Genomic DNA, 57671 nt, shown 5'->3' on the forward strand with positions numbered 1-57671 from the left:
CAGTCAGCAGTCAGCAGTCAGCAGTCAGCAGTCAGCAGTCAGCAGTCAGCAGTCAGCAGTCAGCAGTCAGCAGTCAGCAGTCAGGACTTAATGATCACCGGTCACTGTGCAAAAATCACTCAAAAATCACTTAATATCCGAAAACTTTTAATCCTTCTCCCCGCCGCTTAGAAAAGTAACTGACTGATAGTAGTAGCTATCTGCCTGTCAAACTCCGCGACCAACGCAGCTTCCGCTTAAACACAATACTTGCATTAAGGGCTATAAAGGAATAAAAATACACAAAAAACGAATAATCATTCACCCGGAGATCGCCGTGAAGGAACGTAGTACCGAATTAGTTCAGGGGTTTCGCCATACCGTCCCCTATATTAATGCCCATCGCGGCAAAACGTTTGTCATCATGCTCGGCGGCGAAGCCATCGAGCACACCAACTTCTCCGGGATTGTCAACGATATCGGTCTGCTGCATAGCCTGGGTATCCGTCTGGTGCTGGTCTACGGGGCACGGCCTCAGATAGATGCCAATCTCGCCGATCATCAGCTGACGCCGAACTATCACAAATTTACCCGTGTGACAGATGCCGCCTCGCTTGAGCTGGTAAAACAGGCGGCCGGTCGTCTGCAACTGGATATCACGGCTCGTCTGTCGATGAGCCTGAACAATACCCCTTTGCAGGGCGCGCATATTAATGTGGTGAGCGGCAATTTTATTATCGCGCAACCTCTGGGTGTGGATGATGGCGTGGATTACTGCCATTCAGGCCGTATCCGCCGCATCGACCATGCCGCTATCCACCGTCAGCTGGACAGCGGCGCTATCGTGTTACTGGGGCCGGTCGCGGTGTCAGTCACCGGTGAAAGTTTTAACCTTACTTCAGAAGAGATTGCGACTCAGGTCGCCATTAAACTGAAAGCTGAAAAGATGATTGGCTTCTGTTCCGAGCAGGGCGTCAGTGATGATGACGGTAATATTATTTCGGAAATGTTCCCCGACCAGGCTCAGCAACGTATCGACAGCTTTGAGCAACAGGGGAATTATCTGTCGGGAACCGTACGCTTCCTGCGGGGAGCCGTGCAGGCTTGCCGTAGCGGGGTTCCCCGCAGTCACCTGATCAGCTATCTGGAAGATGGCACCCTGTTACAGGAGCTTTTTTCGCGCGACGGAATCGGGACGCAGGTGGTGATGGAATCGGCCGAAAAAATCCGTAAAGCGACCATCGATGATATCGGGGGGATCCTAGAACTGATCCGCCCGCTTGAGGAACAGGGGATCCTGGTGCGTCGTTCCCGTGAACAGCTGGAAATGGAAATCAATAAATTCACCGTCGTGGTACGGGATAATCTGACCATTGCCTGTGCTGCCCTCTACCCCTTCCCTGAAGAACAGATCGGGGAAATGGCCTGTGTGGCGGTGCACCCGGAATACCGCAGTTCTTCACGCGGCGAATTACTGTTACAGCATATCTGTCATCAGGCCAGCGCGATGGGCCTGACTAAAATATTCGTCCTGACTACCCGCAGTATCCACTGGTTCCAGGAACGGGGATTCGTGCCGGTCGATATCGAATCTCTGCCTGAAACCAAAAAGAAAATGTACAACTACCAGCGCCGTTCCAAAGTCCTGATGCTGAGCCTGGACTGATCCTGCCACGGCATCTTCCCTGCCGGGAGGATGCCGTCCTCTTTTTACCGTCAGTCAGCCCGCGGCGGTTCATTCACCAGCTGGTCACTTAATCCGCTTCGTCTGCGGGTACGTGACTGTATCGCCCGCGTAAATACGGCTTCATCACTGTAAATGGTCAGTTGTGTCCGCGCCCGGGTAATGGCGGTGTATACCAGTTCCCGGCTCAGAACCGGGCTGTACCGGGCCGGCAGCACCAGAGCCGTATGATCAAACTCCGAGCCTTGCGATTTGTGAACCGTCATTGCCCAGGCCGTATCATGCGGCGGTAAACGACTGGGGTGAACCGCTTTTACACTGCCATCCGGCAGCAGGAAGTGCGCTTTCAGCTGTTGCGTTTCATCGAACATAATGATGCCAATATCACCGTTAAACAGCCCCAGAGCATTGTCATTACGGGTGATCATCACCGGACGTCCGGCATAAAGATTACCGCTTCCGGCGGCCGGCGGTAGCCGCTGCTGTTGCCTCAGGCGCTGTTCAATGCGCTGATTCAGACCGCTGACGCCAAACGGACCTTCGCGTAACGCGCAGAGCAACTGATAGCGGCTGAAGGTAAGTAACACTTCTGCCGGGGAGGCATGGTTATTCACCTTTTCTATCATTCCGGCATAGCCCAGGCTGATATCATTCAGCATCGACTGCCATTGCTCCGCAGAATCCAGCGGGCATAACCGGATATCCCGGAAATCCTGGCCCCGGACAGCCGCCAGCCGCGACAGATCGCCCTGATTAACGGCTGCAGCCAGTTGCCCGATCCCTGAACCGGACGAAAACCGGTAACTCTGTTGTAACAGACACAGGCTGTCACGCACCGCGGGAGCCTGAGCGGCTTCTGTACCGGCAATATCCGCGCCGGTCAGCGCCCCCAGTTCTGCCGCACGGGCCGGGCTATAGCCGAATTCCGCGCTACGGCAAAGGTCACCGAGTACAGCACCGGCCTCAACGGAAGCCAGCTGATCACGGTCGCCCAGAAAAATAACTCTGGCCGCAGGCGGCAGCGCACTGATCAGCGAGGCCATCATCGAAAGATCCACCATCGAGGCTTCATCCACTACCAGCACATCCAGATGCAGCGGGTTACCGGCATGATAGCGCAGGCGCCGGGTGGCCGGTTGTGCCCCCAGCAGCCGGTGCAGGGTGGTTGCCTCCTGCGGAAAACGGGCTTTCAGCGCATCGCTGACCGGCAGCGCCTGTAATGCGTTCCCCAGCGATTCGGTCAGCCTGGCCGCGGCTTTCCCGGTCGGTGCCGCCATGCGGATGCGTAAACGGCCAGGCTCCAGGGTGAGCAAGGCGGCCAGCAGTCGGGCAACCGTCGTCGTCTTACCGGTTCCCGGACCGCCGGAGATCACGGAATACTGACGTGTCAGTGCGACGGCCGCCGCCACCTTCTGCCAGTTATTGCCCTCCTCCCCGAACAAGCCGTCCAGTACCTGGCGGATCTGCCCGGGATCCGCTGGCGCAGTCGTCAACCCGTCAGAAAAAAAGCGGGCGACCTGCTTTTCGTAGAGCCACATCCGGTGCAGGTAGAGCTTACGGTGAGCCAGCACCAGCGGTGTGGATTGTGAGCCATCACTTACCGCATCCCAGCCCTCCAGCACTGTCAGCCAGTCATCCTCATTCTCCGGGGCGGCGGCGGCCTGCCAGAGAGCTTCAGCCAGCGCCAGTTGTCGTCCGGCAAACAGAGAGGCCGGCGAAAGCAGCGATAAGGGCAAACAGACATGCCCTTCTCCGGTGCCGGCACTCAGGCAGGCCGCCGCCAGACGGCGGGCGGGTGATCCGCCCCCCTCAGTCAACGCAGCGAACCGCAAATCCAGAGGCCGGAACATCTGTTGTTCCTGCGCCTGCTTCAGCAATGAGTCAAATTCAGACATCGGTATCCTCCGGCCCGGCAAACAGCGCATCCAGCTGATCAATAAAGTCTTCCTCCGGGCGGGTGAAAAACACCCCATTTTCCGGCTGTTCACCGCCCATTCCACGCAGGAAGAGGTAAAACACGCCCCCGAAGTGCTGGCGATAGTCATAATCCGCTATCCGGTGCCGAAGATAACGATGCAGCGCCAGCGAATAGAGCTGATATTGCATATCGTACCGGTGGTCGATCATCGCCTGTGCCATCGCCTGCGGGGTATAGGCAGAACTGTCGGCACCCAGCCAGTTAGACTTATAATCCAGCAGATAATATTTACCCTGCCAGCGAAACACCAGATCGATAAAGCCTTTCAGCATGCCTTTCACCTGCTGAAAATCGACGGCCCCCGCCTGCTGTGAAAGCGGATCATAACGACGCATCAGCGCATCCAGCCGTTCAGGACGCAGCAATGTTTTAATCGGAAGATAGAATTCCATTTCCACCAGCAGATCTTTTGGCTGCAGACAGGAAAGCGACAATTGATCCTCCGCTAACGGGGTCTGCAGCAGGGTATCCAGCCATTGCTGCAGCACCGGTACCCAATGTGGCGGATAGCCGTGGGCAGCGACCTGCTCGCTCAGCCACTCGCCGGGGACGGGCTGTGTAAAATCCAGTTGTTCAAACAGGCTATGCAGGAAGGTTCCGGGCCCGGCACCACGCGGAAAATGATGCGCGGTCAGCTGCTGTTCATCGTCGTCCTGCTGCTCTCCGGCGGCATCAATATCAAAGCCGGGCATAATATCCAGTAACCGGGTACCGTGATGATGTTGCAGACCGGAGTAACTGGTCACACGCCAGGCATCGTTCAGCGAACGGCTCAGACGCCGGCTGGTCAGTTGCGGTTCGGCCTCCGGGTGGTCTGTAAACGCGGGGATCTCTTCCGGATAGGGTTCGCTCACCACCATCTGTTCATTCGCCAGCGCAGCCAGCCGTTCACGCAGGCCATCCGCACTGAGCGCCTGCCCCTTTTGAATCAGGTATCCGATGGCACTGTGGTGCAGATCGGTCTCCCCCTGCTGTTTACGGTTACCGCGGAACAACGGGGCGATGCCGAGACTGCAATGCCATACAGAACGGGTGACCGCCACGTACAGCAGACGCAAATCTTCTGCCAGCCGCTCCTGCTCGGCCAGTTCGAGACTTGCCTCCTCTTTTTCCAGGTCAAGCACCGCCTGGTAATTCTGCCGGTCATGGTAGAGCGCAGAGGCGGCAGGCCGGTAAGCGGCAATAAACGGCAGCCAGACCAGCGGATATTCCAGCCCTTTGGATTTATGAATAGTCACAATCTGCACCAGGTGCCGATCGCTTTCCAGACGCAGTTGCTGATTGCTGCCGTTAATATCGGGACGCAGGATCTGCCGTGACAGGTAGCGCACCAGCGCATGCGGGCTGTCGAGCTGAACCGCGGCTTCCTGTAACAGTTCCCCGAGGTGCATGATATCGGTCAGCCTGCGTTCACCGCCGTCACTGGCCAGCAGGTTTTCCGGTAACTGCTGCTGTATCATCAGATGGCGTAACATCGGCAGAATGCCCGATTTCCGCCAGAGTTGCTGCCAGCCGGCAAAGCGGTCTGTCATCAGGTCCCACTGACGGCTGTCCTGACTGATTTCTTCAATCTGTACCGCACTCAGCCCCATCAGGGAGGTGGCCAGCGCGGTACGCAGGGTTCGTTCCTGTTCAGGGGCCAGTATCGCCTGCAGCAGCCATAATAACTCACGGGCTTCCGCCGTCTGATAAACGCTGTCGCGCCCCGACAGGTAGACGGAATTGATGCCTTTGTTCTGTAAGGCCTTGCGCATCAGGGAGGCTTCCTGACGACTGCGCACCAGCACGGTAATATCCGCCGCACTGACCGGTATTTTTTGCTGCGCAGCATCAATAAAGCAGGCCCGTCCCTGCTGACCGGCAATCAGCCAGCGTGCGATGTCCGCCGCTGCCAGTTGTGCCATAAAATGCTGGTACTCACTAACCCCCATCGCATCGGTGGGCGGCAGCCAGAATCGCATGGCCGGCTGGCACTCCCCGTCATAATGCAGGCGCAGCGGATTATTTTTACCGGCCGCCGCCACCGGTAAAAACGGAATATCGTTAAAAACAAAGGGGTTATCGCTCTGAGAGAATAACCGGTTCACACTGCTCACCATACCGGGAGAGGAGCGCCAGTTAGTCCCCAGCGTGTAGTGAGCACTGACTTTTTTCCTTGCCGAAATATAGGTAAAAATGTCTGCACCACGAAACGCGTAAATCGCCTGTTTCGGATCGCCAATCAGTAGCATCGCATTTTCCGGCTGTCCGCCATAGATCGCCTGGAAAATCCGGTACTGGAGCGGGTCCGTGTCCTGGAATTCGTCGATCATCGCGACCGGGTATCGCTGACGGACAGACTCTGCCAGGCTGGCCCCGGCGGCCTGGCCCAGGGCGTGGTCAAAACGGCTCAGTAAGTCATCAAAACTGAGTAATGCCTGCTGGCGTTTCTGCTGATAAACGGACTGGCGGATTTCACGCAGCGCATGCCCCACCAGGCAATCATATAAGGTGACTTTTTTCTGCAGAAAACGTTCTGCCTGAGTGAACAGAGGGTGTTCCGGCACCGCCCCTTTTTTCGTTTTTTCTGCCAGTACCGACTGCTGAAAGCGTTCCAGTTCCTTCGGGACCAGATAATCACAGGTCTCTTCTGCGGCCCAGGCCGTCAGCTTTTCTATCCACGAAGGTAAGTGTTTACTACTGTAACTGCGCTTATCGACACCGGAATCCTGGATCAGCGGCAGCAGATCTGCCGCCGCCTCGCCCCAGGCCTGCTTAATGGCCTGAATACGGGCAATATTCCTGCGGTGCCGTTCGGTCAGGCTTTCATTGTCTGACGGTGCCGGAGAGATGACCGGCATTTCTCCCTGCAGCCAGGGTTGCAGGGACGCCAGCAGGTGCTCCGGACCGGTAAAGGTTTTCAGGACCTCACGGGCCACCTCTTCTTCCAGCGGGTAACAATAACGACGCCAGAAATCGGCGGCAGCCTGACTGAGCAGTTGCTGTTCGTTTTCCACCAGCTGTTGTTCAAACAACATACCGGACTCAAACGCGTTCATATTCAGCATCCGCTGACAAAAGCCATGAATGGTAAAGACGGAGGAGGCATCCATCTGACGTTCTGCCGCCAGCAGCAGCTCCGTTGCCGCAGTGATATCCTCTATCTGCTCAATCAGTGGCCGCCACTGTGCCGACACCTGTTGCGGATCATCGGCATAGCGCAGACAGGCAATACGCAGTTCATGGATGTTGTGACGAATACGCCCGCGTAATTCGGCGGTTGCGGCCTCGGTAAAGGTCACCACCAGGATCTCTTCGACGCTTAAGGGCCGGTGAAATGCTTTCTCTCCGCCCAGCCCGAGTAACAGGCGCAGGTAGAGGATACCGATGGTAAATGTTTTACCGGTGCCCGCAGAGGCCTCTATCAGCCTCTCTCCCTGTAATGGCAGAATTAACGGGTCCAGCGCTTCAGCCTGCTGAGAATTCATGGGTGTCTACTCGTTAGTCAGTTCAGGAGGATCATCGTGAATGCCGCCGTTATTCCGGCGTATGGGCACGGAGTACCGGCAGATACCAGGTTTCAGCGGCCTGACAAATGGCATTCACGGTATCCTCATTCAGTTCACGGCACAGACGCTGCAGGTAAGGGTCTTCCCCTTCCCCCGGGATCAGTACGGTACCCTGCCAGCCCTCGGTGAGTTTCTGCAGGGCTTTGCGCAGGGTCTCTTCGTCACCGGCAAGCTGCAGCTCTTTATTCAGGCAGGCCTGCAACCAGCCCCCGCCGCTGCGGTTCAGCAACATTAACGGGCTATTCATCCCCTGCAGGTAGCCTGTCAGTAGTTTTTCCAGTTGTTGCATCGCCTCTTCCTGCCCCAGTGGCATAAACCGCCAGCAACTGTCATGGCGGCCATACATGCGGCTGATCCCCGGCATGCCCAGTGCACAACTCACCACATGTTCTATCCATAGCAGTAAACCATCGCTGAGATTCAGTTCCCCCGGACGCCAGCGCAGTATGCCGTCATCCTGAACCCCGGTCAGCCAGCCGGTCAGGCGCAATGAGAGAGTCAGATCCACTTCCACACTGCGGCTTTCCGTCAACTGGTCGCTGACTCTGGCGGCGATGTCCTGCATTTCACTGAGTTGTTTATCCCGGAAAATGTTACCAAAGGCCCCGTAAGGCAGATGTCCTGCCATCCGCTGCCGTCTGAAAAACTGTTCGCTGTCATGCCGGCTGACCAGAGTATTCAGCAGCTGAGTGTTGATCTGATAGCGTTGCAGGTTATCCAGCTCAAACGGTTCAGTGTCCGGCAATTCATCCTCCTGCGCCAGGAAACTGATCCCCAGACGCTGGGTAAACCACGCCCGTACCGGATGACGCCAGAAACGCAGTAACTGGTCGAGCGACACCTCTTCCGGACTGAACGGTTCCAGCGGCGTCACAAACGCCGGGACCGGCAGCCCCTGACCACTGGCCGCCGGCAGCCACTCGCTGGCAAAACTTTGACGGGCATGTTCCGCAATAAAGTTTTCCGGGGCAAACGGGGTGCGGCTATGCTGATATAACAGGTGCTGCATCACCTGCTGCGCACTGTCATCCACATTCAGTGATTCACTGCCGGGCAGGCGGAAGCTGCGGGTAACATATTCACAGAGTTCACTGACCAGTACCGACGGCAGCCGTTCGGCATTGTCACGGATACTGCGCCCGATATAGCTGATGTAGAGCCGGTCCCTGGCAGAGAGCAAGGCCTCAAGAAACAGATAGCGGTCATCATCACGCCGGCTGCGGTCCCCTTTTCGCGGGGACTGCTGCATCAAGTCAAATCCGGAAGGGGTCAGGGTGCGCGGATAAACGCCGTCATTCATCCCCAGCAGACAGACCACTTTAAACGGGATTGAGCGCATCGGCATCAGGGTACAGAAGTTCACCTGACCGGCCAGGAACCGCTGGCTGATCCGCTCCTGTTCCAGACGGCTGCGCAGTTCATCGCGCAGCACCGTTACAGGAACCTCGCCCGGATAGCGGGACTCCAGCCCCTGCTCCAGCAGTTGACGCCACTGTTCATCAATCAGTACCAGGGCCGTTTCGCTGTCCGTGTCGCCGGCAAAAAAGGTATCGATCAGTTCACGGCAACAGGGCTGCCACGCTTCCAGTGTCAGTGACTGCCGCAGACGCTGTCGCCATTCGGCCAGACAACTGAGCAGTTCTGCCAGTTGCCCGGCCAGTTCGGCCTGCAATCCGGCAGATTCATCATAGGGCAGGATCCCCTGCCAGTCGCCCTGCTCACTTTCCAGCGCATAGCCCAGCAGCATCCGTTGCAGGCCGAACTGCCAGGTATGCTGGCCGGTCACAGGCAGTGAGAGATCACTGACGCTGCTGTCATCCAGCCCCCAGCGCACTCCCGACTCATCGACCCAATGGCGCAGTGTCCGCAGGCCCTGTTCATCAATGGCAAAACGTTCCGCCAGGGCTGGCACCTCCAGCAGAGCCAGAATATCTTCAGAGGTAAACCGGCTGTCCGGTAAGGACAGTAACTGCAGAAAGGCCTGGATCACCGGGTGTGCCTGGCTTGCCCTGCGGTCAGAAATGGCAAAAGGCAGATACCGTTCACGGCTGACATCGGTAAATACCGACTGAATAAAGGGGGAGTAACTGTCGATATCGGATACCATCACGATAATATCGCGGGGCTTTAACGTCGGATCGGCATCCATCAGCCCCAGCAGGTAATCCTGTACCACCTCGACTTCACGCTGCGGACTGTGGCAGGCCCGCAGGGTAAAGGAGTCATCCTGCGGGTTCAGCAACCGCCGGGCACTGCTGTTATTAAATTCTTCCGTCGTAATACCGATCACAGCGTGATCTTCCAGCGTCAGAATATCCTGCTGTAGCGAGTGCAGTAGCGTATCGTGCCCCGGTTCGACAAAGGCATCGATTTCATTATCCAGAGCGTCCATCTGCGCCAGCAAATAGAGGTTATCGCGCCCCAGTTTCCCCCACGAAGCCAGCAGTGGTTGCGTCAGTTGCTGTTCCCCGTCCGGACCAAACAGCGATGAGGCCTGCCCCGGGTCACGGAACAGCGGGCGTTGCTGTGAAGACTGATGCAGCTTACGCTGACGGCTTTGCAGCTTCGCCAGAAATGCCGGGTCACGGATATCCCCCCAGTAATCACGACAAGGGTTAGTAAATAGCAGATGGATATCAATATGGCGGCCCAGGGCCTGCAGGGCCTGCAGATACACCGGCGGCAGTGCTGAGATACCGCAGATAAAAACCCGTGGCGGCAGGCCTTCCGGCGGAGTGTCACAATTTTCCAGAGCTTCAATAAACCGGGAATAGAGGTTAGCACGGTGCCATTCGGGCTGTTCCAGTTCGGCGGTATACGCGACCAGCGCCCGCCACAGAGGCGCCTGCCACTGCTGCGCCTCTCCCAGACCATCGACCTGTTGTTGCTGTTCCCACAGGTTCAGCCAGTCCGGACGATACACCAGATACTGGTCAAACAGGTCAGCAATGCGGGTGCTTAACTGAAACAGCTTACGTTTATCATCATCATCGTTCAGGTAATGGCGGAGCGGCAGAAAGGTGTCCTGTGACAGAAGTCCGGGCAGTAACGTCATCAGCTTCCAGCTCATGGCGCTTTTATTGAAGGCACTTTCTTTCGGGATACCGGGGAGTACGCAGACAAACATCTGCCAGATAAAACTGGCCGGTAGCGGAAACCCGATATTCGCGGCCACCGAAAACTCTTCCGCCAGCGCCATTTGCAGCCACTGAGCCATACCGGGACTCTGCACCAGTACGACCTCTTTACTGAACGGATCAGCTAACGGCTCCCTTTTGATAAGGTGTGCCGTCAGATCTTTTAAAATATCCAGCTGATTTGAATGATAGACCCTGAACATATTGTCTCCTGCGACGCCTGCCGTCTCTGCCACGTCACTCTACCTGCTCATCTTCCGGTTGCAAGCCCCGCGCCCACTTATTACGGTAAACGATCACCAAAGGGCGGACAAAACAGTTGTTGCAGGGTGGCCTGCCGGCGAAATGGTCCTTCCGTATGTGCGATTACCCGCACACAGCCGTCTGCCGCAGGCTGACGGCTGACATCACTGCGCCAGCCGGCGGGGGGCTTGCCCGCCAGTACCTGAGCAGCAGCCCGTACGGCATCGCGTTGTGCCCATTGTCGCTGGTAACTGCTGACCAGTTGCCGATGGTACTGACTGAGCAGCAAAACGCTGAGTGAGAGGATCAGTAAAGCGATAAGGCATTCAGCCAGACTAAAGCCCCTGCCGGCATTCCCGTTCATCGGGTAACGGGCAAAGGTCACTCCAGCCAGCAGGGATGGCGGTAATACGCGAACGGGCCGCATCTGCTGGCTGAACCCATCGCCAGAGCAGTATCTCGCCATTGGCCGATTGCCCGCGTAATATCCCGCGTTCGCGGGTCTGCCATAACAGGCAACTGCGCCAGCCTTCTTCCGGGGACTGCCGGCATTGCCATCCCTCATGGTCTTCCCAGCGTTGCTGTCCACCCCAGGCCAGTGACGATGCGGCCTGAAAGAAATCCTGCAGGTAATGATATTCATCGCTCCCTCCCGGCATACCGGCCCGTAAGATCCGTTCACTGGCCTGCAATAACAGGCTCCCCATCAGCAACAGCAAAACGACAATCAGCAGCGGTGAGCTGCCCCGCTGTTTCACAGGTTTTCGGACAGCACCCAGTGCCGTCGCGTCAGCGTCACTCCGGAACCGGCGCTGGCCGTCAGTTCCACCCCCAGCCGGGAACGCTCACGCAGAAAGCGTAATCGCATAATCTGCAGCGATGCCGGATCATTAACGCCTTCCCACCCGGAGCCGTCACAGCCTGTTACCCCCCGCTGAGTCTCCAGGCGTTTATCCCGCCAGCGGAAGCCGTAACTGTCATTTTTCAGGCTACCGGAAACCTCTCCCGGCACATAGCGCCGCGACTGTAACCGCACTATCAGGCAGCGACCATCGGCACTCAGTATGACCGGCGGACGGGCACAGGGCGGCTTTTCGCAGTACCCCGCACGCCGGAAATGTTTTTCCAGCATCAGCAGCAGTTCATGGACTTCCTGTGCCAGCAGGGTTTGCTGTTGCAGTCGTCCGTTGTTCCGGACCAGATGCGGGAAAAATCGCGCCGCGCCCAGAAAGATACCGCTGCTGATCAGCAGGGCCAGCAACATTTCCCCCAGGGTAAAGCCGTGACGCTTTCCGCTGCGTTTCCCCGGTTTCGGCATTATTCGCATCCCCCTGCCGCTGGCTGACAGAGCCTTATCCTCGCCCGCGACGAAATAATCACCCGCATGCGCCGGGCGGGTGTACCAAACTCCAGGCTGCCTGCCCGCGCAACATTCCGGCGACCGTAAAACCCGGGCTCCCCGAGCACCGCCAGTAACTGTATCTGCGGATAGGGCGCGCGCCAGACAAAACGGGCCGTCCGCAAACATCCGTTGCGCTCTGCCTGAGGACGGGTGTCCACGCACCAGATATCGCCACTGCGATAAATGGCCAGCGGCAGATGACGATTGGTGCGGTTCGCAACCTCGCGGACCCCGGCAAGAAACACCTGTAAACCGGTCGCCGTCTCTGCCAGTTGCTGTTGCTCACGCCAGCCCTGCCAGAACAGGCCGCCGCCGCCCGCCAGTAAGGCAGTGATCAGCAGGACCAGTGCCAGTTCAGGCAAAGTGAATCCATCCGAAGAAAGGTGAGTGTTGTTATTCATATCCGCAGTATGCGGCAGAAAAAGCAGCCGGTACTCCGGCAACGCGACAGCCTCCGGGCGGCTACGCAGAAAAAGACCGGTCACCTCAGAGATTCAGCGGGATTTGTGCGGAGAGGCAAAAAAAAGCGGCAGTGCCAATGCACTACCGCCGTGATGCGTTTACTGCGCGGATGAACTCAGACGGCGACCGGGGCCTTGATCGCCGGGTGAGGATCATAGCCTTCAATCTCAAAATCATCGAAGGTGTAATCGAAGATGGAATCAGGCTTACGCTTGATTTTCAGCACCGGTAACGGGCGTGGCTCCCGGGTCAGTTGCAGACGCGCCTGCTCAAGGTGGTTGTTGTACAGGTGAGTATCCCCGCCGGTCCAGACAAAATCACCCACCTGCAAATCGCACTGCTGGGCGACCATATGCACCAGTAAGGCATAGCTGGCGATATTAAACGGCAGGCCCAGGAAGACGTCACACGAGCGCTGATACAACTGACAGCTCAGACGGCCATCCGCCACATAGAACTGGAAGAACGCATGGCAGGGTGCCAGCGCCATTTTGTCCAGTTCACCGACGTTCCATGCAGAAACAATAATACGCCGTGAATCCGGGTCCTGTTTCAGCTGACGAATGACCTCACTGATCTGGTCGATATGGCGGCCGTCTGCCGAAGGCCAGCTCCGCCACTGACGACCATAGACCGGCCCCAGATCACCCTGTTCGTCTGCCCACTCATCCCAGATAGTGACCTTATTCTCCTTCAGATAAGCAATGTTGGTTTCCCCTTTCAGGAACCAGAGCAACTCATGAATAATGGAGCGGATATGACACTTTTTGGTCGTGACCAGCGGAAAGCCCTGCTGCAGATCAAAGCGCATCTGGTGACCAAATATCGACAATGTGCCGGTACCTGTACGGTCATCTTTTGATGCACCCTCGTTTAAGACTTTCTGCATCAGTTCCAGATACTGTTTCATTTTACTTCACCCGGTTGTTTCAGCGAGCTTCTACGGTAAGCCCAAATCATCATAATCACACCGGCCAGAATCATCGGAATCGACAGGATTTGCCCCATACTGATCACACCGTCAAACAGACCCAGCTGGGCATCCGGTTGGCGGAAGAATTCAACGATGATACGGAAAGCGCCGTAACCAATCAGGAACAGACCTGACACACTTCCCAGCGGGCGCGGTTTGCGAATAAATACATTCAGGATGATAAACAGGATCACCCCTTCCAGCAGCAGTTCATAGAGCTGTGACGGATGACGTGGCAGGACACCGTAGGTGTTCAGTAATGACTGCCACTGCGGATGCGTCGCGACCAGTGCCAGATCCTCATCCCTCGAGCCCGGGAATAACATCGCCCATGGACAGTTCGGGTCGACGCGGCCCCATAATTCGCCATTGATAAAATTACCCAGACGTCCGGCACCCAGCCCGAAAGGGATCAGCGGTGCAATAAAGTCAGAGACCTGGAAAAAGTTACGGCCGGTACGATGGGCAAACACCAGCATGACCACGATGACGCCGATCAGGCCGCCATGGAAGGACATCCCGCCATCCCAGACTTTGAAGAGATACAATGGATTCTGTAAAAACAGCGGCAGGTTATAAAACAGCACATAACCGATCCTTCCGCCCAGGAAGACCCCGAGGAACCCGGCATAGAGCAGATTTTCGACTTCATTACGGGTCCAGCCACTGCCGGGTTTATCGGCGCGACGTCCGGCCAGCCACATAGCGAAAATAAAGCCGATCAAATACATCAATCCGTACCAGTGCAGTGATACCGGACCGATAGAAAAAATCACCGGGTCAAATTTTGGAAAAGCGATATAGCCGTTAGTCATCTTTCACCATTATTCTTTCTATCTGAAAGCCTGTCACCGGAAAAACCATTTTACCGGTGAAGACCGCGAAGAGTTGCGCATGATAGCACAGCCACCCGGGGCCGGGGGTGGCTAAATGTAAACGGGGATGAGCCGCTAACGTCCGCCGCGGATCAACCCTCCGAGTCCCCGCCGCTCCATAAAGACGGCCACCTGATAACGGACTTCACTCGCGGTACTGGCCTGTAATACCTGTGCAACCAGTTGCTCTGTCTCGCTGCAATCCAGGTGACGCAGCAGGTATTTCACCCGCGATACGTTTTTACCGTTCATACTTAAATGGCGGTACCCCATCCCGGTCAGCAGCGGCACACTCATCGGGTCACCGGCCATTTCACCACACACACTGATCGGCAGGTTATGGCGCCGCGCCTCTAAGTTAATCTGATACATCGCTTTCAGTACCGACGGATGCAGCGAGTCGTAAAGGTTTGCCACCCGGGTATTATTCCGGTCAACGGCCAGCAGATACTGCGTCAGGTCGTTGGTCCCGACCGAAATAAAGTCAACCGTACGGGCCACCTGCGGTATCAGAAAAATCATCGACGGTACTTCTATCATGACACCGACCTGAGGCCGCGGGATCTCGTAGCCCAGCATCTCTTCGACTTCATGCCCTGCCCGCTCGATCAGTTTACGGGCCTCATCGATCTCCTCGATACTGGTGATCATCGGTAACAGAATTTTAAGGTTACCGGAGGCCGCATTGGCACGCAGCATCGCCCTCACCTGAACCAGAAAAATTTCCGGCTGGTCGAGCGTCAGACGAATTCCCCGCCAGCCCAGGCTGGGGTTTTCTTCGCTGATGGGCATATACGGCAGCTGTTTATCGGCCCCGATATCCAGGGTACGCAGGGTCACCGGCTTATTATTAAAGACCTGCAGCATGCCCTGATATTGCGCGACCTGCTCTTCTTCCGACGGAAAGCCACTCTGCAACATAAAAGGCACTTCGGTACGGTACAGGCCGACACCATCGACCCGGTCTCCCATCGTCTGCTCAAGCTCGGCACTCAGACCAGCATTCAGCAGGATAGTCACCGGTTCACCGTGTTTCATGACCCCTGGCTGCCCGGCGACGGTCTCGGCGGTTTCGCTGAGCGCATTCTCTTCGCGGATCAGCCGCTGATACTCTTTGATCAGTATCGGCTCAGGGTCTATCAGTAATTCCCCCCGGTAACCGTCAACAATCAGCAGATGTTTGTGTAACTGTCCGGGACGGATATCCGCTCCCATAACCGCCGGGATGCCCATGGCCCGGGTCAGAATGGCGGCATGGGAGTTCGCCGCACCGTCGCGGACCACTACGCCTATCAACCGTTCCGGAGGCACTTCGGCCAGTGCCGTCGCGGTCAGTTCATCCGCCACCAGCACAAAACGTTCCGGCCAGGCATTGGTGCCATGCAGGCTGTCATCGAGATGGAACAGTAAACGCTGCCCGAGTTCACGAATATCGCCGCTGCGTTCGCGCAGATACGCATCTTTCAGGTCAGCAAACTGCCCGGCGTACTGCTCGATCACGGTTTTAACGGCCCATTCGGCCACGGCACCCTGGTCTATCTCACTGAGCAGGTCTTTCTTCAGCCGCGGGTCACTCAGCAGGTGAGAGTAAAGGTCAAAAATGGCCGCGCTCTCTTTCTGAATACTGCCGGAGAAGCGCTTACTGTAGCGACGGAATTCGTCGCCGGCTTCACTCATCGCCCGTAACAGACGTTCGCGTTCCTGCGCCGTATCCAGCGTCGAGGCCGGGGTGACCTGTTCGAGGGTTGGCTGAATATGGTCAACCCAGCCCGGGGCGACCGCAACCCCGGGTGAGGCGGCAATGGCACGGATACGGCTCTGACGAAATACCCCGAATAGCTGCCCTACCTGCGACTGGGAAAGCAGCGTACCGACCTGGGTCGCCAGGGTGACCAGAAAGGACTCTTCTGACTCGTCAAACGAGCGTAATTCACGCTGCTGAACCACCAGAACACCAAGCACCTGACGACGGTTGATGATAGGTGCGCCCAGAAACGAGCGATAATGCTCTTCTTTTACGGAAGGAATAAATTTGAAGCTGGGATGGCTCTGGGCGTCGGCCAGGTTAATCGGTTCGGCCAGGCGACCGACCAGTCCGACAATCCCTTCATCCAGAGCCAGAGTAATGGTGCGACCACGCGGTTTTTTCAGACCGCGGGTTGCCATCAGGTAATAGCACTGACGCTCCTGATCGGCCAGGTACACCGAGCAGACCTCGGTTTCCATCGCCTGGCAGATCTCATTCACCAGTATATCGAGTGCTTCATTGAGTCTGGAAGCACTGGCTACCTTTTCTACAATATCGCGTAACCGGGTGAGCATCAGCGCCATGCTCTATCCTCTTTTTCTTCGGCCGGGCTGTTGACTGCGTGGCAGTGAATTCTCTGTTGCAGACATCACCACAGTCGCGAACTCTTTCATCACGCGGCGATAGACATCACGTTTGAAAGAGACAACCTGGCGCACCGGGTACCAGAAACTTACCCAGCGCCAGCCATCAAATTCAGGGGTACTGCTTCCCTGGACATTAATGGCATTCTCGTGGCATTGCAGTTGCAGCAGAAACCATTTTTGTTTCTGGCCGATACACACCGGCCGGGTATCCCAACGCACCAAACGTTTGGGCAATTTGTAACGCAACCAGTTACGGGTAGAGGCGATAATCCGTACATCTTTACGATGTAAGCCGACTTCTTCAAACAATTCCCGATACATCGCCTGTTCCGGGGTCTCTCCGGGATTAATGCCTCCCTGAGGAAACTGCCAGGAGTGTTGTCCGAAACGCCTGGCCCACAGAACCTGTCCTTGCCTGTTACAGATTACAATCCCAACATTCGGGCGGTAGCCATCATCATCGATCACCAGACTACCTCAAAGCTATCTTTAGATAGCCTGATTGTTTCATACTCCTTACAGGCGGTAAACCACTGGCTGACAGGGATTCGACAGAATAAATCAGGGATAACCCACAAAAAACCTTAGAGTTATAAACAGAGACCGGTCAGAGAGCCTGATTTTATGCACCTTTTCTGTGGATAGCTTTGTGCAGAACACGGGATTTCCCTGAATAATAGCGAAATCCCCCGTAAAGTACCGGGTGAGGAAATAAAAAATAAATTGCTATATTTCATTTAGTTAAGCAATTAACCACAGGCAAAAACTAAGGGTTTTACGGGCCGTGCCGCAAATAACTTAGCGAGCAGAACAAAAAATAACCATCGCTATTTTTATCCACAGTTTATGGTGATATGTTATCCACCATCGCAAAAAAAATTGCACGGACCGCTAAAGTCAAGGCTGTAAATCGAACCAGTAGTCAGGGTCATACACAGTTATCCCATTTTTCTGTGGATAACTCTGCGTATAATCCTGTTTATTACCCATGACAAACAGGTATAACGCTGGCCCCTGTTCTTCTGACATCCCGCCGGGTACATAAAAAAGTGCGTTGAATCATGCTATTATTAGATTTACTCACTGCATTCAGGCGTATCAATAAATCCCCCCGCCTGGCAGGTTGTTTTTTAATCAGTTAAATGAGGGCTTATGTCTGACTCGCCGGCACCTCTGGCCGCCCCGGAAAATGAACAGGTATTACTGCAGCGTGCTTATGCGCTCGCCGGACAAACACTGGAAGAACTGGCTGCCACGTTCTTCCTGCCGGTGCCGGCCGATCTTCGCCGGGATAAGGGCTGGATAGGGACCCTGATCGAATGGCACCTCGGGGCGTCGGCAGGCAGTAAGGCGGAACAGGACTTTGCGCATCTGGGGATCGAACTGAAAACCATACCTGTGGATAGCCGGGGGCAGCCACTGGAAACCACCTTTGTCTGTGTTGCGCCGTTAACCGGTAATACCGGTGTCAGCTGGCAGCACTGCCACCTGCGTCATAAGTTATCGCGTGTCTTATGGGTGCCGGTGGAAGGTGAACGGTCCCTGCCCCTGAAACAGCGACGGATAGGCACCCCGTTATTGTGGAGCCCTACCCCGGAAGAGGAGGAACAGCTGCGCGCGGACTGGGAGGAACTGATGGAAATGATTGTACTGGGTGACGTGGATAAAATTACCGCCCGCCACGGTCAGTATCTGCAAATCCGCCCGAAAGCCGCCAACCGTAAAGCCCTCACGGAGGGCATCGGGGCACAGGGCCAGCCCATCATGACGCTGCCACGCGGCTTCTATCTGAAGAAAACCTTTACCGGGCCGCTGCTGGCCCGCCATTTTCTGCTGTGATTTTTTACTGTAACCGATTAATCCTGCCCGGTTATACTCTCTGTTTAGCTTTCGTTTAGGATTGATGTGAATATGTTTGAGTGGATTGCTGATCCCAATGCCTGGCTGGCGCTGGGGACACTGATAGTGCTGGAAGTGGTTCTGGGTATCGACAATATTATTTTTCTGTCGCTGGTGGTGGCTAAGCTCCCTGAGAAACAACAGGATAAAGCCCGTAAACTGGGTCTGATGGCGGCGATGCTGATGCGTCTGGCACTGCTGGCGTCTATCGCCTGGGTGGTGCGACTGACTCATCCGCTGTTTACCGTGTTTGATCATGCCCTATCGCTGCGGGATCTTATTCTGATGGCGGGCGGGCTGTTCCTGATCTGGAAATCGGCCAAAGAGATCCATGAAACCATCGAAGGGGGCGAAGAAGTGCACGAGAGTCGCGTGTCTTCTTTTGCCGGGGCGATTATCCAGATCATGCTGCTCGATATTATTTTCAGCCTGGATTCAGTGATCACCGCCGTGGGTCTGTCTGACCATCTGTTTATTATGATGGCCGCAGTGGTAATTGCGGTGATTATGATGATGTTTGCGGCAAAGGCTATCGGCGAGTTCGTTGACCGTCATCCGACCATTAAGATGCTGGCGCTGGCATTTCTGATCCTGGTCGGCTTCACCCTGATCCTGGAGAGTGTGTCGATACACGTACCGAAAGGCTATATCTATTTCGCCATGTTCTTCTCGATGGGCGTGGAGATGCTTAACCTTTTGCGAAGTAAGAACAAATCACATTAGCCCTCCGCCGGCGGAAGGCCGTCTCTGTGACGGGAAACTTCCGCCGGACATCCCGGTTTTTATCTGATTTTCACGTTTTTTTGCGCTTTATCGTCGGTTTCATAGCGCTGCTGTTTGTCTGTGGCAGAGAAATCATTTATTACTATAACCTGTAATAAAATGACAACTGCACATGAGGAGAGCCATGAACGGATTACGTATCATTGCAGGCGGCGGCCTGATGCTCAGCGCACTGCTGCTCGGCGGCTGCAGCAGCCATTATGTCATGGCCACCAAAGACGGCCATATGATCATGACCCAAGGCAAACCGGAGATCGATAAAGATACAGGGCTCGTCCAGTACACCGATGAGTCAGGGAATCAGGTTCAGATCAACGGGGATGAGATTTCCGGCATTATCGAACGCTGATTTCAGCCTGCCGCTGTTCCGGCGGCAGTCGCGGGTACTTTTTTCCTTTCGCGCCATCATTTCGCCGGTTATAGTCCGGAGAGGCCTTTTTTACCCGTAACCACAGAAGGAAGCCAGCAATGCATTATCACCGCATTCCCCATAGTTCGCTGGAAGTCAGTCAGCTGGGACTGGGTACCATGACCTTTGGTGAGCAAAACAGTGAAGCCGATGCCCACGCACAGCTCGATTTTGCCCTGAGACAGGGAATTAACCTGATCGATACTGCCGAGATGTATCCCGTTCCGCCACGCCCGGAAACCCAGGGACTGACGGAAAAATATATCGGCAGCTGGCTGAAGAAGACCGGTAACCGCGACAAAATCGTACTGGCGAGTAAAGTGGCCGGTCCGGTACGTGGCAATGATGCCTCGATCCGTCCGGGGCAGGCGCTGGACCGTAAAAATATCCGTGCCGCCTTAGATGCCAGCCTGCAGCGACTGAATACCGATTATCTCGACCTCTATCAGTTGCACTGGCCACAACGGCCTGCCAACTTTTTTGGTCGTCTGGGCTATGAGTATACCGACGAAAACGTACCGGTGACCCTGCTGGAGACCCTGGAGGCACTGACTGAGCAGGTCCGTGCCGGCAAGATCCGTTATATCGGGGTATCTAACGAAACCGCATGGGGCGTGATGCGCTATCTGCAACTGGCAGAAAAGCATGACCTGCCACGGATTGTGACCATTCAGAACCCGTATAGCCTGCTGAATCGCAGTTTTGAAGTCGGTCTGGCAGAAATCAGTCAGTATGAAGGGGTAGAGCTGCTGGCTTACTCATCGCTGGCTTTTGGTACGCTAAGCGGAAAATACCTGAATGGCAGGCAACCTGCCGGGGCGAGAAATACCCTTTTCAGCCGTTTTACCCGATACTCCGGTGAGCAGTCATCACAGGCGATTGCAGCCTATGTGGCACTGGCTGAGCGGCACGGGCTGGACCCGTCACAGATGGCACTGGCATTTGTCCGCCAGCAACCTTTTGTCGCCAGTACCCTGCTGGGTGCCACCACTCTCGAACAGCTGAAAATCAATATCGACAGTGCTAATCTCACGCTGAGTGCAGAAGTCATCGCAGAGCTGGAAGCTATCCATCGCCGCTTTACCTACCCTGCCCCCTGACCGGCCTTTTTCTGCACCGCCACGCGGTGCAGAAACCTCACTGGCGACGGTGTTTCAGCCACTGCCAGCTCCAGAGCAGTGTGATCCCCAATGCGAATAAGCCGCCGAAGGCACAGCCGGTCGCAACCGGAGGTGCGCCCAGTCTGACCGCCAGGGTATAGATCGCCAGCATCCCCAGCATGGCGACATTTTCACCCAGATTCTGTACCGCAATGGCATAACCGGCCCCGACCGATGCCCGGCCTCGAACCTGTAACAACGCATTCAGCGGCACGACAAACACCCCGCCACAGACACCGGCCATGATCAGCCAGAAACCGGCAGTGTACATGTGGTGCATCAGGGTAAAAATAATCACCACCCCGCCCAGCAAAATACCCGCAGGGAAGCAGCGCCGGGTATTCTTCAGGGTAATCAGCCTGCCGGCCAGCAATGCCCCACCGACGATACCGACGGCCACCAGCGCATTCAGTAGCGTCGGCGTGGTGTTGTCGGTGATCCCTAATGCCACCGGCACCCACAGCACCAGCAGGAAACGCAGCGTTACCCCGGCCCCCCAGAACAGGCTGGTGCCGATCAGCGAGAAGCGGGTTTCACTGTCCTGCCAGAGGGTGCGGCAGGCGGTCAGAAATTCCTCCAGCATCACCCGCAGATGACGGTATTGTGCCGGCCGGGCGGCCGGCAGCCCCGGGATCATGATATTCGCCAGCACCGCCAGTGCGTAGATGACAGCACACATCAGCAGGGCCGTGGAAACATGCCAGTCGGCAAGCATTCCGCCGGACAGCGATCCCAGCAGGATCGCGGCAATGGTAGAGCTTTCCATTAATCCGTTCCCCCGGATCAGTTGATCCTCGGGCATCAGTTCCCCCAGGATGCCGTACTTCGCGGGGGAGTATGCCGCGGCACCGACACCGACCAGTCCGTAACCGATAAAAGGATTAACATTAATGCCGATCAGTACCGCCCCGATAAATTTCAGGCCGTTGGCGACCATCATCACCCGGCCTTTAGGAAAGCTGTCCGCAAACTGCCCGACAAAGGGGGCCAGCAGAATGTAGGCCACCACGAAAACCATCTGTAGCACAGGTTGCGACCATGCCGGGTAGTCATTATTTTTCATCAATGCCAGGGTCGCAAATAACAGCGCGTTATCGCCAAACGCCGAGAAAAATTGCGCGGTCAGCACCGGACGCAGCCCTCCGCGGCCGGCCGGCGGCGGTATAATGATATTACTCATGATCCTTTACCACTGTGGACGGTGTTGTCGTCGCAGCCATTGTTTTAAGTTGCTGATAGTCCGGTTTGCCACTGCCCAGCAGGGGCATCTGTGGCAGCCAGCGAATATCACGCGGCACACTCAGTTCGCTATAGCCCAGCTCACGCCCCGCCTGCAGCAGCCTGTCCCGTGTCAGCGTGTTATCCGTGCTAAACAGGACCAGCGCTTCGCCACGCGTGGCATCGGTTCTGACGACCGCGGCATGCTGATGTTCCGCCGACACCTTCAGGGCCAGAGTCTCCGGGATCTCCAGCGAGACCATTTCCCCGGCCAGTTTGGCAAAACGTTTCACCCTGCCCTGAATACGGCAGAAACCATCGCTGTCAAAACTGACCAGGTCGCCGGTGTCATACCAGCCGGCTTCCATAACGCCTTCACCGTTATCCGCGGACGGTGGCTCAATCACCCCGGGGGCCGTCGCCCGCAGATAGCCTTTCATCAGGTTCGGGCCCCGCACCTGCAGCCGCCCGCCGTCGTCGATGCCGGGAACCGCGATCAGCCGGAAGTCCATCGCCGGAAGGATGCGACCGACGGTATTAAAGCGGGCCGCCATCGGCACATTGATCGACAATACCGGGGCGCATTCTGTCGCGCCGTAGCCTTCCAGAATGCGTAAACCAAACTTTTCCAGGTAGAGATCACGGGTCGATGCCGGCAGACGGTCAGCACCGGCAACCACATAACGGATGCGCGCAAAATCATAAGGATCGGCAAAACGGGCATACTGTGCCAGGAAAGCCGGAGTACCGAACAGCACGTTGCAGTTCCGGTCATAAACCAGTTCGGGAATAATGCGGTAATGCAGAGGGCTGGGGTAAAGTAGCGCCTCTGCGCCGGTAAACAGGGGGGTCAGCAGACCGACCGTCAGACCAAAGGCATGAAATAACGGCAGGGAAGACATAAAGCGATCCCCCGGTCTGAAATCTGCCACGGTGCGGATCTGTTCGACATTAGCCAGCAGGCTCTTGTGGCTGTGTACCACCCCTTTCGGGTCACCTTCCGAGCCGGACGTAAAGAGGATCACCGCGGCATCCTCCGGGGACTGCGGGGCATGGGCCCGCTCCGGTTGCAGCAGATGACGGAGGATCCACAGCTTATCGCGGACAGTCAGTGACCCTTTCAGATCTTCCAGATAGATCCAGTTCACTCCTTGCAGTCCTTCGGTCAGGTGCCAGAGTTTGCCCTTATCGAGGAACTGCCGGGAGGTAAAGATAGTGGTGATTTGGGCTGCATTCACCGCCACCTGCAATCCGCGCACTCCGGCAGAGTAATTCAGCATTGCCGGGACGCGGCCGCGTAAAATCGCCCCGAAAATCACCGCCGGGGTGATGGACGTATTGGGCAGTAACAGGCCGGGTGTCTGTGCGGGCGGGCAATACTTGTCGAGTAACCGGGCCACGCCCAGCATCTTTTTCAGCAGTTTCCGGTAACTGTCGGCCGGGGATAAGACATCCGAGATACAGGTCCGTCCCGCGCCATAGCGTTTTGCCGCACTCAGGAAGGCTTCAAATAAGGTTTCTCTGGGGCGGGCCGCCATCCGGGCTTCCATCATAATATGATGCAGATGTTCACCGGCCTGTGCCCGGCGCTGGCGTCCGGTAGGTGCCGCCGGCATCGGTATGCGGGTGGCAGGCAGGATATGCAGGCTAATCTGCGGGAAGGGGCGACGCGGGATCTCTCCGCTCTGGCGCGCAAACCAGCTGTATTCTGCTCCCTCGATGCGTACCGGCACCACGGTCGCTCCGGTTCTGGCCGCCAGAAAGCTGGCTCCGCTGTAAACTTTCATCAGTGAACCGGTGATACTGATCCGCCCTTCCGGGAAAATCACCACCGGTCGTCCCTGATTAATCAGACGAATAAGCTGTTTAACGGAGACCGGTTTTAACGGGTCCAGCGGGACCACCTCAACCAGTGAACGGACGACTTTCATGTACCAACGGTCAGACAGCCCGGACCAGACCGCAAACACCGGTTTACCCGGTAAGAACAGGCTCAGTAAGACACCATCAAGAAAAGAGGTATGGTTAGGAGTAATCAGTAATTTGTCATGCTGAAAGGGTGACAAATCGCCGTGCACCCGCACCCGCCAGAACAGACGGCAGAGTCCACGTAACAGACTAAACATCCACTCTCCTTAATATTCAAACAGTCGTCCCCGGATTAAACACGTTTGTGTCGCAGGACACAATTAATCAGCACGAAATGTCGCTATTTTTTTACTCCGGTCACCGGTCTGTCGTCTTTCTGACCGGTTCCGGAGTAAAAATGAAGAGTGAGGATGGGGAAACTAGCGGGGGTTGCCGGCGGGCGCATCCGGCAGGTCAGAGGTGCTCCAGCCCCCGCCCAGGGCCGCCACCAGAGCCACACTGGTCACCCATTGGGTACTCTGCAGTGCCAGCAGGCTCTGTCGGGCGCTGAGACGGCTGTTTTCGGTGGTCGCCACATCAAGGTAGTCAATCATCCCGGCATCATACTGATTGCGGGTGACACGGGCAGATTCAGCCGCGGCATCACTGGCGGCTTTCTGGGCCGAGATTTCGTCGTTCAGGGTATTCAGTTCGACCAGATTATCTTCCACACCCTGCATCGCCGTCAGCACCGTCTGGCGATAGGTCGCCACACTGGCGTCATAGGAGGCGCGGGCCTGTTCCACCTTCGCGGAGGTGGCACCGAAGTCCAGAACCGTCCCGCTCAGCTCCGGTCCCAGCGACCAGACACGCTCAGGCAACGAAAACAGATTGTGCAATACACTGGACGTAAAGCCGCCGCTGGCCGACAAGGTCAGGTCCGGATAGTATCCGGCAATCGCCACCCCGACCGCCGCGTTGGCCGCAGCCACATTACGCTCGGCATAGGCGATATCCGGACGGCGCTGCAACAGGCTGCCCGGCAGACTGACCGGGATGGCCGGTAAGGTCGCGGTCAGCGGTGCCGCCGGCAGCGAGAACTGTGACGGTGTCTGGCCGATCAGCAGAGCAATGGCGTGTTCCAGTTGCGCGCGCTGCCACTGATAGTCCAGCGCCGTTGACCGGGTACTGGCCAGCTGCATCTGTGCCTGCGCCAGCGTCCCGCGATCTTCATTACCGGCCAGGTATTTATTATTGATTACCCGCAGATAGCCTTCATAAGCAGTAATACTCTGCTGATAGAGGGCGATCCGCTCATCCATAATCCGCAGCTGGAAGTAGTCCTGCGCCAGTTCAGACTGCGCACTCAGGGTGGCATTGGCAAGCTCGGCCGCACTCGCCGAAGCACTGGCGCGATCTTCTTCCCGCTGACGACGCAGACTGCCCCAGAGATCCACTTCCCAGCTGGCGGTCAGTTGGGCGGAGTGGCTGTCAGCAATACTCTGCACCGGAGAACTGCCATTGGTGTGGCTGGCTGCCCGGGTCGAGCTGCCGGTAGCACTCAGCGACGGGAACAGCGCGGCTTTGGATTGCGCAGCCAGCGCACGGGCCTCACGGTACTGTGCGGCATACATAGCAATATTCTGGTTGGAAATCGCCACCTGAGGCATCAGCTGGTTCAGTTCCGGGTCGTTAAAGATCCGCCACCACTCCCCTTTCGGTTCCGCATCCATCGGGGTGGCCTGTTGCCAGCCTTTCGCTTCTTTAAACTGTATCGGCACATCTGCCGACGGACGATGGTAATCCGGGCCGACCATACAGCCACTGAGCAGCAATACCAGGCAGATCGGGGTAAGCTTTTTTACTGTTTTCATCAATCAGGATCCTGAGGCCCGCAGGCGGTGCCATTGTCGTTTTGTGGCGCGGCTCAGCCGGTCCAGCCACAGATAGACCACCGGGGTGGTAAAAAGGGTCAGCAACTGGCTAAGCGCCAGACCGCCGGCAATCGCCATGCCCAGCGGACTGCGCAGATCGGCGTCCCCGCCGCTGCCCAGCGCCAGAGGAAGTGCGCCGAAGAACGCCGCCAGCGTGGTCATCATAATAGGACGGAAGCGTTTCACGCAGGCCTGCGTGATGGCCTCCTGCGGGGTAAGCCCCTGTTTACGTTCCGCATCCAGCGCGAAGTCGATCATCATTATGGCGTTCTTCTTGACGATACCGATCAGCAGCACAATACCGATCAGTGAAATCACCGTCAGCTGGGTATTGGTGAGGATCAGCAGCAGCAAGGCCCCCACCCCGGCAGACGGCAGTGTCGAAAGGATAGTCAGCGGATGAATATAGCTCTCATAGAGCATGCCCAGCACGATATAGACGGTGGCCAGCGCTGCGGCAATCAGCCACGGCATGGTCGCCGTCAGCTGTGTAAAGGCCGCGGCGGTACCCTGGAAACCGGCCTGAATCGTATCCGGCAGACCAATTTTTGCCATCGCCTGATGAATGGCGGCCTGGGCTTCTTCCAGCGATGCCCCGTCCGCCAGGTTGAAGGCCAGCGTACTGGTCGCCGACTGCCCCTGGTGGTTGACCGACAGCGGCGCATTGCCGCCACGGAAACTGGCAAAGGCCGACAGCGGGATCCGGTCGCCGCTATCGTTAATCACGAACAGCTTATCCAGTTCCGACGGGTCACGGGTCTGGTCACTTTGCAGCATCATCACGACATGATACTGGTTCAGCGTCTTGTAAATGGTGGCTATCTGGCGCTGGGCAAAGGCATTATTCAGCAGGGTATCCAGCATCTCCACATTCACCCCTAAGCGGCTGGCCCGATCCCGGTCGATATCGATCATCACTTCCTGCCCCCCGGTCTGGGAGTCTGAATCCACATCAGTTAACTGCGGGATAGCCCGCAATGCGGCCGCCACTTTCGGTGTCCAGGTGCGCAGCAGGTCCAGATCATCGGCCTGCAGACTGTACTGATAGGTCGCATTCGCGCTGCGTCCGCCAATATGTAAGTCCTGAGCCGCCATCAGGAATAACTGTGCTCCGGCCACGTGGCTGGCTTTCATACTCAGCCGGTTAGCAATTTCGGTAGCATTACCTTTCCGTTTATCGAAGTCCTTCAGCCGGACAAAGAAATTCGCCGTGTTACGCGACCCGAACATCCCGCTACCCATGGAGGACATCACACTTTCCACCGCCGGGTCAGAGCGGATAATTTGCGTAAATTCGGCCACTTTCGGTTTCATCGCCTGGAAGGAGATATTCTGGTCGGCCCGCGCCATCCCCATCAGTAACCCGGTATCCTGGTTCGGGAAGAAGCCTTTCTGAACCACCGAATAAAGAAACAGATTCAGCAACACGGTCAGCAGCAGACTGAACATGGTCAGTTTCTGGTGTGCCATCACCCAGGCCAGCCCGCGACCGTAGGCGGCAGACAGCCGGTTAAGCTGCTTTTCAATCCAGCGGAACACCGGATGCGGTTGCTGCGTCTCCGGCGGCTGACGCTTCAGCAAACGGGCACATAACATCGGCGTCAGACTGAGCGACACAAACATCGAAATGACCAGCGAGATACTGAGGGTCACCGCGAATTCGCGGAACAGGCGGCCCACAATGCTGCCCATCAGCAGGATGGGGATAAAGACCGCAATCAGCGAGATGGTCATCGATAACACGGTAAAGCTGACTTCCTGTGCCCCGCGCACCGCGGCCCGCACCGGCCCCAGTCCGGATTCGATATGGCGCATGATGTTTTCCAGCACCACTATCGCATCATCCACCACAAACCCGGTGGCGATGATCAGCGCCATCAGGGAAAGGTTATCCAGGCTGTAGCCCAGCAGATACATGACTATGCAGGTTCCGATCAGCGAGACCGGTAATGCCAGTGCCGGGATCACCACCGCCCGCCAGTTACGCAGGAACACAAACACCACCGCAATCACCAGCAATACGGCCGTCAGCAGGGTTTCTTCGGTGTCATACAGTGAGGCACGGACCAGCGGCGCACGGTCAACCACCAGCTGCAGACTGGTGTCTGCCGGCAGGGTCGCCCGCATGGCCGGTAGCTGTGCCTTTATGGCATCGATCGTCTTCAGCATGTTGGCACCGGCCTGCCGGGTGACGCCAATCATTACCGCCGGTTTACCGTTCAGAAAGCCGGCACTGTACTTATCCTGCACGCCGTCGTAGACGGTGGCGACATCGTGTAAGCGCACAGCTTTGCCATTCTGATAAAGAATGATCAGGTTGCGGTAGCGGTCGGCACTCTCCAGCTGACCGTTACTGTCGATAGACCAGGAGAAGTTCTTCCCTTCCAGTATGCCTTTCGGCAGATTGGTGGTGCTGTTGGCCACCGCGGTTCTGACGGTATCCAGCGAGATCCCGTATTGCGTCAGTTTTTCCGGCTGCAAATCGATACGCACCGCCGGTAATGCACTGCCCATCAGGGAGACTTCACCGACTCCCTGCACCTGCGAGACCACCTGTTCTATCTTACTCTCGGCGAGGTCATATAACTCGCCGGGCGGTCGCGTCGAGGAGGTCAGCGCCATCATCACTATCGGCGCATCGGACGGGTTGGCTTTCCGGTAGGTCGGCATCGAAGGCATACTGCTCGGCAGTAAGCTGCGGGCGGCGTTGATTGCCGCCTGCACATCCCGCGCGGCGCCGTTGATATTCCGGTCCAGAGAAAACTGCAGAATAACGGTGGTGGAGCCCTGAGAACTGCTGGACGTCATCTGGGTGACGCCGGCAATTTCGCCCAGCGCACGCTCCAGCGGGGTGGCGACCGTAGCCGCCATCGTTTCAGGGCTGGCACCAGGCAGGCTGGCGCTGACCATAATGGTCGGGAAATCGACCTGAGGTAACGGGGCCACCGGCAACAGCCGGTAGCCCAGCGTCCCCAGCAATAGCATTGCCAGAGTCAGCAAAACGGTGGCAACCGGCCGGAAGATAAACAGCCGGGTGATACTCATGACTCCCTCCGTGCGGCATCACGGCGACGCTGAATAAAACGTTTTCCGCGCTGTGACACGCCGTCGAACCAGAGATAAATCACCGGGGTGGAGAACAATGTCAGCACCTGACTGACGATCAGACCCCCGACGATCACCAGCCCCATCGGTTCACGCAGTTCAGACCCGGAGCCCGAGGCCAGCATCAGCGGTAATGCCCCCAGTAATGCGGCCATGGTGGTCATCAGGATCGGGCGGAAACGCAGCAGACAGGCCTGGTGAATCGCCTCGCGCGGTGACAGATGCTGTTTATTTTCGGCTTCCAGCGCAAAGTCGATCATCATAATGGCGTTCTTCTTCACGATACCGATCAGCAATATCACCCCGATAAGGGCGATCAGACTGAACTCCGTGCCGGTCAGCAGTAACGCCAGTAATGCACCTATCGCGGCCGACGGCAGGGTCGAGAGGATGGTGACCGGGTGGATAAAGCTCTCATAGAGAATGCCTAGCACCAGATACATGGTCAGCAGGGCCGCGAGGATCAGCCACAGGGTATTGGCCGTGGCGCTCTTAAACGCCGATGCCTCGCCCTGATACTGCAGCGTGATGGAGGACGGCAGGTTTAACTGCTGAATAATATCCCCGATCGCCTGCTGTCCCTGCTCTATCGAGTATCCCTGGTTGAGGTTAAACGAGACCATGACCGCGGGGTACTGGTTAAGACGCATATTCATCAGTGACCCGAGCCGCTGATGGATCGTCGCAATCGATGTCAGCTTCACCATCCCGCTACGGGTCGTGGTATCGGTGCTGCTGTCCGTAGTGGTGTCTGAACTGCTGCCGGCAGACGTGGTGCTGGCGGAGTCGCTGGTGCTGGTCACCGAAGATTTCAGATAGATATCATTCAGCGATTGCGGACTTAGCTGATAATCAGGCGCGACTTCCAGCACCACCCGGTACTGATTCGCCTGGGTGAAAATGGTCGAGACCAGGCGCTGACCGAAGGCGCTGTACAATGCCGTATCCACATCCGCGGCGGTGATCCCCAGCCGTGAGGCTTTATCACGGTCCAGATCAACGTACGCAATACGTCCCTGATCCTGCAGGTTGCTGACCACACTGTTAAATTCCGGACGTTTCGCCATCGCGGCAATCAGTTGCGGCGTCCACTTCACCAGCTGTTCGCTGTCCAGAGAGGCCAGCGTAAACTGGTACTGACTGGGGGTCACCTGGTCATTGACGGTCAGATCCTGTGCCTGTTGCATATAGAGGCTGATACCCGGCACCTGACGCGCCGCCTGCTGCAGTTGTTTCACAATCTCATCGCCACTGTCGCTGCGCTCTGAGAAAGGCTTCAGGTTAATTTGCAGACGACCGCTGTTCAGGCTGGTATTGGTGCCGTCGATACCTATCGTGGAACTCAGCGATGCCACGGACGGGTTTTTCAGCACAATCGCCGCCAGGGCCTGCTGGCGCTGCGCCATTTCCTGAAAGGAAACATCCTGCGAGGCAATAGTGGTACCTTCAATCAGTCCGGTATCCTGCGGCGGGAAGAACCCTTTCGGCACCATCACATACAGCAGGGCCGTCAGTGCAAAGGTCGCGACCGCCACCCACAGGGTAATTTTCTGGTGGTTGAGCACCACATTCAGTAACCGGTCATAACCACGGATGATACGGTCAAACCCTGCCCCCACCTTGCGGGAAAAACGGGATTGTTTCTCTTCCGGGACATGGCGAAGTAAGTACGCACATAACATCGGGGTCAGGGTCAGGGAGACCACCAGCGATACCAGAATAGAAACCGCCAGCGTAATGGCGAACTCCCGGAACAGGCGTCCGACCACATCGCCCATAAACAGCAGCGGGATCAGCACCGCAATCAGCGAGAAGGTCAGCGAGATCAGGGTAAAACCTATCTGCTGCGCGCCTTTCAGGGCCGCCTCCAGTGGTGACTCCCCCTCCTCCAGACGCCTGGAGATATTCTCGACCATGACGATGGCATCATCGATCACAAAGCCGGTGGCAATGGTCAGCGCCATCAGAGACAGATTGTTGAGGCTAAAGTCCAGCAGATACATGACGCCGAAGGTGCCGACCAGTGACAGCGGTACCGCCACACTCGGGATCAGGGTCGCGGACAGATTGCGCAGGAACAGGAACGTGACCATCACCACCAGCGCTATCGACAGCATCAGCTCAAACTGAACATCGCTGATCGAGGCCCGGATGGTCTGGGTACGGTCGGAAATCACGTTCAGTTTCACACCGTCCGGCAGGGCTGCCTGCAGCGCCGGGAGCTGCGCTTTAATACTGTCGACCACCTGGATAACGTTCGCACCGGGCTGACGCTGAACACTGACGATAATCGCCGGCTGGCGGTTGGCCCAGGCTGACTGGAAGCGGTTTTCGGCACCCTGCGTGATGGTGGCGATATCTTTCAGGCGCAGTGCCGCACCGTTCTGCCAGGTGAGGATCAGATTGCCGTACTCCTGTGGTGTTTTCAGCTGGTCGTTGGCATCGATAGTCACCGAGTGAAACTGGCCGTCAAAGCCCCCTTTCGAACCATTGACGTTGCTGTTGGTGATCAACGTGTCCACATCAGAAAAGGTCAGGTTATGGGCGGCCAGAGCCTGCGGATTGAGCTGGATGCGGATGGCCGGCTGGTTTCCGCCGGCCAGCGTCACCAGACCCACGCCGCTGATCTGCGACAGTTTCAGGGCGACACGGGTGTTAATCAGATCCTGCACGCGGGTCAGTGGCAGGGTGTTGGAGGTTGCCGACAGTGTGATCACCGCCGTATCGGCCGGGTTCACCTTTTTGTAGGTCGGCGGATTCGGCAACCCACTGGGTAACAGGCTGTCTGCGGTGTTGATCGCGGCCTGGACTTCCTGCTCGGCCACATCCAGAGCGGTGTCCAGCCCGAAACGCAGAGTGATCACCGAAGAGCCGCCGGAGCTTTCAGAGGTCATCTGACTGAGGCCGCTCATCTCGCCCAGATCACGTTCCAGCGGGGCGGTGACAGCGGTGGACATCACTTCCGGGCTTGCCCCCGGATAGAGCGTGGTGACCTGGATGGTCGGATAATCGACCTGTGGCAACGCAGACACGGACAAAAAGCGGTAAGCAAAAATACCGGAGAGCAGCAGGCCGATCATCAGTAACAGGGTTGCGACCGGTCGTTGGATAAATAGCCGGGAGGGATTCATTAATTCTTCGCCTGTGAACGCTCTTTGTCTGAAGCAGTCCCGGCCGCCGCCCGGGTTTCACTGCTATCCACGACCGATACTTTCGCGCCGGTGGTCAGTCTGTCGATCCCTTCCGTGACCAGCCTGTCACCCGGTTTAACGCCGCTGAGGATCACCTGCTGATCACTGCCATAGGCAGGACCGGTGGTTACGCTGCGGCGGGTCACCGTATCGTCGGCATTGATCACAAACACAAAGCTGCCATCACTGCTGAGCTGTAAGGCCTGTGCCGGGATCACCGTGGCATTGTTCAGTACTTCGGTCTGCAGACGCAGGTTAACAAACTGGTTAGCAAACAACGCTTCATCGGTATTCGGGAACATCGCTTTCAGTTCCACGCTGCCGGTACTGGTATCAATTTCATTGCTCATAAACCGCACGGTCCCCTGAGCGAGCGCGGTGCTGTCGTTCTGATCAAACGCCGTGGCAGGCAAGGCCTCGCCGTGATGCAGCGTTTTAACCAGTTGCGGGATATTACTCTGCGGTACGCTGAAGGTCACGGCGGCAGGCTGCATCTGCGTTATCGTGACCAGTGAGGTGCTGGAGGCGGTCACCATATTCCCCGGGTCGACCAGACGCAGGCCGACACGACCACTCACCGGCGCGGTGATGCGCGAGTAACCGATATTGATTTTTGCACTGTTAATCTGGGCCTGATCTTCCTGAACCGCGCCGCTGTACTGCCCTACCGTCGCCATCTGACTTTCCAGATCCTGGCGTGACAGCGAGTCCTCCGCATAAAGCTTACGGTAACGGGCGAGGGTCAGCCTGGCGCTGGTCAGCAGGGCTTTGTTCTGGGCAAGTGCCCCTTCATACTGCTGCAGTGTGGCCTGATACGTCCGGTCATCGATCTGTGCCAGCAACTGCCCTGCGGTGACTTTCTGACCTTCGGTGAAATACACTTTATCCAGCTGCCCGTCGACACGACTGGTGACGGTCACGCTGGCATTAGGCACCACCGTCCCGGGAGAACTCAGATAAACAGGGACGTTCGCCTGCGTTGCGCTGCCGGCATGCACCAGCGTGCCGCCGCTACCGGCCTGCATTCCCATGCGATGACCGCCAGGACCTGGCATACCGCCGCCAGCGCCGTGACCGGAAAACCAGACCCGCCAGATAACCCCGGCAATAATCAAACAGAAAACGCCTGCCAGAAGCCATCTCAGCCAGTGATATCGAACGGTTTTTTCAGTGTTATTTGTCATCAGATTCTGTGGTTATCAGAGAAATCGGGCACAGCAGATAGTCGTATCTTTGTGCAGCGGAATTTATATAACTTGCTCTATTATTGACAACAGTGGCGACATATTTCCACCGTCAAAGCGTAAGGTTTTCGTTAAAAAGTGTCGACAGCCGCAAGACGGCCGGGGATAGCGGCGATAAAAACGGGATGAATTTTCAGTGTGTTGGGCAGCCGTCCCCCTGCACCGTGGGCGGTACAGAGGGGGTGAGTGCAAATTCAGGGGGTCGTTTCAGGCGTGTTGGTGCTGTACAACGCATCCGGCGCAACATTCAGATATTTAAGCACCGGGCCGATGATATTCCCGAAAATCGGTGAGGCCACCGATCCCCCGAAGTGAGCCCCTGCGGTCGGGTGGTTGATCATGATCACCAGTGCCACCACCGGATGGCTGGCCGGTGCGACGCCGGCGGTATAGTTAATATACCCGCCGTCATATTTACCGTTAGACCCCATTTTTTCTGCCGTACCGGTCTTAATCGCCAGCCGGTAGCCGGGAACCGCGGCCCGGACACCGGAACCGCCGGGCAGGGCGTCACTTTCCATCATATGGACGACACTGCGAACCACATCCTCATCGGCGACCCGGTTACCTTCTACCGGGGGCGTCACTTTGGTGATAGACAGCGGACGATAGATGCCAAACGAGCCGAGGGTCGCATATTCACGCGCCATCTGCAGCGGTGTCACACGCAGGCCATAGCCGAAGGAAAAGGTAGCACGTTCGATATCCGCCCAGCGCTGACGATGCAGCGGAAAATACCCGGTACTTTCGCCGGTCAGCCCCAGGTCGGTTGGCCGCCCCAGACCGAAGGAGCGGTAAGTATTTACCAACACGTCAGCCGGCATCGCCAGGGCAATATGTGAAACCCCGATATCACTCGATTTCTGCAGGATCCCGGTCATGGTCAGACGGGGCCAGTGGCCGACATCGCGGATCAGGTGTCCGTTAACCACATACGGGGTGGTATCGATCACCGAGTCCGGACGGACCAGATGGCGCTGTAACCCTTCCATCACCACCAGCGGTTTAACGGTAGAGCCGGGTTCGAAGCTGTCGTTAATCGCCACGTTACGCATCTGTACCGGAGTGGCCCCGTCGTAGTTATTCGGGTTATAGGATGGATAGGAGGCCATTCCCAGTACTTCGCCGGTATCGACTCTGACCATGACGGCGGCACCGGAGTCGGCTTTGTTCAGCAAGACCCCGTCCCGCAGCTTGCTGTACATGGTGTACTGGATAAATTTATCGATACTCAGCTGCACGTTCGGTGGCTGAGACGGCGGCTGGTAACTGATCATCGAAATGATATTACCGTGACGATCCTGACGGTATTTCTCTTTACCCGGTTCGCCTTGCAGGATCTTATCGAAACTTTTCTCAATGCCGTTAAGACCGCCGTTATCTGCCCCGACAATCCCAATCAGGGGTGCCGCGGCATCGCCCATCGGGTAGAAACGGCTGTCATCATAGACAGAGGTGATCCCCGTCAGGTGCAGCTGAGAAATATCTTTGGCGATACCCAGCTCAACTTTACGCCCCAGATAAAGGAAGCGTTTTTTCGGGTTTGCGGTAATTTCGGCCGCCAGTTCCTCCGGGCGCATACTCAGCGCAGAGGCCAGATAGTTCCATTTGGCCCCATAGAAATCAGGATTGGCTTCGAGCACTTTCAGCGGATCGGCAATAATGTCACGGGACGGAACGCTCAGGGCCAGGGTATCGCCGTTGCGATCCAGCAGGGTGCCGCGGTTGGTCGGCAGGATCACGGTACGCAGTGAACGCTGGTCCGCTTCGCGCTCCAGCATAGGATGGTCAAGCAGTTGTAAATCCCCGACCCGCAACAGCAGAAAAGCCAGACAACTCACGACACCGAGGCACACCAGGCGAAATCGGAAAGGGTTAAAGTTTTTGTTGATCTGGTCTTTACCCAGCATCTTTTTTATCCGGGGCATAACAATCCGCTGAATTAATAAAATAAGTCAATCTGACGCTGTTTTATAATGAATTTACCCGCAGGATCACAGCTAAAGTGTGTATCAGTTGGTAATAGTCCGTTATCACAGAACAGTGATAGCATATCAGGCGGCCGGGAAAAATGGGAATCAGCGGTAAAAAAAAGGGATATTCCTGGTAAAAAAAAACCTGCGCTTCAGCGCAGGCTGGTGTAATCAAAAACTTTGATGTTCACCCATCAATACCTCTGGGACAATCAATTTACCAGGTAAGTATCCTCAGCCACCACCAGATAAACGCAACTATTCTCCGCAAAATGTAAGCAGCTATTTAAAAGTAAACCCGCCGAAATAACACGGCTGTCAACGTTTTCCACCACCCGACCGCAAAAAAAACCGTCAGCGGGTGTAATTTTGCCGATATCGGAGCGCGGACAGCTCTGCGGCTTGCAGTCCGCGGCGTTTTCCGTAACACTTCCTCGATATGCCACTCTCCCCCCGGACTCAACTTAATGGCTACCATAAAGGATGTTGCCAGACTTGCCGGTGTTTCAGTCGCGACTGTCTCCCGGGTTTTAAACCATTCTCCGAAAGCCAGTGATGCCTCACGTCAGGCCGTCCGTGCGGCGATGCAGCAACTGCACTATCAGCCGAATGCCAATGCCCGCGCGCTGGCTCAGCAGACTACCGCAACCATCGGGCTTATCGTCGCCGACGTGGCTGACCCGTTCTTCGGGGCCATGGTGAAAGCCGTCGATGAAGTTGCCAGCCAGACCAGTAACTTTTTGCTGATCGGTAACGGTTATCATAATGAGCAGCAGGAGCGGCTGGCGATACAGCAACTGATCCGCCACCAGTGTGAAGCGCTGGTACTGCATGTGAAGAAGATACCGGACGATGAACTGGCCGGATTAATGCGCCAAATCCCGGGCATTGTACTGATCAACCGTACCTTGCCGGGGTTTGAATCACGTTGCATAGCCCTGGATGATAACTACGGTAGCTGGCTGGCGACCCGCCATCTGATCCAGCAGGGCCACGAAAATATTGCGTTTATCTGCTCTGATCATGCGATTTCGGATGCCGGTGACCGGCTGGCAGGGTATTACCGGGCACTGAATGACCACCGGATCCCGCAGAATCCGCAACTGGTTGCCTTTGGTGAGCCGGATGAAACCGGAGGTGAAAAAGCCATGATTAGCCTGCTGGCACAGGGAAAAACCTTCAGTGCGGTCGCCTGTTATAACGACTCAATGGCCGCCGGCGCGCTGGCGGCGCTGAACGATAACAGTATTCCGGTGCCGCAACAGATGTCGCTGATTGGCTTTGATGATGTGCTGGTCAGCCGGTATGTGCGGCCACGGCTGACCACTATCCGCTACCCCGTCGTGACGATGGCGCAACAGGCTGCCCGTCTGGCGCTGGCGCTGTCCAAAAATCAGCCTCTGCCGACGGTGACACACCTGTTCCATCCGACACTGGTGATCCGTCACTCCGTCGCGCAGTACAACGAGCCGGGCTGAGGCGCCCGGCAACGGTGAGTTATTCGCCGGTGTCCAGTTCTAACGCCAGCAATTCCCCGATGGTCTGGGCGCGACGAATTTCACGCACCTGCCCGTCTTCAAACATCACTTCAGGGATCAGCGGTCGGCTGTTATAACCGGAAGACATCGACGCCCCGTAGGCACCGGTGTCATGAAACACCAGATAATCCCCGACCCGCGCGGCGGGCAGTGCCCGGGGGGCGATGGTCCCGCCCTCAAGCTGGGTAAACACATCCCCGGACTCGCACAGCGGACCGGCGACCACGGTATCCTGCAACGTCCCCGTGTCCGCAGCAGAGTTATCTGCCGGCATCACCGAGATTTCATGGTAACTGCCGTACATGGCTGGCCGCATCAGATCACTGAATCCGGCATCGACCAGTACAAAATGCCGGCTGCCCATCGGTTTTACCGCCCGCACCTGGCTGACCAGTACCCCGGATTGCGCCACCAGGAACCGGCCCGGCTCAATTTCCAGTTTGACCGGGTGACCGAGATGGCTGGCAATACGCTGACGCGCAGCATTCCACAGACTGAAATAGTGGCGGGTATCGATTTCGTCTTCACCGTAACGGTAAGGGACCGAGAGCCCGCCGCCGGCAGAAATCGCCGGGATATCCGCCCCGCTTTCGATGACCTGGCCGACCATCGCATCACAGACCTGCTGCAGATGCTGATAATCCACTCCGGAACCGATATGCATATGCAGTCCGGCGAGGGTTAATCCGTGGTCACGGATCACCTGCAACGCTTCACCCAGTTGCTGATACCAGATGCCATGTTTACTGTTTTCCCCGCCGGTATTGGTCTTCTGGCTGTGCCCGTGGCCAAAGCCCGGGTTGATACGCAGCCAGACACGGTGCCCGGGCGATACCGCCGCCAGCTGATGCAGCATATCAACCGACCCGGCATTGACCGCGATCTTCAGTTCTGCCACCCGCTGCAGTACGCTGTTATCCAGCAGATCGGCGGTGAATACAATATCGTCGCCTTCCGGCTGATAGCCTGCCACCAGTGCCCTTTCGATTTCGCCCAGCGATACCGAATCCACTTTCACACCCGCCGAACGCATCAGCCGCAGAATATGAATATTAGAACAGGCTTTCTGGGCAAAGCGGATAACATCGAAATCGCGTAGTTTCTCGATCTGCTGCAGGATGACACTGGCATCATAAGCCCAGAAAGGCCCCGGGTATTGCTGTGCCAGCGGCAGCAGATTGTTTTGATTTAAGGCGGTTTCGGTGGTGGCTAACGGGCGCGGCATAATTTCATCTCTCCTGTTCGGTAGCCTCCAGTAAGCCACAGACCAGCCATATTGAAAAATATCAATTTATCGTTAATCTATTCATTACTGATATGCTTTTACTGAGATAACGGCCATCGCCACGCCAGTCGGCACAGGTTGCCACTTAATAGTGATGAACAGCGATGGCGAAGAGAGCGGCAGACGGAACCATCCGCCATGCTCACACATTTGGCGGTTATCGATTACGCTGTAAGTCTAAGGACCGCCATTTTTCGCGGTTACCGCCCCCCCGGATCGGAGAGAAATGTATGAAGAAAGCACTGCTTCTGGCCGCAGGTTTGTTCTGTTCAGCCAGCACACTGGCCGCCGCCAGTCAGCCTTTTCCGCCGCCCTCTGACACTCAGCCGGTCAGAAACCTGGCACAGGAAAACCGCAACCTGCAACTGGTCTATCACTTTTATGATCAGTTCTTTAATGACCATAATCTCAGCGCCGCCGACAGAGACCTCTCTGCCGGCTATAAACAGCATAATCCTCATGTTCCAGATGGCCGCGCGCCTTTTGTGAAATACTTTGCCGGCTATTTTAAAGCGAACCCGCAGGCACACTCCGTGATCAGTCAGTACGGCACTTACGGAGACCGCGTATTTCTGCGGGTCCATTCGGTACGTAATCCGGACGATCGCGGACGGGCCATTGTCGATATTTTCCGTGTGAAAGACGGTAAAATAGTCGAGCACTGGGATTCGGTTCAGGATGTCCCGGCAACCGCCGCCAATGATAATACGATGTTCTGAATCACCGCGGCTCTGCCCTGCGATACCGGCAGAGAAACGCGGCCACAGAGGCGCTGCGCGATCGCCACAGCGGGCGCAGCGCTGACAAGGTACACAGGGAATGCAAAAAATTAACTGGCGTCAGGTTGAAATATTTCATGCCATTATGACCCGTGGCAATCTGACTCAGGCGGCAGAGTTTCTGCATACATCACAGCCGACCCTCAGCCGTGAACTGGCCCGCTTCGAACAGCAACTGGAAGTAACGCTGTTCAGCCGTGTGCGCGGCAGGCTGCAGCCGACCGTACAGGCTCTGCGCCTGTTCGAGGAGGTTGAGCGCAGCTGGTATGGTCTGGAGCGCATCAGAGAGACGGCAGAAGGATTACGGGATTTTCATCAGGCCGAACTTTCGGTGGCCTGTCTGCCCGCCTTCTGTCAGTCACTGCTGCCTTCACTGTGCCAGCCCTTTCTGCAGCGCTATCCCGGGGTGAGTATGAATATTATCCCGCGTGAATCGCCGCTGCTTGAAGAGTGGTTATCGGCCCAGCGGTATGATCTGGGCCTGACGGAAACCTCTCAGCAACCCGCCGGCACCAGGCTGTTGCCCCTGCTGACGGTCGATGAGGTCTGTGTGCTGCCGGCGCATCATCCGCTGGCGGCCCGGCCGCAACTCACCCCGCAGGATTTTTCAGGGTTACCCTTTATCAGCCTGTCGCGGGATGACAGCTATCGCCAGCTGCTGGATACCCTGTTCAGGGAACATAATGTCAGCCGGCAGTTACGGATGGAAACGCACAGCGCCGCCTCGGTCTGTGCCATGGTGAAGGCGGGGGTCGGGGTGTCGATCATTAACCCGCTGACCGCGCTCGATTATGCCGGCCAGGGGGTGGTGATGAGGAAGTTCAGCATCAGCGTCCCCTTTACGGTCAGTCTGATCCGTCCGCTGCATCGTCCGGAATCGTCGCTGACCGGGGCATTTATCGATCACCTGCAGCAACAGGCCGGACAATTCGTCCGGCAGATAGCGCGACAGTTACAGACGGACGGGTAAAGTCTATGGGTGGGCCTGCTGACCCGCCGCACGCGAACCGCCACGGAAGATCATCAGGGTGGTCAGCAGCCCCGCCAGTGCCAGCAGGGCGGCCGCCACAGGCACCCCACGCAGCCCTGCGCTGTGTCCGATCACGACCCCGCCCAGCCAGGCACCCAGCGCGTTGCCGAGGTTAAAGGCAGAGATATTCAGGGTAGACACCAGATGCGGGGCATCATGACCATAACGCACCACGTTTATCTGCAGTGCCGGCACCAGAGAGAACGCTGCCATCGACCAGAGGAACAGCGTCACCTCTGCCAGTAATATTTCCCCGCTGCTCCAGCGGAACAGTAATGAAAAAACGGTCAGCAAACTAAAACTCAGCAGCAGGCTCAGCGATAATTTGTGATCGGCCAGCCGGCCTCCCAGCGTGTTACCGAGCGTCAGGCCCGCGCCCATCAGGAACAGCGTCCAGCTGACACCGTCTGCGCTGATACCGGTGATCTGTATCAGTATCGGCGCGATATAGCTGAACAGAGCAAACATCGCCGCAGAAAACCAGACCGTAGTCAGCAGAGAGAGCCACAGCTTACCGCTGTTCAGTGCCCGCACTTCACGCATCAGCGACACCGGCTTTTCGTCTTTATCCACCGGCAGGCTGACCAGCAGCGCAGTAAACGCCAGCAGACCGATGCCACTGACCGCCCAAAAGGTGGCACGCCAGCCATATAACTGACCAAACCAGGTGCCCAGCGGCACCCCCAGCACATTGGCCAGCGTCAGGCCGGTGAACATCAGGGCTACCGCCGACGCCTGCCGCTCAGGCGCCACCAGCCGCGAAGCCACCACGGCACCGATGCCAAAGAAGGCGCCATGACAGAGCGCCGTCACCACCCGGGCCAGCATCAGGAATGCGTAGCCCGACGCGGTGGCGCACAGCAGGTTACCGAGAATAAAAATCAGCATCAGTAACAGCAAGGTTCGCTTACGCGGCAGCCTGGCCGTCAGCACCGCCATGACCGGGGCGCCGATAGCGACGCCGAGGGCATATCCGCTAATCAGCCAGCCTGCCGACGGGATAGACACATGCAGGTTACCGGCGACATCCGGCAGTAATCCCATGATGACAAATTCAGTCGTACCAATGGCAAAGGCACTGAGTGCCAGAGCCAGCAAAGCTATGGGCATAACGACTCCTGTTACAGGTGATGAATTCAGCGCGTGACAACACAGAGTGCCGGTGGCTGAACGGTGATAGGTCATATTTTTATTCATTAAGTAAAGCACAGGCGCCGGGAAGGACAAAGAGTGAAAACTGCAAAGGATTCTTGTACTGACAGCAATAATAACCGGACCGCCACGGCATTTATCACCCGCGGGTGCCACGGCGGGATGACATTATCACCGGTAGAAATGCAACCACCGGATTTTTTCCTTTTATTGATTTATTATTAAAATTAACTGAAACCGCCAATAAATAACCGAAAGGCTTTACCGGTAACGTTAATAATATAAATCGGATAATTATTTCTGTGCCGTTTTAATTTCTCCGTGGCACTCATTCTCATTCGGTGTGATTACCCGCACACTATTCCGCACTGCCCTGAGGTATAAAATAACGGTTTCATATTCCGTTCAGGATGACATTCACTACGACAGGGAAACCACCATGAAAAGAATATTACTGTGTTGCGCAGCCGGAATGTCCACCAGCATGCTGGTCGCTCGTATGCAGAAACATGCCAGCGAAAACAACCTGGCAGTAGAGATCAATGCCATCAGTATCAGCGAGCTGGAAAACCATATCCACCAGTGTGACTGTTGCCTGCTCGGGCCGCAGATAAAATATAAACTCGCTGATATTCAGGAAAAACTGGCCCCCCTCAATATCCCGGTTGCGGTCATTAACACCATGGATTACGGAATGATGCGCGGTGATAAAGTTCTGGAATCCGCCTTAGCGATGTAACGCACCCCCGGGGGTTATATGGATATCAACAAGCTTTTCACGTCGCTGGAAAAGTTTATGCTGCCTCTTGCGGCAAAACTCTCCTCTCAGCGCCATATTATGGCTATCCGTGACGGATTTATTACCGTCATGCCATTTATGATTATCGGGTCCTTTGTTCTGATATTTGCCTACCCGCCCTTTACCGAAGGTAATACGTTTTTTATTGCCCGTGGCTGGCTGTGGTTTGCCAGCGAATATAAAGAACAGTTACTGACGCCCTATAATATGACGATGGGTATTATTTCGGTCTATATCTGCCCTGCCGTCGCCTATTGCCTGGCCCGTCATTATAAACTGGAAGGGCTGAATATTGCCTTACTGTCTCTGGCGGCGTTTATGCTGCTCTGCTGCCCGATGACTGACGGGGTGATGGCGAGCAGTTTTCTCGGCGGAACCGGCATTTTCACCGCGATCATCATCGCCATCATCATTACCGAAATCTCGCGGCTGTTGCACCTGAAAGATATCGGTATCCGTTTGCCTGAACAGGTACCGGATAATATCCGTAAATCGTTTAACCAGTTGATCCCGATGGCCCTGATGCTGATCGTGCTGTTTCCCGTCAGCCTGGGCGTTCAGGCTTTCAGCGGCATGCTTATCCCGCAGGCCATCATGGCGGTATTCAGCCCGCTGCTTTCGGCGTCAGACTCTTTACCGGCGGTGATCCTGGCGGTGGTTATCTGTCATGTCCTCTGGTTTGCCGGGATCCACGGGGCCAGTATCGTCGGTGGCGTATTCCAGGCGTTCTGGCTGACGAATATTGGTCTGAACCAGATTAATATGGCCAATGGCCTGCCACCGGAGCGTATTTTCGTTGAACCCTTCTGGGCCTTTTTCATTCTGTTCGGCGGCTCCGGTGCCACCATGGGCCTGGTCCTGCTGTATCTGCGCAGTAAATCTGCCCACCTGCGTTCTATCGGGAAAATATCGCTGGTCCCGGCCATCTTCAATATTAATGAACCGGTGATTTTCGGTTCGCCGATTGTGATGAATACCCTGTTTTTTATCCCCTTTATCCTCAGTCCGATGGTTAACGGCATTCTGGCCTGGTTCGCCATTAAATATGGCCTGGTGGAACATATTGTCTCTCTGGTGCCGTGGACCGCCCCCGGGCCGATCGGCGCCGCCTGGGCTGCCGGCTGGAATATCAACGCCGCATTGCTGGTGATCCTGCTGATCGTGATCTCCGCGGTGATCTATTACCCGTTTTATAAAATGTACGAGCGCAGCCTGCTGGCCGCAGAAACTGCCGGGGAGGAGTGATATGAAAATCGATGAAGAGATGCTCATCAGCTTAATCATCAGTGCCGGAGAAGCAAAGTCCTGTGCGATGGAAGCCATCAGTGCCGCTCGCCACGGGCAATGGGACAAGGTCCCGGCCTTATTAAAGCAATCGGACGATGCCGCCCGCGAATGTCATAACGCTCAGACCCGAATGATAGGAGAAGATGAAGGCTGCGGAAAAATCCCTGTCAGCCTGATCATGGTCCATGCCCAGGACCATATTATGAACGCCATGCAATGCCGTGAAATGGCTGAGGAGATCATCTGCCTGCACCGGAAGTTTAATTCACTCACCTCACAGAGTAAGGATGCCTGATGAAAATTGTTACGATCGGAGGAGGTTCCAGTTATACCCCGGAACTGATTGAAGGTTTAATTCTGCGCCAGAAAAAATTACCCATTACCGAGATCTGGCTGGTTGATATTGAAGACGGTAAAGAAAAACTACAGATTGTCGGGGATATGGCCCGTCGTATGGTCGAGGCCGCCGGTCTGAACTGGCAAATCCGCCTGACCCTGGACAGGAAAGCCGCGCTGAAGGACGCCGATTTTGTCACGACCCAGTTCCGGGTCGGGTTACTGGAAGCGCGTCAGAAAGATGAATGTATCCCGTTATCACACGGTTTTCTGGGTCAGGAAACCAACGGTGCCGGCGGGATCCTCAAGGCCTTCCGGACCATTCCGGTGATTCTGGATATTATTAAAGATATGCGTGAACAGTGCCCGGAGGCCTGGCTGGTGAACTTCACCAATCCGGCCGGCATGGTCACTGAAGCCGCCATCCGCTACGGACACTGGGAAAAGACAATCGGTTTGTGTAATGTCCCGTTCAGCCATATCGAACAGGCGAAGAAAATTCTCAATCAGCCCGAAGAGTCATTATTTTTTAAATTTGCCGGCCTGAATCATTTCCACTGGCACCGCGTGTGGGACCGCCACGGCAAAGAACAAACCCGGGCGCTGATTGATGCTATCTATGGCCAGCATATGCAGAATGAAGGGCTGACGAATATTCACCAGATCCCCTTCTATCCTGAACTGGTTCGCCATCTCTCCATTCTGCCGTGCGGGTATCACCGTTACTACTATCTGGAACAGCAGATGCTGGAGCATTCAGTCACCGATTTTGAGGCGTATGCTACCCGTGCAGAAGTAGTAAAAGCGACAGAAAACCGCTTGTTTGAGCTGTACAAAAATCCGGACCTGAAGGAAAAACCTGAAGAACTCGCTCAGCGCGGAGGGGCCCATTACAGTGATGCCGCCTGCGACCTGATCGAATCTATCCATAACGACAGCCGCAGAATGATGGTGGTCAGTACCCGTAATAACGGTGCCCTGACCGATTTACCTTATGACAGCATTGCCGAAGTGACCGCGGTTATTACTTCACACGGTGCCGAGCCACTGAACTGGGGCACATTCCCGCCGGCTGCGCGCGGTATGTTGCAGATTATGAAGGCGATGGAACAGACCGTGATTGAGGCGGCAGTCAATGGTGACTACGGGGCTGCCCTGCATGCATTTACCATTAACCCGCTGATCCGGGCCGGGGAAACCGCAAAACAGGTGCTGGACCAGTTACTGTACGCACATAAAAAATACCTGCCGCAGTTTGCCGATACCATCGCCCGTATTGAGGCGGAACAGCCTGCCGATACGCAGTTTGTCGATCAGTTACTGGCGGATCGTAAACGCCATCAGCAATAATCGCCACGCCCTCCGGCAGCTCTCTTCGGGGAGTCGCCGGAGATTTCTATGCAGAACCGGTCAGCCAGAAACATGGTCTCTGTTCCCTGCCCTCTGCTGCTTTCCTGTTCTTGACTGCTTACCTGTCCTTTAAAGCTTACCTGTTTTTATCATCCCGTTGCTGATGAACCAGATCACACGTCCTGTAAACCAGCCTGCAGCGGACAGAAAATGCTGCACAATCTGGCCGATGAATTCAAAACGCCGGGAGTAAATAGCGGACAGGAAGTACAGAAAACCATGCATTCTGCTTCTGTCGTTAAAAGTATGCCCTTTTATGACAACCGTCAGTCTCTGGAGTGACTGCCATTCGGGAATAGTGGGTATTGCCAGTGCTGAGGGTTCATATACAGACAAAGCTAAAGGTGGAGTATTGCCCTATGCGTAAGTCTCTTAAGGTATCCGGTAGTGCAATTTTCATTACTGCTGTCGCTCTCACCCAGGCCTGGCCATGGGTCAAAATGGAATTCGCGGGTAGTGCTCACTATACTGAGCAGGATAAGCGGGAGTATGATTTTTATACTCCTGAAATATTGAGAAAAATGCCGCGAATTTCTGCCCGTTATTCCTTTGATTTTGCAAACATCACAGGACCTGCGGCGCAGGTGTATGCCGTCAAATTTTACGATACGAACGATCCCCGTAAAATAGAAAATTATCTGACATCTATAGGATACCAACGGACTGAATGTGACTTTGAGTCAACGTGTTGGCGCAGAACAGACCCTCAGGGCTCTGTTTATGTCGGTACTTTGAAGGGGGAGAAAACCGTCATCGTGCAGGTTGTCTGCAACTTCACATCACGCTCTTCTGCTGCTAATAAACGATTCAACGGAGAGCATCCGCACCAGCATTGAGTCGTCAGGCCTGATTGTACAGACCCGGCATGATGATAAAGGGTAATAATCGCATTTGGTCGCCTGTGTCCCTGAAGATCAATACCGTTCCGGACGCGGGTATCCTGTCTTTGCAGCGCCGGGACAGACGACGAACGGGTATGGTTGAAGGTAAGAGAGTCAAATCCTGTGCTGACAGACTGACCGCAGGGAGCGAAATACGCGAAGGTCACTGGCCCGGCGTTCATCCGAGACCTTGTTAACTTGCTGCCCGAACCCTGTTAAAAACAGGGTACAAAGCTATTCCTGACGTTCACTTTTTAACTGATGTATGACCTTGATCACGGCGTTATGCCAGTCCGGAATGTGCATCATATCGGCTAACTTTTTATTAGATAAAACCGAACGGGCGGGACGCTTCGCCGGGCGGCCAAACTCATGACGGGTGATAGCCTGTAATGTCTGAGGCAGATGTAATAATCCCGCCTTATAGCTTTGTTCAAAAATAAACTCAGCGAACTGGTACCAGCTCACCGGTGTATTACCACAATAGTGATAGAGGCCGGGTTTAACGTGATTCTCCAGTAAATATATGATGGCCGTGGCCAGGTCTCCCGCATAGGTCGGGCAACCATACTGGTCTGACACTATTTTTAGTGGCGTATTTTTTCCTGAAAGCGCTAACATGGTTTTCATAAAATTATTACCATATTCACTGAAGAGCCAACTGGTTCTTATGATGAGTGAATCCGGCAGAATTTCGGATAGCGCAAGTTCCCCATCAAGTTTTGTTTTCCCGTAAATATTCAGGGGATTAGCCGGGGTATCCTCGGTATAGGGCGAGGAGGAGTCACCATCGAAAACATAATCGGTGGAGATATGAAGAATGCCCGCACCACAGTTTTTGGCAGCAATTGCCAGATTTTTCACCCCATCGGTGTTCACTGCTTTGGCATGTTCCGGGTCGTCTTCTGCGAGGTCTACGGCAGTATATGCAGCAGCATTAATGATGAAATGTGGGTGCGTCTTCTCTATCAGCGCTTTCACCCGGTAAGGGTCCGTTATATCCAGTACCGATCGGTTAGTCGCCGTGACCTGCCAATGCGAGGGATAATGCTGTAATAAACAGCGACCGAGTTGTCCGTCAGCGCCGCAAATGAGTACTTTCATCCTGTCAGCTCTGCCAGAGGTTTCCCTTGCTGATCTTTAGCTGAAAGTATCGGCTGATCCGTTTGCCAGATAATCCCGACGGCCGGATCATTCCAGAGCAGACATCCCTCGTCACCGGCAACATAGGGGGCGGTACATTTGTATTCGACGTCGGCCGTATCAGACAATACCAGAAATCCATGGGCCAGACCTGGCGGAACCCATAACTGAAATTTGTTAATTCCGGAAAGACTGGCACTGACCCAGCGGCCATAGGTAGGGGATTCGGGACGAATATCGACGACTACATCATATATTTCCCCGCGTACGACACGAACCAGTTTTCCCTGCGGATAGTGGCGCTGGAAATGCAAACCACGAAGAACCCCTTTAACCGAACGGGAATGGTTATCCTGAACGAAATCTTCAGTAATATTTAAGGCCTGCAGATAACGATTTTTCTGGAATGTCTCAAGAAAGAAACCGCGTTCGTCGTCGAATACGGCGGGCTGGATAATTTTAACATCTGCAATTAAAGTATCCTGTACTTTCATCTGATACGCACTTAATGACTGTCTAATAGTTGTGAAAGATAATAGCCATAGCCCGTTTTCTCTAATCTCCTGGCCTGCTCAGCGACCTGTTGCATTGAAAGCCAGCCATTGCGATAAGCAATCTCCTCCAGGCAGGCAACTTTAAACCCCTGACGTTCTTCGATAGTGTGTATGAACTGTGAAGCATCAAGCAGGCTTTCATGCGTCCCGGTGTCCAGCCAGGCAAAACCTCTTCCCAGACGTTCCACATTCAGTAACCCTGCTTCCAGATACATCTGGTTAATTGTGGTAATTTCCAGTTCTCCGCGGGCAGATGGTTTAACCTGTTTAGCCATATCGACCACCTGAGTGTCGTAGAAATAAAGCCCGGTAACGGCCCAGTTTGAACGGGGTAACTGTGGTTTTTCTTCCAGTGACAGAGCAACCGTATTCTCATCGAACTCAACAACACCATATCGCTGAGGATCCTTTACCTGATACCCGAAGACTGTCGCCCCATGGCTTCTGGCTGCGACATTCAGTAATTTGCTGCCAAATCCCTGACCGAAAAAGATATTATCGCCAAGCACCAGAGAACAACGTTCTTTTCCGATAAAATCTTCGCCAATCAGAAATGCTTCTGCCACACCCGCGGGACGGGATTGGATCCTGTAGCTAATATGGATGCCGAAGCTGGAACCATCGCCCAACAGTCGACGAAAGGATTCAATATCCTCCGGAGTTGTAATGACCAGAATATCTCTTATCCCGGCAAGCATAAGTACCGAAATCGGATAATAGATCATGGGCTTGTCATAGACCGGTAATAGCTGTTTCGATACCCCCTGGGTTATGGGATAGAGTCTGCTTCCCGTTCCACCCGCCAGCACAATTCCTTTCATTCTGTACTCCTCATTATCTGGTGACGCACTGTCGCTGCCAGCCATCATTTTTTGCCTGAACACTTTGCCACCAATGTTGATTTTCCAGATACCACGTCACTGTCTTGCGTAAACCCGTTTCAAACGTTTCCCTGGCGACCCAGTCTGTGCTGGTAAGAATTTTTGTAGCATCGATAGCATAACGTTTGTCGTGTCCGGGCCGGTCAGCCACGAATGTGATCAGATCACTATAACCGGATAGGCCCGCAGGCTTAGCCGGATGTAATTCTTCCAGCAACCCACAGATACGCTGGACAACGTCCAGATTAGTCAGCTCATTGCTGCCGCCAATGTTATAGGTTTCTCCGACACTGGCGTGATTGATAACTTCCCAGAGCGCCCTGGCGTGGTCTTCTACATATAACCAGTCCCGGATTTGCTGCCCGTTACCATAGACAGGGATAGGCTTACCCGTTAATGCATTGATAATCGTGAGCGGTATTAATTTCTCAGGGTAATGATACGGACCATAGTTATTTGAGCAATTTGTCACAATCACGGGTAAGCCGTATGTTTTACCCCAGGCCCGGACCAGATGGTCACTGGCAGCTTTGGAGGCGGAATAGGGACTGCTGGGGGCATAAGGTGTATCTTCCCGGAAGAAATCATCGGAACGTTGCAGATCACCATAGACCTCGTCGGTGGAAATATGATGGAAAATAAATTTTTCATCGGCCCGCGTTCGGGTATGTTGCAGGTAGTGGCGGGTCGCTTCCAGCAGATGATAAGTGCCCAGAATGTTGGTATTAATAAATTCAGCCGGACCGTCGATGGAACGATCAACGTGGCTTTCCGCAGCAAGATGCATAATGGCATCCGGCTGGAAATGTGTCAGCAACCGGTCCAGTCCGGGACGATCACAGATATCAAGATGTTCAAAGCGGAAACGATCATTACCGGAAACAGGGGCCAGTGAGTCCATATTGCCTGCATAGGTGAGGCTATCAACAATGGTTACATGGGCGGTGGTATTCTGAATAATATGGCGAACGACTGTCGAGCCGATAAATCCTGCACCGCCAGTAACAATAATTTTCATAATAATAGATTCACTTAATACAGAGGTATAACACGTAAAAACCGTTGCCGGAACCAGAGCGCTGCTTATCCACATGGCATACGGTAATCTGACCGGATAAACTGCGTTAGTTATTCTCCCATACTATTGAGGAATCACCTGCATTTATCCGCTCAGCAAGACTTTTCGTTAGCGCGGGCTCCGAAGATTCATACATAGTCTAGCGTGATAACGAAAACACTGATTATCAGAATAGGCCTTATTTTAGCGATGAAGTGATGCTATAGCTCATTGGCAGTAAGGATAGAGTTCAGGTAAGAAAGGTCCGCAACAGGCAGGCAGCGGGATACGCTCAGGCGACAACACCAGCCCGGAGAGCCGGGCCAGTGTCAGCAACAGTTAGTCGCTGCCAAACAGATCGCGGGTGTACACTTTATCGCTGACATCTTTCAGCTCGTCCACCAGGCGGTTGGCAATAATGACATCACACTGCTGCTTGAGCTCGTTGACATCATGCGTCACCGGGGAATTAAAGAACAGAGGCTCGTTCAGCACCGGTTCATAGACCATCACCTCAACCCCTTTGGACTTCAGGCGTTTCATAATGCCCTGAACAGCAGACGCACGGAAATTATCGGACCCGGCTTTCATCACCAGGCGGTAGATCCCGACTTTTTTCGGTTTACGTTTCAGAATACTTTCGGCAATAAAATCTTTGCGGGTGCGGTTAGCATCGACAATGGCATTGATAATATTGTTCGGCACGTTCTGGTAGTTTGCCAGTAACTGTTTGGTATCTTTCGGCAGACAGTAACCGCCGTAGCCAAAGGACGGGTTGTTATAGTGGTTGCCGATGCGCGGATCCAGGCCAATACCTTCAATAATCTGGCGGCTGTTCAGACCATGGTGTTCTGCATAACTGTCCAGTTCATTGAAATAAGAAATACGCAATGCCAGATAGGTATTGGCGAACAGCTTGATGGCTTCGGCTTCAGTGTCATCGGTAAACAGCACCGGGATATCTTCTTTTTCGGCCCCTGCGACCAGCAGTTCAGCAAAGACTTTACCTTTTTCTGACTGACTACCGACGACGATACGGGACGGATAAAGGTTATCGTACAGGGCACGGCCTTCACGTAAAAACTCCGGAGAGAAGATAATGTTCTCTACCCCCAGACGCTTTTTCAGCTGGCGGGTAAACCCGACCGGTATGGTTGACTTGATGATGATGGTCGCCTGCGGATTCATCGCCAGCACGTCAGCAATGACAGATTCGACACTTTTGGTATTAAAGTAGTTAGTAACGGGGTCATAATCCGTCGGTGTGGCAACAATCACAAAATCTGCGCCCTGATACGCCTGCTGCTTATCGGTAGTCGCTGTAAAGTTCAGTTCGCGGGTCGCCAGGTAGTGTTCGATTTCCTGGTCTGCAATCGGGGAGATCTTCTGGTTCAGTTTATCGACTTTAGCCTGATCGATATCTAATGCGACCACTTCATTATGCTGTGCCAGCAGAATACCATTCGAAAGCCCTACATAGCCGGTACCGGCAATTGCGATTTTCATAGTACATAAGTCCATTGAGTAAGCATGACTGTGCCAGGCTCGGCTTTGTCACTACAGAGCAAAATAATCGCTATTGTGCCGTCCGGAGCGACAACTACCAAACAAATCATACGTTTTTTATTTACAGTCAGTGTCGTAAAGTCTCCGGCCACTCAGGCTCAGGCCCGCAGGGTACTGAGTGTATGATAAATCTGTTGCAGGGAATCAATATCCCTGACACGGATCAGCAGGTTACGCTCCCCCAGCCCGACCACCAGGACTCCGTCTTCGGACAGATTCAGCTGCTGAATTCGTGAATAGGCAATATACATCATGCCGTACCACAGGCCCGCCGGTTTAAATAACAGCACCGGTCGCCGTATCCACGCCAGATAAATCCCACACAGCAACAGTAACGAAAGCAACCAGTTTGTCAGCGGACTGCCGGCCGATACCACGTTGTTATAGAGCAGAATGCCCACCAGCACGATAAATATTGTGCTATCGGTAGCTTTGGTGCGCAACAAACTGACCCTGAGTAACGTCTTTCCTTTCAGCCAGCCGGTGAGTACCTGTTCAAAGAACAACCCGCCCATCAGGCAGACGGTGAACAGTAACAGGGCAGCATCTGTCAGAGACATAAGTAGCTCCTGAAAAAACGGGGGCATGGCTGCCCCCGTATGAGTTTTACATTACAACCCGAGCAGACCGACGGAATACCCGGCAATACCGATAATGAAGAAACCAATGATTATCCATAATGCATTCACTTTCTTGCGTAACAACCACATACAGGCAAAGGTCAGCAGTAAAGGCATCATCCCCGGCATTAACTGGTCCAGTATCGTCTGAACGGTGGTAACCTTTTCAGCGCCGGTCTGATCCGTAATGGTAGAAACGACCAGCGGGATATTCACATGGGTCCATTTATTGACCAGCGCACCCATCACGAACAGCCCGAGAATCGAGGCACCTTCGGTCAGTTTTTGCAGAAATCCGCCGCCCATATCCTTAACAATATCCACCCCTTTACGGTAACCATAGGCCACTCCGTAATACCGTGTCAGCAGACGCACTGCGTTAAACAGAATAAAGAACAACAAAGGCCCAAGCAGGCTGCCACTCATGGCGATACCGGCCCCCAGTGCCGCGAATACCGGACGGACGGTTCCCCAATAGATAGGGTCACCGACCCCGGCCAGCGGCCCCATCAGACCCACTTTGATGCCGTTGATGGCACCGTCATCTATCGGCGCACCGTTCGCACGCTGCTCCTCAAGGGCCAGTGTCACCCCCAGTACCGGCGCGGCAACATACGGGTGGGTGTTGAAGAATTCCAGGTGACGTTTAATCGCCTGGCGACGCTCCTCATTGTTTTCGGGATACAGGCGACGGATAGCCGGAACTATCGAAAAACAGAACCCCAGCGCCTGCATACGTTCAAAGTTCCATGACCCCTGAAACAGATTCGAACGGATAAATACGCCTCGAATATCACCGGGGGTGAGTTTTTTAACTGTCGGACGAGCTGAATCAACCATTTCTCTCACCTCTTAGTCGAGTTCGTTATCAAGGTCATTACGGCCCGGTGCGGCGGCAGGCGCTGCAGCAGAGCGATTATATTTCGGGCTGAGCTGGATATAGAGAATAGCCATCACTGCACCGATAACCCCCAACGCCACCAGGTTGAAGCTGGTGAAGGCGGCGGTCACAAAACCCAGGTAGAAGAAAGGCATCAGGTAGCCTGCACGCATCATGTTAATAACCATGGCGTAACCGACAACCACTATCATGCCACCGGCAATATTCAGACCGTTGGTCACGACTTCAGGAATTGAGTTCAGCAGACCCTGAACTTCGCTGGTACCGACTGAGATGGCGACAATGATCGCCGGAATAGCGATACGCATTGCCTGTAACAACAATGCCGAGACATGTATCCAGGACAGGGCCGTCAGATTGCCGTTATTTGCGGCTTTATCTGCCGCATGCTGGAAGCCGACGGTAATGGTACGAACAATAATGGTTAACACCTGTCCGGCGGCGGCCAGAGGGATGGCGAGTGCAATACCGGCACCGATCCCCTGATGTCCGGCGATGACCAGAATGGTTGAGATAATCGAGGCCAGCGCAGCATCCGGCGCCACGGCCGCACCGATATTCATCCATCCCAGAGCGATCATTTCCAGTGTACCGCCGATAATAATCCCTGTTTTCATATCACCGAGGACAGCCCCGACTAAGGTACAGGCCACCAGCGGACGGTGAAACTGAAACTCATCAAGTATCGATTCCATACCGGCAATACAGGCTACGATGAATATCAGTACAATCTGAAGTGTGGTGATCTCCATTGTACTTCTCCTGTGAGGTTAATCTGATTCAATGGCATCTGCGACAGCCGATCACTGTGCGATCTTGCCAATAAGATCCATCATTTTAAGTTTCTGATCGCTGGAAACCTTCCGCACTTCCAGCTCAATGCCACGGGCATTCAGCTTGTTAAAGGCATCAATATCCTGCTGATCCACCGAGACCGCATTGGTTACCTGGGTCTTACCCTGCCGGAATGCCATCCCCCCGATGTTGACCGAGGTGATTTTTACGCCGGCTTCCGCCAGACGTTCTACATCCGCCGGATTAGTAAACAGCAGCATGACGCGCTGACCGGCATACTTCGGGTTGTTATAAACCCGGATCATTTTGGCGACATCCACCACATGGGCGGTGACTCCCGGAGGGGCTACCTGAGTCAGTAACGTTTTACGGACTTCATCAGCAGCGACTTCGTCACTGACGACAATAATGCGCGAGACATTTGTTTCTTTGGTCCAGCGGGTCGCTACCTGACCATGGATTAAGCGGTCATCAATGCGGGCCAGACCAATCTTCATGTAATCGCTATCGGACATGGGGGTTGCAGGAACAGCAGAGGCAGCGTTAACCACCGGTTTTGTGGCCGGGACCGTCTCTGCAGTGTGTTTTAATGCCTTAACCCCTTCCCTGCCGGTTTCCAGCGCAACAGCCACCAGAGCCTCCAGGGTCGGGTGATCATCACGAGCCATAAAGGTTTCGACCAGCATCGGAACATTGACCCCGGTCACCACCTCGTAATTCTCTTTATCGACCACCAGCCGGCTGGCGGCATTAAACGGGCTTCCTCCCCAGGTATCGACGAGGAAAAGCACTCCCTCTTCAGTATTCAGTGTGTTTAAACGAGCGTTATACTTTTCAATTAATGTGTCAGCATTTTCGCCAGGCACAAAATCGATCCAGCCGACGTTATCCTGCTCACCTAATAGCATTTCTGTGGTTTTCAGCAGCTGTTCGGCAGCCCAACCGTGAGTACCAATGACAATAGCAATAGTCACTTGCTACCTCCCGTATGCACTACATCTCAAAGGTCCTGTATCTGCCATTGTTATCTTCAAATCCGCGCAGATATCAGGAAAGCGGTTTCAAAACGAAGTTATTTTATTACCTGAAAAAAATAAAATATGTGATGACACACAGTAAACTGAGGGAATTAATTTAATCCGCGCACGAAAAAACATTATTAAAAATAAAGTATAAAAATAAAAACCGTTGCTGAATCACATTATTGCCCGGCATAAACGTGTTAGCGCTGGCTGATGATAAATTTCATTAAATTATTTTTATCTGAGTGATTAATTTATTTCTTAAATTACTCTTATGAGTAAACAGTGCTCATGTTCCCCCTGCGTCACCAGGTTAGCGGCTACCGGGGAAGGCATGAGGTATAGGCCACGGCAATCCTGCCTTGCCCGCTGAGTAAAACCCCCTGCTCTGAGGCCGGAATAAATAATGATTCCCCCGGGGATAAACCCAGGGTTTGTCCCCCGGCGGTACAGCGGGCACTTCCCTGCAGACAAAAGAATATCCTCGGCCCCTGCCAGCGGACCGGCTGTGGCGATGGCGGTAATTCTGCCACCGAGAAACAAAAATCAGGGACCGGGACCGGGAAAGCCTGTTCGCCGGGCAGTAACTCCGGCGGGGTAAGCAGAGAGGACGCGGGACGGCTACTGAAATCTACAGAAGCGACTAATTCATCAATATCTATATGCTTACTGGTAAGGCCGGCCCGTAAGACGTTATCGGAATTAGCCATAATTTCCAGCCCGTTGCCGGAAAGGTAAGCATGCGGAGTTCGGGCATGCAGAAACATAGCCTCCCCCGGTGCCAGCTGCAGCACATTTAACAATAGCGGCATAAAACGCCCCGCGTCATCGGGGTAATGCTGGCGGAGTGTTTGTACCGCGTCCCAGGCGGGCCCCTGTTGTCGCTGACAGCAGTCATCAAGCTGTTGCAGCGCCTGTGTTCTCTCTTCCCCCTGCAAACGCAGCAGACAGGTAAACAGCTGTTGCAGGGCATCGCTGTCCGGGTGCCGGACGAACGCGGCGATCTGTGGGTGGGCAGCGGTAAGATGACGAAATAATGCCGTGATTTCACTCAGCTCACGAAAACCATTCATCGCCAGAAACGGGGTCAGCGCATAAAGCAGCTCTGGCTTATGATTATCGTCTTTATAATTACGTTGCGGGGAGCCTTGCGGAATACCGGCCTGATTTTCCCGGGCAAATCCCAGTCCGGCCGAACGCTTATCCGGATGTACCTGAACTGAGAGTGCGCTCTCAGCACAGAGGACTTTAAAAAGATACGGCAGACGCCCAAAACTTGCTGAAATTGCCGGGCCGAGCATCCCGGTGTTGTCGGCCGAGATCAGCACCTGCAGGCTTTGCGGCTGGCCGTCAATCACCACCCCGGAACTGGCTGCCGGATGAGCCCCCATCCAGAGTTCGGCCATCGGCTGGTTATGCGGATTACTGATGCCATATAAGTCAGTTAATGCTGTTTTACTGCCCCAGTCATAATGCTGTACAGGATTGATTAGTTTCCACATGGGTTACTCTCTGTTTCTGAAGTTTTTCAGCAACAGAACGTAACCTAATCATTCCGGAAAGAAGCGCTCTTTCTGGCGAAAGATATTAAAACCGGGATCCAGCGCAAATTAAATTTCCATCAGGACAAAAAAACGCCCTGAATAAAACCCCGGGTAATAAAAAACAAAATATTAAAGATATCTGAATCACAAAATGAAAAAATATTGATAATCAGCAACAGATTTAATGGAATTAAACGATAGACCGAAATCACTGCACGGCAGATAACAGACAAAATAGTTAATAACATCAGCCAGCTGCTGATCAATACACCCTCCGTACAGTGAGTATGGATTATTCAATATCCAAAAATTCTGCTTAACTCACCTCCGTTAGCTCAGAACTCACGCTGCACCGTGATATAGTCGTTAAAACGGATGGAGCACTCTTCTTCGTTAACCAGGGAAGACCCGATGAAAATATTTTTTTTACTGTCTGGTGAAAGATAAGTGTATTTCACAACCAGGTTAACCGCGTGATAATCATAAAAAGTGCTGAAATAATCGTCCAGTGTTAACACAATATCTCCCAATCGCAACTGATCCCTCGTGCGGGAAGCTGCTGCGTATTGCAATGCCAGTGGCTGGCTGACAGGCGTTTCTGCCAGTTGCTCCATGATCGGTAAGCCCGATACAGCCGCAGTGAGCCCCGTATCCTCCAGCATTTTCCGGGTCATCTCAAGTTCCACCGCCGACCCTGGCACCACACAAGGGTTGGCGGCAATCACTGAGCCGGGAAGCAGAAAAAGTAAAAATATACCGCGGATAATTTTCATTTGATGACCAGCCGATGATCGCCACTATTCCATATCGTCCGGCGATAGCCGAAATCTGCAACAATACAACCCTTTGAGGCCGTGCCGGGAAACTTTTGGCTATCACCATGGATCACAAACCCCGTTCTGCCGCACATCGCATTATCTCTATGTGGGATGAGCGGAAGACTGTAAGGTCCGGTGAGTGGAGAGTATCGCGGAGGATTAATGGTATAAGTCCCTGCAGGTAACGGCCCTTTGTTTTTTATACACTGGAATACAGGCATATTTTTAAACCCGGGGGCACCCGCATACATTGCATCAAACTGATAAACGTCATTCAGGTAGAATTTTCTCTCCGAAACAATGTACGTCCATGTCATAATTCACCTCACAATAATATTTTAACGTTAAGAACTGATTTAACGCGGCAAGGCAGGCATCCTGTTAAAAATTCAGGCAGGTGTGTCCAGACTGAACACATCAAAATTCACGCTGCACCGTAATATAGCCATTAAAACGGATGGAGCACTCGTCACTATTCACAATTGAGGTCCCGATATATATGTTCCTCTTATCTGCCATTGAGGTATAGGTATATTTCACCGTCAGGTTGACTGCCTGCTGACCGAAATAAATATCATGATAACGGTCGATACTAAGAGTGGTGACGCCAGGTCTTTTTGTGTCACGGGTATGGTCAGCGACAGTATACTGCATCGCCAGAAAATGGCCGACCGGCACAGAACTTAATTGTTCCATTTCTGCTGCGCCTAAAACTGCATGACTGAGGCCTGTGTCCTCAGATAACTGAGAAGTCATGCCCAGTTCAACCGAAGACCCTGAAACCACACAGGGATTGCTGGCATAAGAAACCCCGGGGATCAGTATTAATAATCC

Annotated in this window: 47 protein-coding genes (1 of these 47 running past the window's edge); 14 read left to right on the forward strand and 33 right to left on the reverse strand. The window is 54.7% G+C overall.

The genetic code is table 11. The features are described from left to right. Nucleotides 1–316: 316 nt before the first annotated feature. Nucleotides 317–1645 carry an amino-acid N-acetyltransferase gene (gene argA / locus JK223_RS10620; RefSeq protein ID WP_212714164.1) on the forward strand — a complete coding sequence of 443 codons (1329 nt, stop codon included), beginning with the start codon at nt 317–319 and terminating at the stop codon, nt 1643–1645. A 50-nt stretch (nt 1646–1695) separates the two neighbouring features. On the opposite strand, the gene recD is transcribed toward argA, so the two are convergent. The 11 genes from recD to rppH form a co-directional block, all read right to left on the reverse strand. Continuing rightward, on the reverse strand, nt 1696–3558 hold the full coding sequence (gene recD / locus JK223_RS10625; protein WP_212714165.1) for an exodeoxyribonuclease V subunit alpha: 1863 nt from the start codon (nt 3556–3558) through the stop codon (nt 1696–1698). Then, nucleotides 3551–7108: an exodeoxyribonuclease V subunit beta gene (gene recB, locus JK223_RS10630; protein ID WP_212714166.1), complete on the reverse strand. Its 3558-nt coding sequence runs from the start codon at nt 7106–7108 to the stop codon at nt 3551–3553. Before recB ends, recD begins: the two co-directional genes overlap by 8 nt. 49 nt (nt 7109–7157) lie before the next feature. Continuing rightward, nucleotides 7158–10529, reverse strand: a complete 3372-nt coding sequence (gene recC, locus JK223_RS10635; RefSeq protein WP_212714167.1) for an exodeoxyribonuclease V subunit gamma — start codon at nt 10527–10529, stop codon at nt 7158–7160. Between the two features lie 80 nt (nt 10530–10609). After that, entirely contained in the window at nt 10610–10933 is a 324-nt protein-coding gene (locus JK223_RS10640) for a prepilin-type N-terminal cleavage/methylation domain-containing protein (protein ID WP_212714241.1), read from the reverse strand. Next, entirely contained in the window at nt 10905–11327 is a 423-nt protein-coding gene (locus JK223_RS10645; RefSeq protein ID WP_212714168.1) for a DUF2509 family protein, read from the reverse strand. Before JK223_RS10645 ends, JK223_RS10640 begins: the two co-directional genes overlap by 29 nt. Further along, nucleotides 11324–11887, reverse strand: a complete 564-nt coding sequence (locus JK223_RS10650; protein ID WP_212714169.1) for a prepilin peptidase-dependent protein — start codon at nt 11885–11887, stop codon at nt 11324–11326. The genes JK223_RS10645 and JK223_RS10650 overlap by 4 nt, the downstream gene beginning before the upstream one ends. Next, on the reverse strand, nt 11887–12456 hold the full coding sequence (locus JK223_RS10655) for a prepilin-type N-terminal cleavage/methylation domain-containing protein (protein ID WP_371813109.1): 570 nt from the start codon (nt 12454–12456) through the stop codon (nt 11887–11889). Before JK223_RS10655 ends, JK223_RS10650 begins: the two co-directional genes overlap by 1 nt. A 92-nt stretch (nt 12457–12548) precedes the next feature. Then, nucleotides 12549–13343 carry a thymidylate synthase gene (gene thyA / locus JK223_RS10660; RefSeq protein WP_212714170.1) on the reverse strand — a complete coding sequence of 265 codons (795 nt, stop codon included), beginning with the start codon at nt 13341–13343 and terminating at the stop codon, nt 12549–12551. After that, nucleotides 13340–14221 carry a prolipoprotein diacylglyceryl transferase gene (gene lgt, locus JK223_RS10665; RefSeq protein ID WP_212714171.1) on the reverse strand — a complete coding sequence of 294 codons (882 nt, stop codon included), beginning with the start codon at nt 14219–14221 and terminating at the stop codon, nt 13340–13342. The genes thyA and lgt overlap by 4 nt, the downstream gene beginning before the upstream one ends. A 135-nt stretch (nt 14222–14356) precedes the next feature. Further along, nucleotides 14357–16603, reverse strand: a complete 2247-nt coding sequence (gene ptsP, locus JK223_RS10670; RefSeq protein WP_212714243.1) for a phosphoenolpyruvate--protein phosphotransferase — start codon at nt 16601–16603, stop codon at nt 14357–14359. 12 nt (nt 16604–16615) lie between these two features. Beyond that, nucleotides 16616–17143 carry an RNA pyrophosphohydrolase gene (gene rppH / locus JK223_RS10675; protein WP_025902652.1) on the reverse strand — a complete coding sequence of 176 codons (528 nt, stop codon included), beginning with the start codon at nt 17141–17143 and terminating at the stop codon, nt 16616–16618. A 684-nt stretch (nt 17144–17827) separates the two neighbouring features. On the opposite strand from rppH, the gene mutH reads away from it, so the two are divergent. The 4 genes from mutH to JK223_RS10695 all read left to right on the forward strand — a co-directional run bounded on the left by mutH (nt 17828) and on the right by JK223_RS10695 (nt 20866). Continuing rightward, on the forward strand, nt 17828–18514 hold the full coding sequence (mutH, locus tag JK223_RS10680; RefSeq protein ID WP_212714172.1) for a DNA mismatch repair endonuclease MutH: 687 nt from the start codon (nt 17828–17830) through the stop codon (nt 18512–18514). A 72-nt stretch (nt 18515–18586) separates the two neighbouring features. After that, nucleotides 18587–19297: a TerC family protein gene (locus tag JK223_RS10685; protein WP_212714244.1), complete on the forward strand. Its 711-nt coding sequence runs from the start codon at nt 18587–18589 to the stop codon at nt 19295–19297. A gap of 184 nt (nt 19298–19481) precedes the next feature. Next, nucleotides 19482–19706: a YgdI/YgdR family lipoprotein gene (locus JK223_RS10690; RefSeq protein ID WP_212714173.1), complete on the forward strand. Its 225-nt coding sequence runs from the start codon at nt 19482–19484 to the stop codon at nt 19704–19706. 119 nt (nt 19707–19825) lie between these two features. Next, nucleotides 19826–20866, forward strand: a complete 1041-nt coding sequence (locus JK223_RS10695) for an NADP(H)-dependent aldo-keto reductase (RefSeq protein ID WP_212714174.1) — start codon at nt 19826–19828, stop codon at nt 20864–20866. 37 nt (nt 20867–20903) lie between these two features. Here the strand turns inward: JK223_RS10695 and lplT are convergent, their stop codons facing one another. The 7 genes from lplT to JK223_RS10730 form a co-directional block, all read right to left on the reverse strand. Then, nucleotides 20904–22109 carry a lysophospholipid transporter LplT gene (gene lplT / locus JK223_RS10700; RefSeq protein ID WP_371813112.1) on the reverse strand — a complete coding sequence of 402 codons (1206 nt, stop codon included), beginning with the start codon at nt 22107–22109 and terminating at the stop codon, nt 20904–20906. Then, complete coding sequence (aas, locus tag JK223_RS10705) at nt 22099–24270, reverse strand: bifunctional acyl-ACP--phospholipid O-acyltransferase/long-chain-fatty-acid--ACP ligase (protein ID WP_212714176.1); 2172 nt, start codon at nt 24268–24270, stop codon at nt 22099–22101. The genes lplT and aas overlap by 11 nt, the downstream gene beginning before the upstream one ends. Nucleotides 24271–24432: 162 nt before the next feature. Next, nucleotides 24433–25866 carry an efflux transporter outer membrane subunit gene (locus JK223_RS10710; protein WP_212714177.1) on the reverse strand — a complete coding sequence of 478 codons (1434 nt, stop codon included), beginning with the start codon at nt 25864–25866 and terminating at the stop codon, nt 24433–24435. A gap of 3 nt (nt 25867–25869) precedes the next feature. Next, entirely contained in the window at nt 25870–28971 is a 3102-nt protein-coding gene (locus tag JK223_RS10715) for a multidrug efflux RND transporter permease subunit (protein WP_212714178.1), read from the reverse strand. Continuing rightward, nucleotides 28968–32162, reverse strand: coding sequence for an efflux RND transporter permease subunit (locus tag JK223_RS10720; RefSeq protein ID WP_212714179.1), 3195 nt, complete (start codon nt 32160–32162; stop codon nt 28968–28970). Before JK223_RS10720 ends, JK223_RS10715 begins: the two co-directional genes overlap by 4 nt. Beyond that, complete coding sequence (locus tag JK223_RS10725) at nt 32162–33406, reverse strand: efflux RND transporter periplasmic adaptor subunit (RefSeq protein WP_212714180.1); 1245 nt, start codon at nt 33404–33406, stop codon at nt 32162–32164. The genes JK223_RS10720 and JK223_RS10725 overlap by 1 nt, the downstream gene beginning before the upstream one ends. A 254-nt stretch (nt 33407–33660) precedes the next feature. Continuing rightward, on the reverse strand, nt 33661–35394 hold the full coding sequence (locus JK223_RS10730; RefSeq protein ID WP_212714181.1) for a penicillin-binding transpeptidase domain-containing protein: 1734 nt from the start codon (nt 35392–35394) through the stop codon (nt 33661–33663). Between the two features lie 512 nt (nt 35395–35906). Here JK223_RS10730 and galR point away from each other — a divergent pair. Further along, the gene (gene galR / locus JK223_RS10735; RefSeq protein WP_212714182.1) at nt 35907–36917 is read left to right on the forward strand and encodes an HTH-type transcriptional regulator GalR; all 1011 of its coding nucleotides are present in this window, start codon (nt 35907–35909) and stop codon (nt 36915–36917) included. Between the two features lie 19 nt (nt 36918–36936). On the opposite strand, the gene lysA is transcribed toward galR, so the two are convergent. Further along, entirely contained in the window at nt 36937–38202 is a 1266-nt protein-coding gene (gene lysA / locus JK223_RS10740; RefSeq protein ID WP_212714183.1) for a diaminopimelate decarboxylase, read from the reverse strand. 290 nt (nt 38203–38492) lie between these two features. Between lysA and JK223_RS10745 the strand changes: the two genes are divergently transcribed. Together JK223_RS10745 and JK223_RS10750 are read left to right on the forward strand one after the other, a co-directional pair. Continuing rightward, the gene (locus tag JK223_RS10745; RefSeq protein ID WP_212714184.1) at nt 38493–38981 is read left to right on the forward strand and encodes a nuclear transport factor 2 family protein; all 489 of its coding nucleotides are present in this window, start codon (nt 38493–38495) and stop codon (nt 38979–38981) included. A gap of 100 nt (nt 38982–39081) precedes the next feature. Further along, nucleotides 39082–40011 carry a LysR family transcriptional regulator gene (locus tag JK223_RS10750; protein ID WP_212714185.1) on the forward strand — a complete coding sequence of 310 codons (930 nt, stop codon included), beginning with the start codon at nt 39082–39084 and terminating at the stop codon, nt 40009–40011. 3 nt (nt 40012–40014) lie between these two features. Here JK223_RS10750 and JK223_RS10755 read toward each other — a convergent pair whose 3' ends face one another. Next, nucleotides 40015–41181, reverse strand: a complete 1167-nt coding sequence (locus JK223_RS10755) for an MFS transporter (protein WP_212714186.1) — start codon at nt 41179–41181, stop codon at nt 40015–40017. A 481-nt stretch (nt 41182–41662) separates the two neighbouring features. Here JK223_RS10755 and JK223_RS10760 point away from each other — a divergent pair, with 481 nt between their 5' ends. From JK223_RS10760 to JK223_RS10780, 6 genes are all read left to right on the forward strand, one after another. Continuing rightward, nucleotides 41663–41962 (forward strand): PTS sugar transporter subunit IIB, encoded by a 300-nt coding sequence (locus tag JK223_RS10760; protein ID WP_212714187.1) that lies wholly within the window; start codon nt 41663–41665, stop codon nt 41960–41962. 18 nt (nt 41963–41980) lie between these two features. Further along, on the forward strand, nt 41981–43267 hold the full coding sequence (locus JK223_RS10765; protein ID WP_212714188.1) for a PTS sugar transporter subunit IIC: 1287 nt from the start codon (nt 41981–41983) through the stop codon (nt 43265–43267). A 1-nt stretch (nt 43268) separates the two neighbouring features. Continuing rightward, entirely contained in the window at nt 43269–43604 is a 336-nt protein-coding gene (locus JK223_RS10770) for a PTS lactose/cellobiose transporter subunit IIA (RefSeq protein ID WP_212714189.1), read from the forward strand. Continuing rightward, the gene (locus tag JK223_RS10775) at nt 43604–44995 is read left to right on the forward strand and encodes a 6-phospho-beta-glucosidase (RefSeq protein WP_212714190.1); all 1392 of its coding nucleotides are present in this window, start codon (nt 43604–43606) and stop codon (nt 44993–44995) included. Before JK223_RS10770 ends, JK223_RS10775 begins: the two co-directional genes overlap by 1 nt. 210 nt (nt 44996–45205) lie before the next feature. Beyond that, a complete protein-coding gene (locus JK223_RS17060) occupies nt 45206–45337 on the forward strand; it encodes a hypothetical protein (protein WP_256437118.1) in 132 nt (43 codons plus the stop codon). Between the two features lie 77 nt (nt 45338–45414). After that, the gene (locus tag JK223_RS10780; protein WP_212714191.1) at nt 45415–45891 is read left to right on the forward strand and encodes a hypothetical protein; all 477 of its coding nucleotides are present in this window, start codon (nt 45415–45417) and stop codon (nt 45889–45891) included. 279 nt (nt 45892–46170) lie between these two features. Here JK223_RS10780 and rfbD read toward each other — a convergent pair whose 3' ends face one another. From rfbD to JK223_RS10845, 13 genes are all read right to left on the reverse strand, one after another. Beyond that, nucleotides 46171–47040, reverse strand: a complete 870-nt coding sequence (gene rfbD, locus JK223_RS10785) for a dTDP-4-dehydrorhamnose reductase (RefSeq protein WP_212714192.1) — start codon at nt 47038–47040, stop codon at nt 46171–46173. Continuing rightward, entirely contained in the window at nt 47037–47573 is a 537-nt protein-coding gene (rfbC, locus tag JK223_RS10790; protein WP_212714193.1) for a dTDP-4-dehydrorhamnose 3,5-epimerase, read from the reverse strand. Before rfbC ends, rfbD begins: the two co-directional genes overlap by 4 nt. An 11-nt stretch (nt 47574–47584) precedes the next feature. After that, nucleotides 47585–48454, reverse strand: coding sequence for a glucose-1-phosphate thymidylyltransferase RfbA (gene rfbA / locus JK223_RS10795; RefSeq protein ID WP_212714194.1), 870 nt, complete (start codon nt 48452–48454; stop codon nt 47585–47587). 13 nt (nt 48455–48467) lie between these two features. Next, nucleotides 48468–49535: a dTDP-glucose 4,6-dehydratase gene (gene rfbB / locus JK223_RS10800; protein ID WP_212714245.1), complete on the reverse strand. Its 1068-nt coding sequence runs from the start codon at nt 49533–49535 to the stop codon at nt 48468–48470. Nucleotides 49536–49910: 375 nt separating this feature from the next. After that, nucleotides 49911–51077 carry a nucleotide sugar dehydrogenase gene (locus tag JK223_RS10805; RefSeq protein WP_212714195.1) on the reverse strand — a complete coding sequence of 389 codons (1167 nt, stop codon included), beginning with the start codon at nt 51075–51077 and terminating at the stop codon, nt 49911–49913. Between the two features lie 158 nt (nt 51078–51235). Continuing rightward, entirely contained in the window at nt 51236–51697 is a 462-nt protein-coding gene (locus JK223_RS10810; RefSeq protein WP_212714196.1) for a DUF986 family protein, read from the reverse strand. A gap of 51 nt (nt 51698–51748) precedes the next feature. Continuing rightward, complete coding sequence (locus JK223_RS10815) at nt 51749–52597, reverse strand: PTS mannose transporter subunit IID (RefSeq protein ID WP_212714197.1); 849 nt, start codon at nt 52595–52597, stop codon at nt 51749–51751. A gap of 12 nt (nt 52598–52609) precedes the next feature. After that, nucleotides 52610–53410 (reverse strand): PTS mannose/fructose/sorbose transporter subunit IIC, encoded by an 801-nt coding sequence (locus JK223_RS10820; protein ID WP_212714198.1) that lies wholly within the window; start codon nt 53408–53410, stop codon nt 52610–52612. A gap of 51 nt (nt 53411–53461) precedes the next feature. Continuing rightward, a complete protein-coding gene (gene manX, locus JK223_RS10825) occupies nt 53462–54427 on the reverse strand; it encodes a PTS mannose transporter subunit IIAB (RefSeq protein ID WP_212714199.1) in 966 nt (321 codons plus the stop codon). A gap of 368 nt (nt 54428–54795) precedes the next feature. Further along, entirely contained in the window at nt 54796–55977 is a 1182-nt protein-coding gene (manA, locus tag JK223_RS10830; RefSeq protein ID WP_212714200.1) for a mannose-6-phosphate isomerase, class I, read from the reverse strand. A 377-nt stretch (nt 55978–56354) separates the two neighbouring features. Beyond that, complete coding sequence (locus JK223_RS10835) at nt 56355–56792, reverse strand: hypothetical protein (protein WP_212714201.1); 438 nt, start codon at nt 56790–56792, stop codon at nt 56355–56357. Further along, the gene (locus JK223_RS10840; protein ID WP_212714202.1) at nt 56789–57154 is read right to left on the reverse strand and encodes a tlde1 domain-containing protein; all 366 of its coding nucleotides are present in this window, start codon (nt 57152–57154) and stop codon (nt 56789–56791) included. Before JK223_RS10840 ends, JK223_RS10835 begins: the two co-directional genes overlap by 4 nt. Before the next feature lie 100 nt (nt 57155–57254). Continuing rightward, nucleotides 57255–57671: the 3' portion of a hypothetical protein gene (locus JK223_RS10845; protein WP_212714203.1), read on the reverse strand. The gene runs 15 nt beyond the window's last position; only the last 417 of its 432 coding nucleotides appear in the window; its start codon lies beyond the right edge, outside the window; it ends in the stop codon at nt 57255–57257.

This window comes from Tatumella sp. JGM118 (assembly GCF_018257515.1).
Taxonomy (GTDB): Bacteria; Pseudomonadota; Gammaproteobacteria; order Enterobacterales; family Enterobacteriaceae; genus Tatumella; species Tatumella terrea.

Coding starts and splice junctions, on each gene's coding strand:
- recD (WP_212714165.1), bottom strand. CDS start 3,558: ATGTCTGAATTTGACTCATTGCTGAAGCAGGCGCAGGAACAACAGATG.
- recB (WP_212714166.1), bottom strand. CDS start 7,108: ATGAATTCTCAGCAGGCTGAAGCGCTGGACCCGTTAATTCTGCCATTA.
- recC (WP_212714167.1), bottom strand. CDS start 10,529: ATGTTCAGGGTCTATCATTCAAATCAGCTGGATATTTTAAAAGATCTG.
- JK223_RS10640 (WP_212714241.1), bottom strand. CDS start 10,933: ATGAACGGGAATGCCGGCAGGGGCTTTAGTCTGGCTGAATGCCTTATC.
- JK223_RS10650 (WP_212714169.1), bottom strand. CDS start 11,887: ATGCCGAAACCGGGGAAACGCAGCGGAAAGCGTCACGGCTTTACCCTG.
- thyA (WP_212714170.1), bottom strand. CDS start 13,343: ATGAAACAGTATCTGGAACTGATGCAGAAAGTCTTAAACGAGGGTGCA.
- lgt (WP_212714171.1), bottom strand. CDS start 14,221: ATGACTAACGGCTATATCGCTTTTCCAAAATTTGACCCGGTGATTTTT.
- ptsP (WP_212714243.1), bottom strand. CDS start 16,603: ATGCTCACCCGGTTACGCGATATTGTAGAAAAGGTAGCCAGTGCTTCC.
- mutH (WP_212714172.1), top strand. CDS start 17,828: ATGTCTGACTCGCCGGCACCTCTGGCCGCCCCGGAAAATGAACAGGTA.
- JK223_RS10685 (WP_212714244.1), top strand. CDS start 18,587: ATGTTTGAGTGGATTGCTGATCCCAATGCCTGGCTGGCGCTGGGGACA.
- JK223_RS10690 (WP_212714173.1), top strand. CDS start 19,482: ATGAACGGATTACGTATCATTGCAGGCGGCGGCCTGATGCTCAGCGCA.
- JK223_RS10695 (WP_212714174.1), top strand. CDS start 19,826: ATGCATTATCACCGCATTCCCCATAGTTCGCTGGAAGTCAGTCAGCTG.
- aas (WP_212714176.1), bottom strand. CDS start 24,270: ATGTTTAGTCTGTTACGTGGACTCTGCCGTCTGTTCTGGCGGGTGCGG.
- JK223_RS10710 (WP_212714177.1), bottom strand. CDS start 25,866: ATGAAAACAGTAAAAAAGCTTACCCCGATCTGCCTGGTATTGCTGCTC.
- JK223_RS10715 (WP_212714178.1), bottom strand. CDS start 28,971: ATGAGTATCACCCGGCTGTTTATCTTCCGGCCGGTTGCCACCGTTTTG.
- JK223_RS10720 (WP_212714179.1), bottom strand. CDS start 32,162: ATGAATCCCTCCCGGCTATTTATCCAACGACCGGTCGCAACCCTGTTA.
- JK223_RS10725 (WP_212714180.1), bottom strand. CDS start 33,406: ATGACAAATAACACTGAAAAAACCGTTCGATATCACTGGCTGAGATGG.
- JK223_RS10730 (WP_212714181.1), bottom strand. CDS start 35,394: ATGCCCCGGATAAAAAAGATGCTGGGTAAAGACCAGATCAACAAAAAC.
- galR (WP_212714182.1), top strand. CDS start 35,907: ATGGCTACCATAAAGGATGTTGCCAGACTTGCCGGTGTTTCAGTCGCG.
- lysA (WP_212714183.1), bottom strand. CDS start 38,202: ATGCCGCGCCCGTTAGCCACCACCGAAACCGCCTTAAATCAAAACAAT.
- JK223_RS10745 (WP_212714184.1), top strand. CDS start 38,493: ATGAAGAAAGCACTGCTTCTGGCCGCAGGTTTGTTCTGTTCAGCCAGC.
- JK223_RS10750 (WP_212714185.1), top strand. CDS start 39,082: ATGCAAAAAATTAACTGGCGTCAGGTTGAAATATTTCATGCCATTATG.
- JK223_RS10755 (WP_212714186.1), bottom strand. CDS start 41,181: ATGCCCATAGCTTTGCTGGCTCTGGCACTCAGTGCCTTTGCCATTGGT.
- JK223_RS10760 (WP_212714187.1), top strand. CDS start 41,663: ATGAAAAGAATATTACTGTGTTGCGCAGCCGGAATGTCCACCAGCATG.
- JK223_RS10765 (WP_212714188.1), top strand. CDS start 41,981: ATGGATATCAACAAGCTTTTCACGTCGCTGGAAAAGTTTATGCTGCCT.
- JK223_RS10770 (WP_212714189.1), top strand. CDS start 43,269: ATGAAAATCGATGAAGAGATGCTCATCAGCTTAATCATCAGTGCCGGA.
- JK223_RS10775 (WP_212714190.1), top strand. CDS start 43,604: ATGAAAATTGTTACGATCGGAGGAGGTTCCAGTTATACCCCGGAACTG.
- JK223_RS17060 (WP_256437118.1), top strand. CDS start 45,206: ATGCTGCACAATCTGGCCGATGAATTCAAAACGCCGGGAGTAAATAGC.
- JK223_RS10780 (WP_212714191.1), top strand. CDS start 45,415: ATGCGTAAGTCTCTTAAGGTATCCGGTAGTGCAATTTTCATTACTGCT.
- rfbD (WP_212714192.1), bottom strand. CDS start 47,040: ATGAAAGTACTCATTTGCGGCGCTGACGGACAACTCGGTCGCTGTTTA.
- rfbC (WP_212714193.1), bottom strand. CDS start 47,573: ATGAAAGTACAGGATACTTTAATTGCAGATGTTAAAATTATCCAGCCC.
- rfbA (WP_212714194.1), bottom strand. CDS start 48,454: ATGAAAGGAATTGTGCTGGCGGGTGGAACGGGAAGCAGACTCTATCCC.
- JK223_RS10805 (WP_212714195.1), bottom strand. CDS start 51,077: ATGAAAATCGCAATTGCCGGTACCGGCTATGTAGGGCTTTCGAATGGT.
- JK223_RS10810 (WP_212714196.1), bottom strand. CDS start 51,697: ATGTCTCTGACAGATGCTGCCCTGTTACTGTTCACCGTCTGCCTGATG.
- JK223_RS10815 (WP_212714197.1), bottom strand. CDS start 52,597: ATGGTTGATTCAGCTCGTCCGACAGTTAAAAAACTCACCCCCGGTGAT.
- JK223_RS10820 (WP_212714198.1), bottom strand. CDS start 53,410: ATGGAGATCACCACACTTCAGATTGTACTGATATTCATCGTAGCCTGT.
- manA (WP_212714200.1), bottom strand. CDS start 55,977: ATGTGGAAACTAATCAATCCTGTACAGCATTATGACTGGGGCAGTAAA.
- JK223_RS10835 (WP_212714201.1), bottom strand. CDS start 56,792: ATGAAAATTATCCGCGGTATATTTTTACTTTTTCTGCTTCCCGGCTCA.
- JK223_RS10840 (WP_212714202.1), bottom strand. CDS start 57,154: ATGACATGGACGTACATTGTTTCGGAGAGAAAATTCTACCTGAATGAC.